General features: G+C 54.1%; 47 protein-coding genes (2 of these 47 cut by a window edge). 27 read left to right on the top strand and 20 right to left on the bottom strand.

The window, feature by feature from the left end; translation table 11 throughout:
• On the top strand, positions 1-373 hold the end of the coding sequence (locus ABD971_RS26100; RefSeq protein WP_345326792.1) for an NAD(P)-dependent alcohol dehydrogenase. Its footprint begins 638 nt before the window's first position; 373 of the gene's 1,011 nt are visible here — the last part of the coding sequence; the start codon falls outside the window, past its left edge; its stop codon occupies positions 371-373.
• An 80-nt stretch (positions 374-453) separates the two neighbouring features.
• On the opposite strand, the gene ABD971_RS26095 is transcribed toward ABD971_RS26100, so the two are convergent.
• Positions 454-1,437 carry a bestrophin family protein gene (locus tag ABD971_RS26095; protein WP_345326791.1) on the bottom strand — a complete coding sequence of 328 codons (984 nt, stop codon included), beginning with the start codon at positions 1,435-1,437 and terminating at the stop codon, positions 454-456.
• Positions 1,438-1,762: 325 nt separating this feature from the next.
• On the opposite strand from ABD971_RS26095, the gene ABD971_RS26090 reads away from it, so the two are divergent.
• From ABD971_RS26090 to ABD971_RS26080, 3 genes are all read left to right on the top strand, one after another.
• On the top strand, positions 1,763-2,122 hold the full coding sequence (locus ABD971_RS26090; RefSeq protein ID WP_345326790.1) for a SpoIIAA family protein: 360 nt from the start codon (positions 1,763-1,765) through the stop codon (positions 2,120-2,122).
• A gap of 472 nt (positions 2,123-2,594) precedes the next feature.
• Positions 2,595-3,167, top strand: coding sequence for a histidine phosphatase family protein (locus tag ABD971_RS26085; RefSeq protein ID WP_345326789.1), 573 nt, complete (start codon positions 2,595-2,597; stop codon positions 3,165-3,167).
• Between the two features lie 7 nt (positions 3,168-3,174).
• Entirely contained in the window at positions 3,175-5,562 is a 2,388-nt protein-coding gene (locus ABD971_RS26080) for a plasma-membrane proton-efflux P-type ATPase (protein ID WP_345326788.1), read from the top strand.
• A 133-nt stretch (positions 5,563-5,695) separates the two neighbouring features.
• Here ABD971_RS26080 and ABD971_RS26075 read toward each other — a convergent pair whose 3' ends face one another.
• From ABD971_RS26075 to ABD971_RS26065, 3 genes are all read right to left on the bottom strand, one after another.
• Positions 5,696-6,178: a c-type heme family protein gene (locus ABD971_RS26075; protein WP_345326787.1), complete on the bottom strand. Its 483-nt coding sequence runs from the start codon at positions 6,176-6,178 to the stop codon at positions 5,696-5,698.
• Between the two features lie 326 nt (positions 6,179-6,504).
• On the bottom strand, positions 6,505-6,885 hold the full coding sequence (locus tag ABD971_RS26070) for a response regulator (RefSeq protein ID WP_345326786.1): 381 nt from the start codon (positions 6,883-6,885) through the stop codon (positions 6,505-6,507).
• Positions 6,882-9,956 carry a PAS domain S-box protein gene (locus ABD971_RS26065; protein ID WP_345326785.1) on the bottom strand — a complete coding sequence of 1,025 codons (3,075 nt, stop codon included), beginning with the start codon at positions 9,954-9,956 and terminating at the stop codon, positions 6,882-6,884. Before ABD971_RS26065 ends, ABD971_RS26070 begins: the two co-directional genes overlap by 4 nt.
• Positions 9,957-10,286: 330 nt before the next feature.
• Here ABD971_RS26065 and ABD971_RS26060 point away from each other — a divergent pair, with 330 nt between their 5' ends.
• The gene (locus tag ABD971_RS26060) at positions 10,287-11,639 is read left to right on the top strand and encodes a sigma-54-dependent transcriptional regulator (protein WP_345326784.1); all 1,353 of its coding nucleotides are present in this window, start codon (positions 10,287-10,289) and stop codon (positions 11,637-11,639) included.
• 86 nt (positions 11,640-11,725) lie between these two features.
• On the opposite strand, the gene ABD971_RS26055 is transcribed toward ABD971_RS26060, so the two are convergent.
• The 8 genes from ABD971_RS26055 to ABD971_RS26020 form a co-directional block, all read right to left on the bottom strand.
• A complete protein-coding gene (locus ABD971_RS26055) occupies positions 11,726-12,106 on the bottom strand; it encodes an ABC transporter permease (RefSeq protein ID WP_345326783.1) in 381 nt (126 codons plus the stop codon).
• Between the two features lie 5 nt (positions 12,107-12,111).
• Positions 12,112-12,780 carry a MarC family protein gene (locus ABD971_RS26050; RefSeq protein ID WP_345326782.1) on the bottom strand — a complete coding sequence of 223 codons (669 nt, stop codon included), beginning with the start codon at positions 12,778-12,780 and terminating at the stop codon, positions 12,112-12,114.
• Between the two features lie 27 nt (positions 12,781-12,807).
• Positions 12,808-14,058: an ABC transporter permease gene (locus ABD971_RS26045; protein ID WP_345326781.1), complete on the bottom strand. Its 1,251-nt coding sequence runs from the start codon at positions 14,056-14,058 to the stop codon at positions 12,808-12,810.
• Positions 14,055-15,209, bottom strand: coding sequence for an ABC transporter permease (locus tag ABD971_RS26040; protein WP_345326780.1), 1,155 nt, complete (start codon positions 15,207-15,209; stop codon positions 14,055-14,057). Before ABD971_RS26040 ends, ABD971_RS26045 begins: the two co-directional genes overlap by 4 nt.
• A complete protein-coding gene (locus ABD971_RS26035) occupies positions 15,206-17,218 on the bottom strand; it encodes an ATP-binding cassette domain-containing protein (protein ID WP_345326779.1) in 2,013 nt (670 codons plus the stop codon). The genes ABD971_RS26040 and ABD971_RS26035 overlap by 4 nt, the downstream gene beginning before the upstream one ends.
• Complete coding sequence (locus tag ABD971_RS26030) at positions 17,197-18,306, bottom strand: HlyD family secretion protein (RefSeq protein WP_345326778.1); 1,110 nt, start codon at positions 18,304-18,306, stop codon at positions 17,197-17,199. Before ABD971_RS26030 ends, ABD971_RS26035 begins: the two co-directional genes overlap by 22 nt.
• A gap of 535 nt (positions 18,307-18,841) precedes the next feature.
• Entirely contained in the window at positions 18,842-20,476 is a 1,635-nt protein-coding gene (locus tag ABD971_RS26025) for a TolC family protein (protein WP_345326777.1), read from the bottom strand.
• Between the two features lie 474 nt (positions 20,477-20,950).
• The gene (locus ABD971_RS26020) at positions 20,951-21,883 is read right to left on the bottom strand and encodes a diguanylate cyclase (protein ID WP_345326776.1); all 933 of its coding nucleotides are present in this window, start codon (positions 21,881-21,883) and stop codon (positions 20,951-20,953) included.
• 562 nt (positions 21,884-22,445) lie between these two features.
• Here ABD971_RS26020 and ABD971_RS26015 point away from each other — a divergent pair.
• From ABD971_RS26015 to ABD971_RS25980, 8 genes are all read left to right on the top strand, one after another.
• A complete protein-coding gene (locus tag ABD971_RS26015; RefSeq protein ID WP_345326775.1) occupies positions 22,446-23,474 on the top strand; it encodes a nucleoside hydrolase in 1,029 nt (342 codons plus the stop codon).
• A gap of 280 nt (positions 23,475-23,754) precedes the next feature.
• Entirely contained in the window at positions 23,755-24,327 is a 573-nt protein-coding gene (locus ABD971_RS26010; RefSeq protein WP_339942190.1) for an RNA polymerase sigma factor, read from the top strand.
• Positions 24,324-25,943, top strand: a complete 1,620-nt coding sequence (locus ABD971_RS26005; protein WP_345326774.1) for a LamG-like jellyroll fold domain-containing protein — start codon at positions 24,324-24,326, stop codon at positions 25,941-25,943. Before ABD971_RS26010 ends, ABD971_RS26005 begins: the two co-directional genes overlap by 4 nt.
• A 171-nt stretch (positions 25,944-26,114) precedes the next feature.
• Entirely contained in the window at positions 26,115-28,700 is a 2,586-nt protein-coding gene (locus ABD971_RS26000) for a DUF1592 domain-containing protein (RefSeq protein ID WP_345326773.1), read from the top strand.
• A gap of 553 nt (positions 28,701-29,253) precedes the next feature.
• The gene (locus ABD971_RS25995) at positions 29,254-30,042 is read left to right on the top strand and encodes a GxxExxY protein (RefSeq protein ID WP_345326772.1); all 789 of its coding nucleotides are present in this window, start codon (positions 29,254-29,256) and stop codon (positions 30,040-30,042) included.
• A 712-nt stretch (positions 30,043-30,754) separates the two neighbouring features.
• Positions 30,755-32,182 (top strand): DUF1552 domain-containing protein, encoded by a 1,428-nt coding sequence (locus tag ABD971_RS25990; RefSeq protein ID WP_345326771.1) that lies wholly within the window; start codon positions 30,755-30,757, stop codon positions 32,180-32,182.
• Positions 32,183-32,336: 154 nt separating this feature from the next.
• The gene (locus tag ABD971_RS25985; protein WP_345326770.1) at positions 32,337-33,710 is read left to right on the top strand and encodes a DUF1593 domain-containing protein; all 1,374 of its coding nucleotides are present in this window, start codon (positions 32,337-32,339) and stop codon (positions 33,708-33,710) included.
• 33 nt (positions 33,711-33,743) lie between these two features.
• The gene (locus ABD971_RS25980) at positions 33,744-34,025 is read left to right on the top strand and encodes a hypothetical protein (protein WP_345326769.1); all 282 of its coding nucleotides are present in this window, start codon (positions 33,744-33,746) and stop codon (positions 34,023-34,025) included.
• 207 nt (positions 34,026-34,232) lie between these two features.
• Here ABD971_RS25980 and ABD971_RS25975 read toward each other — a convergent pair whose 3' ends face one another.
• Positions 34,233-36,074 carry an alkaline phosphatase D family protein gene (locus tag ABD971_RS25975; RefSeq protein ID WP_345326768.1) on the bottom strand — a complete coding sequence of 614 codons (1,842 nt, stop codon included), beginning with the start codon at positions 36,072-36,074 and terminating at the stop codon, positions 34,233-34,235.
• Between the two features lie 503 nt (positions 36,075-36,577).
• Here ABD971_RS25975 and ABD971_RS25970 point away from each other — a divergent pair.
• From ABD971_RS25970 to ABD971_RS25945, 6 genes are all read left to right on the top strand, one after another.
• Complete coding sequence (locus tag ABD971_RS25970) at positions 36,578-36,904, top strand: ArsR/SmtB family transcription factor (RefSeq protein WP_345326767.1); 327 nt, start codon at positions 36,578-36,580, stop codon at positions 36,902-36,904.
• Positions 36,905-36,962: 58 nt separating this feature from the next.
• Positions 36,963-38,225, top strand: a complete 1,263-nt coding sequence (gene arsB / locus ABD971_RS25965; RefSeq protein WP_425571373.1) for an ACR3 family arsenite efflux transporter — start codon at positions 36,963-36,965, stop codon at positions 38,223-38,225.
• Positions 38,222-38,467: a hypothetical protein gene (locus ABD971_RS25960; RefSeq protein WP_345326766.1), complete on the top strand. Its 246-nt coding sequence runs from the start codon at positions 38,222-38,224 to the stop codon at positions 38,465-38,467. Before arsB ends, ABD971_RS25960 begins: the two co-directional genes overlap by 4 nt.
• A 28-nt stretch (positions 38,468-38,495) precedes the next feature.
• On the top strand, positions 38,496-38,870 hold the full coding sequence (arsD, locus tag ABD971_RS25955; protein ID WP_345326765.1) for an arsenite efflux transporter metallochaperone ArsD: 375 nt from the start codon (positions 38,496-38,498) through the stop codon (positions 38,868-38,870).
• A 120-nt stretch (positions 38,871-38,990) separates the two neighbouring features.
• The gene (gene arsA / locus ABD971_RS25950) at positions 38,991-40,766 is read left to right on the top strand and encodes an arsenical pump-driving ATPase (RefSeq protein ID WP_345326764.1); all 1,776 of its coding nucleotides are present in this window, start codon (positions 38,991-38,993) and stop codon (positions 40,764-40,766) included.
• Positions 40,767-40,926: 160 nt separating this feature from the next.
• A complete protein-coding gene (locus ABD971_RS25945) occupies positions 40,927-41,358 on the top strand; it encodes an arsenate reductase ArsC (RefSeq protein WP_345326763.1) in 432 nt (143 codons plus the stop codon).
• 47 nt (positions 41,359-41,405) lie between these two features.
• Here ABD971_RS25945 and ABD971_RS25940 read toward each other — a convergent pair whose 3' ends face one another.
• Together ABD971_RS25940 and ABD971_RS25935 are read right to left on the bottom strand one after the other, a co-directional pair.
• Complete coding sequence (locus ABD971_RS25940) at positions 41,406-41,873, bottom strand: hypothetical protein (protein ID WP_345326762.1); 468 nt, start codon at positions 41,871-41,873, stop codon at positions 41,406-41,408.
• Positions 41,874-42,283: 410 nt separating this feature from the next.
• Positions 42,284-43,036, bottom strand: a complete 753-nt coding sequence (locus ABD971_RS25935; protein WP_345326761.1) for a hypothetical protein — start codon at positions 43,034-43,036, stop codon at positions 42,284-42,286.
• Positions 43,037-43,467: 431 nt separating this feature from the next.
• On the opposite strand from ABD971_RS25935, the gene ABD971_RS25930 reads away from it, so the two are divergent.
• The 3 genes from ABD971_RS25930 to ABD971_RS25920 are packed head-to-tail and all read left to right on the top strand — an operon-like array spanning position 43,468 to position 46,247.
• On the top strand, positions 43,468-44,955 hold the full coding sequence (locus ABD971_RS25930; protein ID WP_345326760.1) for a RecQ family ATP-dependent DNA helicase: 1,488 nt from the start codon (positions 43,468-43,470) through the stop codon (positions 44,953-44,955).
• A 57-nt stretch (positions 44,956-45,012) separates the two neighbouring features.
• Entirely contained in the window at positions 45,013-45,231 is a 219-nt protein-coding gene (locus ABD971_RS25925; RefSeq protein ID WP_345326759.1) for a hypervirulence associated TUDOR domain-containing protein, read from the top strand.
• The gene (locus tag ABD971_RS25920) at positions 45,228-46,247 is read left to right on the top strand and encodes an SDR family NAD(P)-dependent oxidoreductase (RefSeq protein WP_345326758.1); all 1,020 of its coding nucleotides are present in this window, start codon (positions 45,228-45,230) and stop codon (positions 46,245-46,247) included. Before ABD971_RS25925 ends, ABD971_RS25920 begins: the two co-directional genes overlap by 4 nt.
• A 30-nt stretch (positions 46,248-46,277) precedes the next feature.
• Here ABD971_RS25920 and ABD971_RS25915 read toward each other — a convergent pair whose 3' ends face one another.
• Positions 46,278-47,018, bottom strand: a complete 741-nt coding sequence (locus ABD971_RS25915; RefSeq protein WP_345326757.1) for a dienelactone hydrolase family protein — start codon at positions 47,016-47,018, stop codon at positions 46,278-46,280.
• A 102-nt stretch (positions 47,019-47,120) separates the two neighbouring features.
• Positions 47,121-48,617: a TonB-dependent receptor gene (locus tag ABD971_RS25910; RefSeq protein ID WP_345326756.1), complete on the bottom strand. Its 1,497-nt coding sequence runs from the start codon at positions 48,615-48,617 to the stop codon at positions 47,121-47,123.
• A gap of 335 nt (positions 48,618-48,952) precedes the next feature.
• On the opposite strand from ABD971_RS25910, the gene ABD971_RS25905 reads away from it, so the two are divergent.
• The 3 genes from ABD971_RS25905 to ABD971_RS25895 all read left to right on the top strand — a co-directional run bounded on the left by ABD971_RS25905 (position 48,953) and on the right by ABD971_RS25895 (position 51,616).
• The gene (locus ABD971_RS25905; protein WP_345326755.1) at positions 48,953-49,363 is read left to right on the top strand and encodes a hypothetical protein; all 411 of its coding nucleotides are present in this window, start codon (positions 48,953-48,955) and stop codon (positions 49,361-49,363) included.
• Between the two features lie 70 nt (positions 49,364-49,433).
• A complete protein-coding gene (locus ABD971_RS25900) occupies positions 49,434-50,039 on the top strand; it encodes a tetratricopeptide repeat protein (RefSeq protein ID WP_345326754.1) in 606 nt (201 codons plus the stop codon).
• Between the two features lie 290 nt (positions 50,040-50,329).
• On the top strand, positions 50,330-51,616 hold the full coding sequence (locus ABD971_RS25895; protein ID WP_345326753.1) for a cation:proton antiporter domain-containing protein: 1,287 nt from the start codon (positions 50,330-50,332) through the stop codon (positions 51,614-51,616).
• Positions 51,617-51,656: 40 nt separating this feature from the next.
• Here the strand turns inward: ABD971_RS25895 and ABD971_RS25890 are convergent, their stop codons facing one another.
• Positions 51,657-52,742, bottom strand: a complete 1,086-nt coding sequence (locus ABD971_RS25890; protein WP_345326752.1) for a calcium/sodium antiporter — start codon at positions 52,740-52,742, stop codon at positions 51,657-51,659.
• Between the two features lie 168 nt (positions 52,743-52,910).
• The gene (locus ABD971_RS25885) at positions 52,911-53,690 is read right to left on the bottom strand and encodes a dienelactone hydrolase family protein (protein ID WP_345326751.1); all 780 of its coding nucleotides are present in this window, start codon (positions 53,688-53,690) and stop codon (positions 52,911-52,913) included.
• A gap of 302 nt (positions 53,691-53,992) precedes the next feature.
• Here ABD971_RS25885 and ABD971_RS25880 point away from each other — a divergent pair, with 302 nt between their 5' ends.
• Positions 53,993-55,102 (top strand): calcium/sodium antiporter, encoded by a 1,110-nt coding sequence (locus ABD971_RS25880; RefSeq protein WP_345326750.1) that lies wholly within the window; start codon positions 53,993-53,995, stop codon positions 55,100-55,102.
• A 2-nt stretch (positions 55,103-55,104) separates the two neighbouring features.
• Positions 55,105-55,335 (top strand): membrane protein insertion efficiency factor YidD, encoded by a 231-nt coding sequence (gene yidD / locus ABD971_RS25875; RefSeq protein WP_339942216.1) that lies wholly within the window; start codon positions 55,105-55,107, stop codon positions 55,333-55,335.
• A 137-nt stretch (positions 55,336-55,472) separates the two neighbouring features.
• Here yidD and ABD971_RS25870 read toward each other — a convergent pair whose 3' ends face one another.
• A protein-coding gene (locus ABD971_RS25870; RefSeq protein ID WP_345326749.1) for an efflux RND transporter permease subunit crosses the window boundary here: on the bottom strand, positions 55,473-57,671 show its 3' portion. 1,044 nt of this gene lie beyond the right edge of the window; 2,199 of the gene's 3,243 nt are visible here — the last part of the coding sequence; its start codon lies off the right edge, out of view; the stop codon is at positions 55,473-55,475.

The following is a 57,671-nucleotide window of genomic DNA, read 5'->3' as shown; positions in this document are numbered from 1 at the left end:
CAAACTGACCGCGGGTGTCGGAGTCGATTCGACGATCGAGTGTCTCGGTGGACAGACCACGTTCGAGGCTTGTGTGAAAGCGACTCGGCCGGGTGGAACGATCTCGGTTGCCGGCTACTTTGGGCACGGCGACAGCGTTGAGATTCCCCGTGTCCAGTGGGGCGTGGGGATGAGCGACAAGGTGATTCGGACGGGACTCTGTCCCGGCGGGAACGTCCGAATGTCACGGTTGCTTGGACTAATCGAGCGTGGTCGCGTCGACCCGTCGCCGTTGACGACCCACAAGTTCGCTTTTGACCAAGTCGACAAGGCTCTGCATCTGATGGAAACCAAGGAAGACGGAATTCTTAAACCGCTCGTCGTCTTTGATTAAGTAACTCGTCGCTGAACGCGGGACCGCGACGATCCTCTGAGAAACGACTTTCATGTAGTGACTGCGGCATAAGTCAGTTTTCAGCCCACTTCGTTTGCGGCCGATTCGCTTTTGGGCTGGAACTTCACTTTAAATTGTTCGGAATCTTGCACGATGGTTTGGCAAATCACGTCAATTGCAACGGACGTTCTGTGTTCACTTAACGGCTCGCCCAAAAGATTCGCCAGACGGTTGATGGTTAGAAAGGCCGTACTGATCAAAACGAGGATCGGGATCGCCAATAGTTCCAGCATGCTGTCCTCTCCACCGGGATCAATGTCGCCGATAAAAAAGGGCATTAGAATGACGTAGCTAATTACGATAATTCGAGTGAATGCCCCGTAAATATGCAGGAAAGGCGTATTGTTTATTCGTTCTGCTTTTCCTTGAATGTCAAAGAACCGTCCGACATGTTGCATGAGGTCATATTTTTCAATTGCATTGCTGCTTTGAAATGTCTGCTCCACTTTGACCGCGAGCGCCAATAGGATCTCGTTGGTAAGCTTGTTCTGGACATCGACCCGGTTGTCGCCGAAAAGCTTTTTGGTGTGCTCATCTAACTCAGGATGCTGAACTTCGTGCATTTCCGATTTGAGTTGCCGAACATATGCGATCGCCAAGTCAACCAACTGTTTACAAGCGACTGTCGCGTCTCGCTTGGAATCAATGGAAGGCACATAGATGCCGCATTTTCCGACAAAGCTTCGAGTATTGTTCGTAAGTTCGCCAAAGATTTTGCGAGCCTCCCACCATCGGTCATACGCCGAATTCATTCGAAAGCCCAGAAAAAAAGCAACGGCAAGACCAAAGACGGATCCGATTTGTCCCGGCACACTGTAAAGGGCGTCGCCGTATCGTTCTTCAAGATAGAGAACGCTGCAAGCATAGAGCGAAGTGAAAACCAGATAGATCGAAGCTATCTTGATAAGCTCGATAAATCCTTGGGTTTCTGACTTAATCATTCGTCTGTCCAATCTAGGTCTAGGCAGCACTTGTGCTGAACCACGGTACTTGTGCTGAACCACGATCACTGGATATCGCAAACGGTATTCCGCTAGTTCTTCGTTCTCGCATATGTGAATCGTTTACCAGGGGAAGCCAGATGCTGCAATGAATTGCACTGTCATCTGCGCACATATGGGCGCATTGGTGTGCGGAGACTGACAACTTTTGGCGAGATCAATCTGTGTCACGCCGCAACGGGCAACGTATTGCCCCAAATCGGCACTTAAGCGGCAGTTGATTCCTGATTCGGTTTTGGCATTGCAGTTGCTTCTCAGTTGCTTCTGAAATCATCCAGCGCTCAACCAAACGCTGTTTGTTAAATCCACTTAAATCGAAGGTGATGTCATGTCCGTTGAACTCAGCGAAGTCCAAGAAGGAAACCTGTTGGAGATTCGCGTTAGTGGGAAGCTTGATCGAGCCGCCTATGACATTTTCACTCCGTCCGTCGAACGCCAGATCGAAGCCTACGGCAAAGTTCGAATCCTGTTCGAGATGCATGATTTCCACGGCTGGGATGCGGCGGCTCTTTGGGAAGATGTCAAGTTTGACGTCAAGCACTTCAACGACATCGAACGTCTCGCGATCGTCGGTGACAAGAAGTGGGAACACGGTATGGCGCTGTTCTGCAAGCCGTTCACGACGGGGTCGGTTCGTTACTTTGATACAAGTGACATCGACAAAGCTCGCAAGTGGTTAGCGGAGTAATCGTCGCTGACAATCTGCCAAATGTGCATCTATTTTGTGATCGCTTGCTGACCCCTGCAGAAGGGTGAAAAGAAATGGCAAGATCTGGGGAATCGTCAGTCAACTTAATCGAAACACGGTGTTGGCAACACGACTGACAAGCGGCTTCTCGCAAGTGATCGTGCCCAGACACAAAGATGGAGATTTTCCGTCTGAACTTAGGCTGAAGCGGTGGCAGTGATGTTCGGCAGATGCAATTTTACCTTCCATCAGCGACACTCACCTGCAGACCACCCAATCAGAAATAGGGTAGCTGGCACAACCGTTGCTTTGCACAACCGTTGCTTCAACGGGTTGTCTTCAACAGCATGTGAGTTCGGATTTCGATCAGCTCATTTGAACAATAAAAAATATCAGCGATTACAAATCACCGAACCGTTGCAAACAACGCCATCGACGATGGCGACGAACTCAGATGTGAGCAAGAAACCAAATGGCATTGCGAATCCACCTCATGCGACACGGCGAAACCGAGTGGTCGGTTTCTGGCAAACACACCGGGCGTGTGGATATTCCACTGACCGATCACGGCGAACAAGAAGCTCGGCGGCTTGGTCTGCGGCTTCGTCCAACCGTGTTTGACTACGTTCTGGTCAGTCCGCTACAACGCGCGCGTCAAACTTGCGAACTCGCGGGATTTGGTCAAGTCGCCGAGACCGAACCCAATCTGATCGAGTGGGACAACGGCGATTATGAGGGGCTTACCCATGCGGACGTTTTCAAACGACGTCCCGATTGGAATCTGTTTCGCGACGGATGTCCCAGCGGCGAATCGCCAGCAGAAATCTCCGCACGAGCCGATCGGTTGATCGATCGACTCATCATGCTCGATGGTAACGTGGCGTTGTTTTCTCACAGCCACTTTGGTCGCGTGTTGGGAGTTCGCTGGATTGGTTTGCCCGTCCGAGCGGGGCAGAATTTCATCTTGTATACCGCGTCGCTCAGCGTGCTGTGCTACCAACATGAACATGTTGACGAGCCCGCGATTGAATCGTGGAACGGATAAGCATCCAATGAATCACAACCTCGCACATGCAACGATTGGGTTGAAGCAGTCCGAAGCACAACAGCGTCTCGAGCAATATGGTCCCAATGCATTGCCCGAAGAAAAGAGCAATGTTTTGGCACAGCTGCTTTCGTATTTTTGGGGACCGATCCCGTGGATGATCGAAATTGCTGCTGTCCTTTCGCTGGTGGTCCAGCACTGGGCCGACTTCGCCATCATATTCGTGTTGCTGATTGTCAACGCGGCTGTCGGATTCTGGGAAGAATTCCAAGCCGGTAACGCGATTGCCGCCCTCAAGTCGCAGCTCGCGATGGAAGCGCGCGTCAAGCGGGACGGACGGTGGACAAGTATACCCGCTCGCGAATTGGTACCTGGCGACTGGATCCGTTTGCGTCTAGGCGATATTGTTCCTGCCGATGCGAAACTGCTTGAAGGTGATTCGGTTGACGTCGACCAATCGGCACTAACGGGTGAATCGTTGCCCGTTTCTCGCGAAAGCGGTGACACCGTCTACTCGGGTTCGATCATTAAACAAGGTGAGATCGACGCGATCGTAACCGCTACCGGAAGCCAAACTTACTTCGGCAAAACCGCCAAGCTCGTCGAAACCGCGCAAACGACCAGTCACTATCAAAAAGCGGTGCTGAGAATCGGCAATTTTTTGATCGCCATCGCAGTGGTCATGGTTTCCGTGATCATCTTGGTCGCGCTGTTCCGTGGTGACCCGATCGCCGAGACGGTGCAATTCGCGTTGGTGCTGACCGTCGCGGCAATTCCCGTCGCCATGCCAACCGTGTTGTCGGTGACAATGGCAGTTGGTGCAAAAACGCTGGCTCGCGGGCAAGCGATCGTCAGTCGATTGGCGTCGATCGAAGAACTCGCCGGGATGGATATACTGTGCAGCGACAAGACTGGCACGCTGACGCAAAACCGATTGACGCTCGGCGAACCCTTTTTGCTGGACGGTATCAGCAAAGTCGAGATTTTGCGAGCGGCTTGCCTCGCTTCGCGAGCGGAGAACAAAGACCCGATCGACGCCGCCGTCATCGCGGGTTGCGGCGACATCAATGCCGACCGCTATAACGTGGTTCACTTCCAGCCCTTTGATCCCGTCCACAAACGAACCGAAGCGACGGTACAATCCAACGACGGCGGTTCTTTCAAGACTAGCAAAGGAGCGCCCCAAGTCATCCTGAACCTGGCTGCCAACGCGGACGCGATTCGCGATCAGGTTCAAGCCGCGATCGACAACTTCGCTGCCCGCGGTTTCCGCGCCCTCGGCGTGGCACAGTACGACGACGTCAACGGTTGGCGGTTCTTGGGCGTGCTGCCAATGTCCGATCCGCCTCGCGAAGATTCCAAATCAACCATTGCGTCGGCTCGCAAAATGGGATGCGACGTCAAGATGGTCACCGGCGATCAATTGGCGATCGGACGCGAGATCGCGACGCAACTGGACATGGGCGGGAATTTAATCGATGCCAAAATTTTCCAAGACACTCGCTATTCCGAATCGGCGAGGGTCGACGACATGATCGAGCAGGCCGATGGGTTCGCTCAGGTTTTTCCCGAACACAAGTTCCACATCGTCGACGTGCTGCAAAAGCATGGACACATCGTGGGCATGACGGGCGACGGCGTGAACGACGCTCCGGCACTCAAAAAAGCGGATTGCGGCATCGCCGTCTCTGGTGCGACCGATGCCGCACGAGCCGCCGCCGACATTGTGCTGCTCGCGCCGGGGCTGTCGATTGTCATCGACGCGATCAAGGAAGCTCGCAAAATATTTCAACGGATGAACAGTTACGCGATCTATCGGATCGCCGAAACGATTCGCGTACTGTTATTCATGACGTTGTCGATCCTGGTGTTCAACTTTTATCCTGTCACTGCGGTCATGATTGTGTTGTTGGCGTTATTGAATGACGGAGCCATCCTGTCGATCGCTTACGACCGAGTGCGAAGTTCCGACGAACCCGAACACTGGGACATGCGAACCGTGTTAGGCGTCGCCAGCGTGTTAGGATTGGTCGGCGTGGCTGCTTCGTTCGGCTTGTTCTACCTCGCCGAACGTGTTTACCATGTCGATCGAGAAACGATTCAGTCATTGATGTATTTGAAACTGTCCGTGGCGGGTCACTTGACCGTGTTCGCAACGCGAACCCGCGGCGCATTTTGGACGATTCGGCCCGCAAAGATTCTGTTCTTTGCTGTCTTCGGAACGCAGGTACTCGCGACTCTGATCGCTGTGTATGGCGTCTTGATGGCTCCGATCGGATGGAAAGTAGCGGGACTGATTTGGTGTTACGCGTTGGCGTGCTTTCTGGTCAACGATCGATTGAAGCTAATCGCGTATCGAATGTTCGAGACAACTCAGCCAAGGATCAACAAATAGGACGCTGGATCATGTCACCGATTAGTCGACGCATCGCATGCCGGCCGGAATGATTGTTCCGAAACAATCCGGTGCTGCATTTTCAGCTCGCCCCTATGTAGGCGGTGATATGGGGCTCGAGATCGTGCCAGGATCAAATTTCCTCTATGGTTGCTGGCACTTCTACCCAAAACCAACCTCGGAGTTCATCCAGTTTGAACCCCGTCGCTTCGTCGTTTGGATAGCGTTTAGCAAGTTCTGATTTCACATCGTCCAGGATGTCGTCTTGCTGTCCATGACAGATCAGACACTTGACCTTCAAGTGAATGGGAAAAAGTGCCCCCAAGTTTCCGTTATCGAGCGGGAGGTATTGTGGCGTGTCCGATCGTTTTTCGACAAACGGCTTTACCCATTCGCGAGGACGGTTGGCGGGGTTACGAAGTTTGAACGAAGTCCGGCCGATGCTGACGCCGTATTCTTTGCCGACCGTATCGGCAATCGTAAGAGCTTCGTTGCTGCATACGTCAATCGCTGCTGCTGGACCGCTGGCTTGCATGACCTCCGTCAATCGTGCCGACAATTTTGTAAACAATGCATCCTTTGCTTTTTCTGCAACGCTTCGGCGTTTTCGTGACATCGAGGCTTGCTCGTCATCGACCTCACTTGTCTCATGTCGAGATGGCGATTCCGGCTCGAGGGTTTCCCCTGCTATGTTCGGCGGTGTCTGTGTAACGGCCGCTTGATCGGAACTTGGTTCACCGCTCGGCATTTTTTCCGATTTTGTTTGACAACCTAATGCAGCCAATAACAGCACACTGGATACAAGGGAAGGAATGACTCGCATGGGTTGCTGACTCCGTGAATGGTTGTTTCGTTAATACATGGCCTGCGATGATCCCGAACGGCGACCGCCTACGCGGCCATCCCGCAGAGTGTCCAATGACGATTGATAAAGGGAACTGTTTACGATGCATTAAAGGCTTTTGTGATCGATGCCTGCAATTCTGAACTACTCACTGGTTTACGCAGGTAGTCGACGACGCAATCTCGCATCACTTTTTCCGCGTTGTTATCAACCGCCGGGCGTTCGTGCGACGACAAAACAATAATCGGAATGGATTGGGTTTTGCTGATTTCTGCAGCCGCTTCGATTCCTGTCATCTCGGGCATCATGACGTCAGTGATAACGAGATCCGGCTTCGTGGTGCGGCATAGCTCCACCAACTCCATTCCGTTCTCGGCTTCACCGACGACTTCGTAGCCGAGTTTCGGCAAGAGACGGTGAAAGTATTGACGGATATCAGGTTCGTCGTCAGCAACTGCGATTCGTAGTGGTTGTATCATTCGGATGTCCGTGGCAACGTAATCAGAAACTCGGCTCCGACGTTGCTGTCGTCTCCGACGGCAATCGTTCCTCGGTGTGCATGGATGATGCGTTCCGCAATTGCCATTCCCAAACCCGTACCTTTCGCTTTTGTTGTATAGAAAGCCTCGAAAATTCGCATCTTTAATTCATCTGTCAATCCCGGACCATTGTCACGGACCGAAACGCACACTGCAGGCGCACCGTTGATGTCCGCAACCGCACAAGACACTGTGATCCACATGGGGTCGCTACATGCGGCAAGTGCATTTTCGAAAAGGTTCCGAAACACCTGCTCAACGCGAAACGCATCCACGTTGCAGGTCAAATCGAGTTCGCCGGTTTCTTCGACAAGCTGTGCATCACGCTGCCTTCGTGAAACTTTCAGATTCGACCAGGCTTGCCGCCATATGTTCGATAGACTAGCCGGTGACGATTCGAGGTGAATCGGGGCTGCATAGCTGCGCAGTTCCTCGAATAGACGCAACAGGTCTTCCTTTGCTTGCGTGATCCGGTTGAGATCCTTGCGAGACTCGGATGTTTCGTCAAACTCGAATCCCAGCATGTCGACGCCGTTCTGGATTCGTTGCAACGCGTTGCGACTTTCATGCGCGACGGCTGAAATCATTTGCCCCATCGCGGCGAGTCTTTCAGATTGAACCAGTCGCTCTCTCGCATTGTGCAGATCGGTAACGTCGGACACAAACCCTTCGATCGCCAACAAATCTCCATCCTTGGAAAATACTCCCTGCCCCTTCGCCGAAACCCACCGCAGGTCGCCCTTTCGATGCCGAATGCGGTGGACAAAATCGAAAGGCTGCCGTTCCGCGATGCTTAGCCCAACAGTGCTGAAGATACCGTCAAAGTCCTCAGGCGGAATCAGCGTTCTGGCCGAAGTCAGTTCCGATGCGTGGTATCCAAACAATTCTAAACATCCATCACTCAGAAATTCAAAGGTAAAATCATCGTCGACGGTACAACGAAATGCCGCTCCGGGAAGATTACTCATCAGTGTTGAAAGCTTCCGTTGACTTTCCTGGATCGTTGCTTCGGCGCGTTTGCGGTCTGTGATATCGCGAACGAGTCCGAGATAGCCCAGCGGTTTCCCCGATTCCTCTCGTATGATCGTTCCCATTAATTCCCCCGGGAACACATCGCCGTTTTTCCGCCTCCAATCCAGTTCGACCACCTCGACGTTCTCGGTTGCTGTCGGATTGAACCTCTGGAAACCTTGACTCTGGTAGTCCTTGGGGTTGGCATACAAAATGACCGTAGGCTGTCCGATCAGTTCTCCCGGTGCATAGCCAAACATGCGGTACATTTTTTGATTGCAGTGCGTAAGATTGCGGTCCAGGTCGACGAAAAAAAGAGCGTCAGGCACTCCGTTGACGATCGTGTCGAGAAAGGCCCGCTCACGCGAAATCTCTTTTTGGGCCTGCACTCGGCGGGTGATGTCGTTTTGCACATCAATATAGTGCGTTATATTTCCGTCCGAATCTCGCAGAGGCGAGATCGTCGATGAAACATGGATCCGTCGCCCTTGCTTCGTTAACCGAATCGTCTCGAAATGGTCAATCTTCTCACCGCGTTGAATCTTCTCTGTATTCGCATTTAGTTCGTAGATGCGATCATGCGGAACAAGCATCTCGATGGGCTGCCCCAGCGCCTCGGAGGCAGTGTATCCGTAAACTCGCTCCGCACCTTGGTTCCATTTCTCAATCAGGCCATCTCGATTCTTCAAGATAATTGCGTCGTCCGTCGAGTCGACGATAGCTGCCGCGTCTCGCAGCGACTTGACTGCGCGTGCACGTTCGATCGCAAACGCCGCCAGCTTTGCCGCGCTGGACACAAACTCAATGTCTCTCTCGTCGGGCGTTCTCGACTCGTTGTAGTACATTGCAAAGGTGCCGAGTGCTTGCCCGCCCGAAGCGATGATCGGTTCGGACCAACAGGCTCGAAGACCAGCTTGAAGGGCGATGTCTCGGTCGTTGGTCCATAATGGATCCGAGTCAATGTCTTCGACAATGACTCGCTTCCCTGTAAAGGCGGCGGTACCACAACAGCCCACCATCGGCCCCGGTTGCAAACCATCGCAGGCATCACGATAGAAATCCGCCAGACGAAGAGAGGCTCCATGTCGCAAACAACCAGTCTGCTCGTCTACTAGCAGAATAGAGCCAATCATTTCTGGACGCGACGCCTCCGCGACTTCGATCAGAGTATGCAGTACGACGCTCAGCGAATTTCCCTGGGCCAATGATTCGAGCACGCGTGCCTGACCACGCAACTGGCTCTCCAACTGACAGCGTTCACTGATGTCGCGAACGACTCCGGTGAATAGCCGATGACCCCCAATGCGTACCTCGCTAACCGCAATCGCCATGGGAAACGTTGTTCCGTCATTGCGTCGGCCTTTGACTTCACGTCCGATACCAATAATCTTCTTCTCGCCGGTTCGCAGGTACTTTGCGATGTATTCGTCATGGTGTAACGCGTGAGGGTCTGGCATCAACATCTTCACATTCTGGCCGACGATCTCGGAGCTCTTGTAACCAAAGAGTCGTTTGGTCGCCGGGTTGCAGGATCGGATGATGCCTCGATCGTCGATAGTGATGATCCCATCAACCGCAGAATCAACGATGGCTCGCGTCATCGCTTCGGACATATCTTCTGAAGCATGTTGCTTGTCGCAGTCCGTGCTAATTCCAAACCAATGTTCGACTTGGCCGTCATCATCCACCGCCGGCGTGACCTGCACCTGGTGCCAACGATAGCTGCCGTCGGCCATCTGGAATCGCAACTCCGTTTCGAATCTTGCTGTTGATTGAACCGAATTTCGCCATGCTGCGACCACTCGCTCACGATCGTCTGGGTGGATTGCTTCGGTCCATCCGGCCCCCTGAGCTTGCTCCAGCGTTTGCCCCGTCAGTTCGCACCACTTTTCATTGAAGAAATCAGCGTAGCCATCGGGACCGCAAGCCCACACCATCGACGACAGCGCATCGGCAAAATGTCGAAAGTCACGGCTGGCAGAAGGCGAACGAAAATTCATGGGCTGCTGTTCGTCCGATTGGGGAGAGTTGGAAGTGCCGATTGCCGTTTTCCCAGTTGAAGTTTGATCCGATGCCTGATGCACCGTGAAAACGTTGATCATCCGCCATTAGCGTATCCGAAGCCTTCCACCGGCACCGAGTTTGCGTTGTGTCCTTATCGCATCCAACGTACGGATCGACGTGCCATGGCGAATTGTAATCAAAACTGGCAATTCAATAGAACCGCAGGCCTTTCGCCCAACGTCGGTCGACAATCCATTGCCCATATTCGCACAACGAAGTGCGCATATCCGGGCACTATCGCATCTCAAAGAACCCCTTCTGGAACGATGGCTGAAACAATCGACATCCTTTTTGTAGACGATGAAGTTGAATTTAGCGAAGGTTGCATCCGCTGGTTTGAAAAGAAGGGGCACCGGGTAGCCCAGACCGGCAGTGGCCAAGACGGCATCGACCGATGTTCCAAACACGACTTCGACGTTGTGATTCTGGATTGGAATTTGCCGGGATTGTCGGGCATCGAATTGGTCCAACGGATGCGTGAATCCAACCCCGACACCGAAGTGATCGTATTGACCGGCGATGGCACGATCAACAACGCCGTTGAGTCAATGCGTTTGGGCGTTTTCGATTTTCAAACGAAGCCGTTCCCGATGGGCGATTTGGAACGGCGGTGCCTAGCCGCCGTCGATCGACGGCGGCTCAGAAAAGAGAATACCCAACTTCGTGAAGTGATAAGCCGGAGCAAGAAACCAGCGGCACAGATGATCGGCACGTCGGAGCCGATGAACCGACTCAGCCGCCTCATTGATCGAGTCGCGCCAACGGACAAATCGGTCCTGATCCAAGGTGAAAGCGGAACAGGGAAAGAGCTCGTTGCGCAAGCAATCCACGCAGGCAGCCCGCGAGCGGATCGGCCACTCGTTACGATCAACTGCGGCGCCTTGCCGGAGAACCTCGTTGAGAGCGAATTGTTTGGTCACGAAAAGGGATCGTTTACGGGTGCAACCGAGATGAAACCGGGACTGTTTGAAGTGGCCGATGGCAGCACGTTGTTTATCGACGAAATCGGCGAACTGCCACTGACGTTACAGCCGAAGCTGCTGCGAGTCCTTGAAGACGGATCACTTCGCCGCATCGGATCGCACAAGGAACGCCAAGTTGACGTTCGTATTGTCGCTGCAACGAACCGCGACATGAAAACCGAAGTCGACGAAGACCGTTTTCGCGAAGATTTGTATTACCGCATCAACGTAATGGCCTTGGACTTGCCACCGCTACGAGAGCGTGACGGCGACATCGAGCTTCTCGTTAATCACTTCTTAGGCAAAGACCATGAGTTGGACGAAGATGCTCGGCAAGCGTTGATCGCCTATTCGTGGCCCGGCAACATCCGCCAGCTCATCAACACCTTGGAACGGGCCAAGATCCTTGCGAATGACGGAGTCATCACGATCAGTGACCTAAGCGAAGAGTTTCTTCATGAGAATGCGCAAGATCACGTCGGCCCGTCATCAACGACGCAATTGCCGAAGGTCGGTTCGTTGATCGCCTTGGAACGAGAGCACATTGCTGAAGTTCTGCGGCGTGAGAACGGCAACAAATCCAGAGCCGCTCGAGCCCTTGGCGTCGAACGCCGCAAACTCTATCGCATGTTGGCAAAGCACGGAATCGAGAGTTGATCCCTATCGTAGTGGACGAGGTTGCGCGTCCCTTGCCGCAGGACTCCTAACCTCGTCCACTACTCTGGTTAAAGCTGAGTCGTTTCTCAATACATCCGACGGCGGAACAACCACGCTGCCGTGGTCAATGTGAATGCTGCAATTGCGGTCATGGGCCAGAACTGGTCCAACAACAAATGGATCGGTGTCCCTTCCAAGAACGTGGCGCGAAGTACGACCAAAAAACACCGTAGCGGGTTGAACCATGTGATCTTTTGAATAAAGGCAGGCATGTTGGCGACCGGAGTTGAGAATCCCGAAAGAATGATGGCGGGAACCAACAAGAAAAACGCGTCCAGCAGGGCGTGCTGTTGCGTTACTGAAATCGCTGAGATCATGAGTCCGACACCGATCGCAGCCAACACAAACAGCAAGACGCCGACATACAGCGTGTCCAGACAACTCGCGTTGCGCAACCAAGGCAGCACTGAACTTACTCAACTATGTTGGCGTGACTGCTGCTTAGCGGGAGTGTTGTCGACGGGGTGTTCCACAGCGTGTGGGCTCCGTCAAAGATGAACTGGACGGCGACGGCGGCGAGGATCAAGCCCATCAGTCTGGTGCCAATGTTAATACCAGTCCGACCGAGTAACTGGCCAATGCGTTCAGCCAAGCGAAGTGCTCCCCAGATGCAAAACGCAAGCACGACACAGACGCCGATCATGATGAGATGGTTTGTCCAGCCTTGATTTTGATGAGCAAAGAGAATGACGGTGCTGATGGCACCGGGGCCGGCAAGCAGTGGGATACCCAACGGTACAACGCCGATCGAGTCTTTCTGTACCGCCTCCTCGCGTTCTTCTCGAGTGTGCTTGATGCCACTTTGTCGAGCTTGCAACATCGAAATGGCGAGCAGCAGAATCATGATCCCTCCGCCAACTTGAAACGCGGGGATGCTGATTCCAAAGAAACGCAAGATCAAAGCCCCCATCAAGATGTTGGCGGATAGAATGATCGCGACTGTGAGCGATGCAAGCAACGCCGCACGCCTTCGTTCTTCAGAGGAGTAATCCTTCGTGAGCGATAAAAACATCGGAACTGCACCCAAGGGGTTGGTGATGACAAAGATCGCAGCAACGAATTTGATGAGGTCGGTTTCCATGGAAATGTGATTGCCGTAGTTACAAGGCTAGCCGAGTTGACGCCGAAAATAGCCCATGCTTAGTCCGTAGATTGCCGCTCCGAACAGGGCAATCGCAAGAATCGAATCCCACAACAATCCAATGCCGGACCCCTTGAGCATGATGCCCAGGCTGGCGTCGATATAATGATGCAGCGGCGCGATCGCACTGACAGCTCGAAGAACGGAGGGCATGTTTTCCGGCGGCGTCCAGGCACCGGACAGGAACACCATCGGTATGAAAATCAAGGCAGTCAACATGCCGACCTGGGCGAGATTTCTGGCAATCGTAGCCAGCAACATTCCAATCCCCGCGGTCGTGAAGACGTAGATCGCGGTCACGGCCATGAACAATGTTAAACTGCCACGAAACGGAACGCCAAAGAACGGTTGCAGGACCAAATGAATGGTGATGAGTGTTCCCACCAGGATCACGCTCGTCATTGCCAGCACTTTGGGGAACATCATCTGGAACGTTGAAAGTGGCGAAACCAGCAATTGTTCGACCGTGCCGCGTTCTTTCTCACGGGCCATCGCCGATGCGGGAAGCAAGATCGCAAACATCGTGATGACGTTCAGCATCTCGACAACCGACATGAACCATGCATCGTTCTGGTTTGCGTTGTACCAAACGCGATGTTCTTCGTGAATGATTGGGGCGGCTTGTTCGTTCAGGCTGATGCCTTCTCGCTGCATGGCAGCTTCCAATCCGTACTGCCCGACAATCTGCTCGCCATAACTGGTCGCCAAAAATCCGAGGACGGGGTTGGATGTGTCGATCTGCAATTGCACGTTGGTCGTTTCGCTTGCCAGAAGTGATTCCTGAAACTGCGGCGGAATGTCCAGCACCATCATTGCTTCCCCGCGATCAAGCAACTCGATGCTTTCGTTATGATTGAGAACTTCGCCTTCAATGCTGAACTGCGGTGGACGAAATCGGTGGATCAATTCTCGCGATGCGAAACTGTGATCCGAATCATGAACCCACAACGCTGCGTTTTGAAGCTGCATGCTGACGCCCGACCCAGCTAAGAATACTTCTAATGTGAAGGCGTAGACCATGAATACGATCAGAATGCGATCACGATACAGTTGCAGATACTCCTTGATCGTCATCACCCGCATACGATTCCACCACACGACAAACGTGCGGGTGCTAGTCGAGTAGTGGACGTGTGGTGGTTGGGACTCGTCGCCTTGTCCACTACGGGCATTTTGTTTTTTAGGTTCCTGATGACCGTCTGGCAATGGTTCGCTCATGTGGTTGGCCTCTTGTGGAACATCCGGTATCCGATCGCCATCAGTCCGATTGCGTAGAGCGACAAAACAAGCACGTCAAACCACAACTCACGCAGCCCGACTCCCTTCATAAATGCGCCCACAATGATGTTGGTGTAGTACATCGCTGGCAGGACGTGGGCAGTCACCTGTGCCGTATCACTGAGCGACGAGATCGGCACGATGACGCCCGAGTAAAGCATCGAAGGGATCACCGTGAGGATAAACGTCACCACCATCGCGGCGACTTGGGTACGCACGAGGACTGATACGACGAGGCCCAAGCCTGTCGTGCAGATGATGTACAACAGCGTCACCGGGATGAAGAACAATAGACTGCCCTTGAAGGGGGCACCAAACAGTTGCGTCGCAATCAGCCATAGAATCACTGCGTTGGCAGACGAAATGCCGACATAGGGAATTAGCTTTCCGACGAGGAACTCAAGTCGCGTGACCGTCGATGAATAGATGTTGTAGATCGACCCGCGTTCTTTCTCGCGAACGATTCCTAGCGCTGTATAGAACGGAGGCGTCATCATCAGAATGACCATGATCAGCCGCGGCGCGAGTGCCCATGCACTTTTCATACTTTGGTTGTACAGATACCTCGATTCCAACTTGATCGGGCGGATGGATGTCGCGGCTTGGGCCAGCGGGATGCCTCGCTTCTTTGAGATGAACGCGGCTAACATTTCGCTTGAAAAGGCAGTGTTCATCGCCAGCACGTAGCCCTTGGTCGTCTGGGCACGGAACGGAAAGGTGCCGTCGATCAATGTTTGCACCACCACCGGACGACCGCCAAGGAGTTCCTTTTGGAAATTCTCGGGGATAATGATGGCGGCACGGACCTTGTTGTCTGCTAAGAGTGGCGGCAAGTCGTGACGGTCCAGCGCGTAACCCTTGAAATCGAAATAGCGTGAATCAATAAAGCGGTGCGCATACTCGCGGCTCAGGTTGGTCCCATCGCGATCGACAACTGCTAGCGGGATGTCTTCTACGTCCAGTGACAACCCATAGCCGACGACCAGCATCAACGATACGGGGACGAGAAAAGTGAGTGCAAGGAACATCCGATCTCGTACGATTTCTCGCCATTCTTTTGAGGCAACCGCGGCAACACGTCGGATGTTCATTTCTTTGCCTCGGCGGCTTTTTCGAGGGCCAGCACGCGGTTGACGAACACGTCTTCCATCGTCAACGGTTGTTCCGCAACGGACAGCACGTGAATGTCTTTCTCGGTGAGTGCTTTCCGGACACTTTGCTCCGCTGCCTTCGGATCAGGAGCGAGCAGGTGAATGCGTTTCCCGAATAGTGAAACTCCTGCGAACCCGCCGGATTCCATGACATCGAGCGCTGCGAGTGGATTGTCGGTGGTGACTTCCAACAGTTGTCCCGACTCTTGGCGAAGGTTCGCTTTGAGTTCATTGGGCGATGCGTCGGCGAAGACGCGACCGGCATACATCATCGCAATATGATCGCAGTGCTCCGCTTCGCTCATGTAGTGCGTGGTGACCAGAATCGCGACGCCCTCGTTGCGAGACAAATCGAAAATGATGTCCCACAAACGCCGCCTTCCTATCGGATCGACTCCCGATGTCGGCTCATCAAGAAACAGCACCTGTGGACGGTGAACCAAAGCACAACCGATAGCCAGACGCTGACGTACACCCATTGGCAAACTTCCCGAGAGGGCTTTCTCGCGTCCCGCAAGTCCAGCCATGTCAATGATCCAGTCGGTCCGCTCGCGTGCCATCCGCCGGGAGAGCCCATAGATGCCGGCATACAGACGAATATTCTCAACAACGCTCAGGTCTTGATACAACGAGAACGCTTGCGACATGTAGCCGATACGCTCCTTGATCGCTTGACCGGCGCGACGCATGTCGGCACCCGCAACGCGGCCCGCGCCGGCGGTCGGCGGCAGCAATCCTGTCAGCATCTTAATGACGGTTGTCTTGCCCGCACCATTGGCTCCGAGAAGTCCGAAGATTTCTCCCGGCTTTACCTGAAAGCTCACTCCATCCACCGCTTTGAACGCACCGAATGCACGCACGAGATTGTTGGCTTCGATGGCCAGCCCGCCATCGTTTCGGATGCTCGATTCCGAGCTTTGGCTTGTGATTTTGAATTCATTGCTGTCGGTCAATCCACGTCGTCGCAGCAACGCGATGAAAACGTCTTCCAGGTCAGGTTCGGCAACGTGCAGCTCCTGAGGCGTGAACTCTTTGATCCGCGATGTCACCGCTTCGCTCGCTTGTACGTCGTCGGCGTCATCAACGAAGACACGCAGCCACGGCCCAACGGCTTCGGACTGAGGAAACGACTTTTTCAGTAACGCTAACGCATCGGCTTGTGGTTCGGCTTTCGCCTGAACGATGCGTCCTGGTACGAGCGCCGCGATTTCGTCTGGTTCACCGCGAGCGAGCACCTTGCCGTCGAACAACAGCGCTGCGTGATGAAATCGGGTCGCTTCGTCCATGTACGCCGTCGAAACCAACGCAGTGATTTGCTCTTCTCGCAGGAGCTGAGCGAGAATGCTCCAAAAGTCTCGCCGCGAAACGGGATCGACGCCCGTCGTTGGCTCATCGAGGATGACGAGTTGCGGATGATGGATCAGGCAACAAACGAGACCCAATTTCTGCTTCATGCCGCCTGACAAATTTTTCATCGCTCGGTCACGAAACTTGTCCAATCGCGTCATACCCAACAAGCGTTTCTTTCGCTGCTGAAGTACGTCGTTCGGGATGAGTCGTATTTGGCCGAAGAAGTCAACATTTTCGTCGATCGACAAGTCTGCATACAGATTCAAGCCGAGTCCTTGAGGCATCAGTCCGATGCGGTCCTTGATCGTCTCGGCCGAACGCTCGGAGTCGACGCGTGTACCAAACACATCCAGCGTGCCACTGTCGTACGTCAGCACGCCGGCGACCGCTTTCATCAGACTGCTCTTACCGGCACCATCAGGCCCGATGAGACCGTAAATTTCGCCTCGCTGGATTTCCAGATCGATGCCATCGACGGCAACGGTGCGGCCATAGGTCTTCCGAAACGCAGACACGCGTACGATTGGTTCTGAATCCGATGTCAACGCGAGGCCGGGGGCATCACCGTGGATAACGTCTACCATTGCGGTTTCGCCCACGGTGTGTCCTCCATCCAGCGAATCACAGCATCGGCTGGCAAACCAGGCGTCAGTTGATGATCGGGGTTCTCGTCTAAGTACAACTTGACTGCGTAGACGAGCTTGACGCGCTCGTCGGACGTTTGCACCTCCTTCGGCGTGAATTCGGCACGCGACGACACATAAAGCACTTTGGCAGGAAACGGTTTCTCTGGAAACGCATCTGTGTGGACACGCGCTGGCAATTGAAGACGTACATGGCCAATTTCAATTTCGGGCACGTAGACTTTCAGATACAAACGGTCCAGATTAACGAGATCGAAAAGCGGTGAGCCAGCTGCGACAATTTCTCCGGTGTCAACAACTCGTGTTGTGATCACGCCGTCTGCAGGTGCGGTGATGGTCAAGTCATCGAGGACACTTTTGGCTTCGTCACGAACTGCCTCGGCGCCGGCTACTTGGGCGGCCAAAGCCGCGATCTCCTGTGATTTGACGTGAACGCGTCGCTCGCCCAAGTTCGCTTCGGCGAGTTGTTTATCCGCTCGGGTCAGTGCTGTCAAAGCCACCCGAACATCATTCTTCGCGACTGTCCAACCAAGTTCCGCCTCTTCGCCCTTGCGTTTGTCGATCGTTCCTCGCGACGCAAGTTCTGTAAATCGCGACGCATCGCGGGCGGATTGTTGCTCTGCAGCTTTCGCCTTCGCAACGACGGCCTTCGCATGCTCCAATGAGGCTTCGGCGGTTTCGACCATCAGTGGAACTTCACGTTCCAACAACTCGAGGCCTGATTGAGCAGCACGGTACTGAGCCCGGGCCGCTTCGACTGCCTGCTCGGCCTGTCGCAGTTTTGCTTTTACCTGCTCGCTATCCAGATGGGCCAAAACTTGCCCCGCCTTGACGCTGTCGCCTTCGCGAACGAGTAGTTCGTTGATTTTGCCGGCAAACTTACTGGCGACCGTGACGTGGTCGCCCTCGATGCGACCGTTTGCTTGGACCAACCCATCGGGCAGCGGTTCGACTCGCCCCCAACGATCCCATGCGTAGTAACCGCCGACTGCGAGTCCGCAGATCAGTAGCAACATGAATACACGTTTGAAGAACTTCGCCATCGCGACGCATCCTGATTGCGGAAAGCATCGCCGTCCCTCGATACGAAGCTGCACACGCACTTCGCCAAGTCTAATTTTGGGTACGACGAACAAAGGTCGTCGTAATGCAGAAGGTGTGCCAATGTCATCATCGGTACAGAAAGGCACAATCACACGCGTTATCGCCGCTTAGGGTCCGCGAGAGGAAACTCCGCTGCCCACATGCGGACACCGTGCGTATCAGCGCACCCCAAACGTAGTGGACGAGGCGACGAGTCCTCGTAATTGCGACGTGTCCCGGTACCTGACACGAGTCCCCGTAGCCGCGACGTGTCTCAGTGTCTGGCATGATTCCTTTAACTCGCAATCGCCCCTGAAGGCAACGCTGTGAAGCATTCTTTTTTCTGTGAATTGCGGCGATTTAACGTAGCGGAAGTCGTCAAGACTTTCGTTAACGGTCCGGGATGCCCGAAACTCTTGACGAGTTCGGATACCGGAAAATGCTACACAGCGTTGCCCTTAAAGATTTCATTGACTCGCCCCCAGCATTCGCGACTTACAGACTGCCGGTAGCACGATCGAGCGTGACGCGGGCGAGCGCGGCGTCATAAGTTGCCGAGTAATAGTTGCTGCGACTTTGAGCCAGCAACGTTTGAGCATCCAATACCTCCGTGTTTGTCCCCACCTCTTTGCGATAGCGATCCAAGGCGACTTTCAGGCTTTCCTCGGCTTGGGTGACGGACGTTTCGGCGACCTGGATGCGATCATTCGCATTCTGCAAATTGAGCCAAGCTTGGCGAACCTGCAACGCAATGCGACTTTCCAAATCGCGTTTTAATCGAGCAAGCGCAGAAGCCTGTTGTCGGAGCGAAGCGGCTTTGTTCTTGGCAACACCACCGTCGAAAACGGTCCATTCGGCCAACAGAGACGCTGACCAGAAGCCTTCATGGGTCAGGTTTTCGTTCTCAAGGAAACTAAATCCGCCAGCGGCACCAAGCTGAGGTCCGAGCACCGCGAGTTCCCGTTTTGCCTGATGACGAAGTGCATTGGATTTGAAGGCAACGGACTTCAGTTCGGTTCGTTGTGCTGTTGCGATCGCGACCAGTTCATCAGGACCAGCCTGCATCGGAACTCCTGAATTCGCAAACTGCGAACTCGTTGGTTGCGAATCCGTCAGTTCGGCGAGCGAAACGGGGGCATCCAGCGGTCGCCCGATAAATCGATTGTAGGCGGCACTCGCAAGATCATGTCCATTGGTGGCTTGCAGATACTTGTCGCGAGCGTCGGCAAGAGATGTCTTAACCGCAAGTACGTCACTGTTGGCGACCACCCCCTCGTCAAACAAGTCCTGGACGTCGACAAGATGTTTTTCAAGCGTGTCGACGCTCAACCGAGCAACCTCAACCAACTTCTCAGCCTTCAACACATTCACGTACGCCTGAGCCACGTCCATCTTCAGGTCATGCATTTCCGAGCGTTGGTCGTACTGTGACGCATGCACATTGGCGCAAGTCGCATCGATCGTGCTGCGGATGCGTCCGCTTGTATACAGAGGAACCGACGCGAACGTTGCGGAAGAGAAGAAATCCTTTTCTCCAATGGGCAGCGAACTAAATCCCAATGACGAGAGACCGGGAATGTCGACACCAATCCCAGGCTCGCGATCGAGTGCGGTGTAGGAGTTGAATGTCCGCAGCGACGGGTTTCTGGCCGACTTGGCAGCCTCGTGAGCGTAGATGGCCGCGCCGGTCACGTTTGCTTTGGATTGCAGTTTTTGATCGACGGCGACTGCCATCGCCCAAGCTTCTTGAAGCGATTCGCCACCCGGTGTGTTAAACTCAATTGACTCGAGCACTACCGGTATCGGTTGCTGTTGATCAAATGAATCACCGTGATACAACTGCATTTCATCGTCCGCGTTGACGGCTGACGCGTAATTGCCATCGAGATGTACCTGGTCCTCAGTTCCTGCTCGCGCTGCCGTGTTTTCAAGATCGTCATCGTTAGCAAAACTTGCCAGACTCACGGGCGAAGGAAGCTCGGGATCGCAATCATCATCGCTATGTTGCTCTGCTGCGACAACGGGACTGCTGAGTGTTGATGTCTTGGCCCATCGTTTCGCACTTGTACCGGCACAGCCGCTCACACTTAACAGTGATACAACGACGGCAATTTGATAGCGTGAATGCATTCTTGAGTTCCTGAGCGACGCCGGTTTGATCGTTGGAAGTCGCTCGCCCCACATACGGCAGGACCGGATTTCCACGACAGTTCGCGATATTCATTGTCATCGTCACGCCCGTTAGGAAGGTTCCAGCCACGAAGTTCAATACGGAGTAACCTGCATCACCGTTACGACATGAATCGTCGTAATCGTCAGAACCCGTAGGGTCGACGTCCCTGGATTATTTCGGTCGCGTTGGGACCTGACGGGGCGAACCCGTCGAGTGCCCTGTGGTCGTGTGCGACGACATGAAAGAAGGTTTTAAGCGTGAATGAACCACCGGGAATCGAGACCGGTCGTCGCTATCGCGACTTAGAATCGAAACAAACCTTGCGTGAGCAAAATTCACGCGATCGAGACGTGGTACATGCAATGCATGAGCAAGGCATTGCACTGGCTGAGAAATGCCGACTTCGAGCAATGCGTGATTGGAAAATTGCATCACAATGCGACGCAATTTTTGCCACTTGCTTTCGCGCGATACAGCGCGTCATCGGCACTGGTGATGAGGGCAAGTGAACTGGCGAACGCCGGAGTATGCGACGACACTCCGATGCTGATCGTCGGACGCAGCGGAATACCGTCTTTTTCCATTCCTGCCGATTCCACCGCCGTGCGAATCTGTTCCGCGACCGTACATGCCGACGCAAGATTCTGTCCCGGCAAAAAGGCACTGAATTCGTCGCCGCCAAACCGGCAGGCGCGTCCGTTGTTCCCAAGCACCTTGGCGATCAATCGACCGGTTTCACCGATCACGTGGGCGCCATATAGGTGACCATGGGTGTCGTTGATTTGTTTGACACCGTCCATGTCCATCATCAAAACCGAGAGCGGCGTCTCGCCTCGAAGCGAATTTTGGAACGCGAACTCCAACGCTTCGTCAAACCGTCGCTTCGACGGAAGATCGGTCAGTGGATCGGTGCCCACCAGCGTTGCAACTTCGCTGTGGTAGTCAATGTCAAGTTCATCAGCAAGCGCAAACCGAACGACCGTCTCGCCGACAAAAATTTTGTCTCCATCCTTCAACACCTTTTGCCCCACCACCGGAACCGCATCGACTCGCGTCCCATTCGTCGAATTCAGGTCTTCGATGATGAACCCTCCATCCCCTATCCGCGTGATGGTCGCGTGATGCCCCGATACCTTCATATCGTGCAGCGGAAATGTGCACGTCGGGCTCCGCCCAATCACGGTGCGTTCCGACAAAAATGCGTGGACTCCAATATCCGCGCGGCTACGAATCACGCTCAGAAACGCCTTCTTCGCAGAATGATTTCCTGCTGGGGCATAGACACCCTCAATTCGCAGGGTCCCCCCATCCATCACGTGCCCCGGTACTCGTGCCGCCGACGTGTCTTTGTAGTTCAGTTTCATGGCAGATCGAATGCTTGCAATGGGATGATGGAATTCCGATTGGCGTGGGCCCGTTTTTAACAAGAATCCCCTACCGATGTCATGCCCGATTCGGTGACCAAAACGACTGCCGGACACAAATAACTCGCTCGTGTCGCCGCCGTTTTGGTTGTCCCCCAACGATTAATGAGAGAGCGGCGTACTGGCAGCATGCATTGCAGCTAGCGGGGCAGCGAGTTTTCGCACGGTCTTCGGCGACATTCGACTTGAGTTTCTTGTATGCTGGCTAAACAAAAATTGCGGTGGATTTTTCAGTGCCGTAATCCTCGACTTGTCTCTCCCCCTATCAACGATGGAGACTGCTGGTTTAGTACGACATCATCGTTCTGCTGTTTGCCGTTTGAGCGATAGCGGTGAAGGATTTGGTAGCGAAACTCGGAAAGAGTTTCGGGGAGGCATACGTCAATCGAACGAAAGTCACGCACAACTTCCGCTACGCTAAATTAGCTCGAGCCTTCTAAGAAAAGATTCCTCACAGCATTGGCCAAAACGGTTAACTAAATCCGCAATCTCCCCTGAAGCCATGAAATACATTGTCCAAGTTTGCTTGTTGTTGGTCGCAACCACGTTCGTTAACGCGGCGGATCCCGTTCCCGTTATGCCCGTTCCTGTCATGCCCGTTCCCGTTATTTTTGACACCGACATGGCGGACGATTGCGATGATGCGGGCGCGCTGGCGATTCTGAACGAATTGGCGGACCGCGGCGAAGCGAAACTACTTGCGGTGATCACCAACCGAGCCGACGCCGCAGGGCTCTCGGCGGCCGCCTGTGACGTGATCAACACGTTTTATGGCCGCGGCGATGTCCCGATCGCGACCGACAAGGACGGCGCGAAGGTCTCATGGAACCATCCAAGTTCTTACACTCCGGCGTTGGCTAAGGAATTTCCGCATGACTACCCTAACGACCAACAGTGCACCGACGCGCTGCGTCTTTATCGCGAGACGTTGGCGGCGGCGGAGGACCATTCGGTTGTGATCTGCAGCGTCGGAGCACTCAGCAATTTGGAAGACCTGCTGAACTCGTCGGCTGATCAGCACAGTCCCCTGAGCGGTGAAGAGCTGATCCGGGCGAAGGTGAAACAGACCGTGATCATGGGAGGACACTTTCCTCGTTCGGCCAAACCGGAAACGAACCTTCGACTCGACCCCGCGGCAGCCGTCAGCGTGACGAATCGCTGGCCCGGCGAAATCATCTGGCAAGGCTACGAAGTGGGCGCGGCCCTGCGATGCGGTACGTCGTTGCAGGCGTGCGGAGCGGACAATCCCGTGCGTCGTGCGTTCGAACTGCGTCCGTACCTCGGTGGCGCTGCGATCGACCATGGCAAACCTGCGCATGATCAAGCCGCCGTCTTGTTAGCCGTTCGTGGTGTCCAGGACGAATACTGGACGATCAGCCCGCCTGGCCGCGTCATCATCGACTCGGACGGACACAGCGAATGGAGATCTGACAGCAAAAAACGGCATCGCTACGTGACAATCAAAGGGCGACCGGACTCGCTCGAGAAATTGATCGATAATTTAATGGTCCGCAACCAAGTCACCGAATGAGCGTCAACGAAAACAGATTAGTAGTACTGGCTTGATCGTCCTAACCCAAGTCAATCGTTGCTGTGACGCATCTCGTAGCGAAAAATCGCCAAGAGTTTCGGGGGCATCCGCGATGGAACGAAAGTCTTGACGACTTCCGCTACGCTAAAACTGTACAAACTCTATAAGAAAAAATGCTTCACAGCGCCGCGTCTAAACGCTAGCCTCGGTAGGAAGTCGATCACGAGTTCTCCGGCGGGTGTGACATTTTCACTTGGTTGGCATACAGTTTTATGAATCGATGGCAAAATCATTGAATCCCGAGACGGACCTGACCACCGACGAGCTGATCGCGGCGGTGTTGGATGGGCGAGCGGAGGCGTTTGCAGGCATCGTGACTCGATACCAGCAATCGGTGCTGCGCGTCGTCAATGCCATGCTCTACGACCGAACTTCCACCGAGGATCTCGTTCAGCAGGTGTTCATCAATGTGTATCGATCGTTGGACCGATTCGAATCAGGACGAGACTTTGGAAGTTGGATTCGAGTGATCGCTCGCAACGTCGTGCGAGAGGAGCTGCGTCGTTCGATACGGTATGGCACTCACTTGAACGCCTATGCCGATCAGCTTACTCGGCGATGGATCGACGACGAGATCGCGGATGAAGCTGAACGGGAACTCGATGCATCACTTGCAGAATGTCTGAAGAAACTGGCGGATCGGTCCGCAACGATTGTGAATTTGAGGTACTACGAAGACTGGAGTTGCGACCGCATCGCAGAGGAAATGAACATGACATCCGGAGCGGTACGCAACGTGTTATGTCGAGCCCGCATCCAGCTTCATGATTGCATCGCGGGCGAAACAACATGAAACGGCTCGAAGAACTGACCCTGAAATGGCTTGACGACGTCATCAGCCATGAGGAGCGTGCCGAACTCGAAGCGTTGCTCGATGGCGATCCCGCCGCGCGTCAGACGCATGCAGACTTCTGTGCGGTGGAGGCCGCATTGCGAAGTCGCGTGAAGGGTTTTGACGTGGCTCAAGCTGCGATGCTCAAAGTGCAAGAGACGGATTTTGACCATACACCGGCATTTGAAGATGATTTGCTCGATTCGCCACCGATCAACTGGTGCGAATCGAAATCGCCTCGCCCGCCAACACGAAGCCGGTCGTCAATGTGGAGAATGGTTTTGGCAGCCAGCGTGTTGCTAGCCGTTGGCATCGGAGGCTTCTTTTATCTTCAGCAACCTATCGAAGTCGCAGACGCGCACCTTGGGCTCGCAAAAAACGAGGTGTCAATCACGCGTAACGGCGTAACTGCCGTAGCCGCAGCCGGACTGGATTTGCAAGCTGGCGATGTGGTGAACGTTCCTGAGCATGCTGTCGCCGCCATCCATTACGACGATGGGACGCGAATCACATTGGGACCACAGACCCAGGTCAGCCTGCTGGAGTTGACCCGGCTCAACGCTGCCAGCAAGTACCTGGAACTGCAAAGAGGAACGCTGACGGCGCATGTGAAGAAACAGACCCCAGGAAAATCGCTTCAGATAACGACCCCCTTTGCCAAATTTCAAGTGCTGGGAACGCGATTTACCTTGCAAGCGGACGCCGAAATGGCGCGACTCGATGTGATTGAAGGCCAAGTGCGGGCCAGCGGGATGAAGAACTCCACGGTTATTGATGTGGAACAGGGACAATACGCCGTGGCCGAGACGCAATCGACGTTGGCAGCGAAGCCCGTCGAACCGCGAATCAGCAAAGGGCTGATTACTCTGTATCGTTTTGACGAAGGTGAGGGAGACGTTGTCCACGATGTCTCACAGGTCGCACCGCCGCTGGACTTACACCTCGACAACATAGATGGCGCGGATTGGTTGCCCGGCGGCGGACTTCGCATTGGGGATTCCGCGATGTTGTCGTCCACCAAACCGGCCAAGAAGATCATTGATGCCTGCCGCAAGTCTGGCGAGATGACGGTCGAAGCGTGGTTAAAGCCAACGACGGCGAGTCAGTCGGGGCCAGCACGGATCGTGACATTGTCCAACAATACGTCCAATCGCAATTTCACGCTCGGTCACGGAGGCGACGACGAACTGGTTTCCCACGCGAACGATCGCAGTGTCTTCATTGGGCGGGTACGAACATCCAAAACCACGACCAATGGAATCCCTGAACTGACTTCCGCCGACAATTCGGTGGCCGCCGACTTGGCCCACGTCGTCTACACACGCAGTGCGGACGGCAAACACCATCTTTACATTGACGGAATCGAGCGTGCCAGCGGCGACCGTCCCGGCGACTTTTCGACTTGGGACAAGAACTATCGCTTAACACTCGGTAATGAGTTGACGAGAGACCGCCCTTGGCAAGGCGAATACTTTCTAGTGGCCGTCTACAGCCGTGCACTTTCCCCGGACGAAACGAAACAGAATTTTCGCGCTGGCCATCCTGCGGCGCCGATCCAAGTTGGCGTAAGAAAATAGACTCAACATTTTTGGTGACACAAATACAAGTGGTCGGCATATAAAGGTGTGAAAGAGGTTTTGCCTCTGAATCCCCCTTGCCAAACATGTGCGGTCCACTGACGTATGACAAACGCTCAAATAAAGCTATCGGGAACGAGAAAAGCGATCGCGTACCTGTTGGTTACGACCATGTCGCTCTTTTCCGTTGTCTCGGCGAATGCCCAGCGTGTTTCGAGTCATTTGCAGACGCTGTACACCTTTAACGAAGGCCAAGGCGATACCGTCCGTGATCGTTCCGGTGCAGGGAAGCCTCTGGATCTGAAGATCCAAGCAGCGAAAGGCGTCGACTGGAAAGACGGTGCATTGGTCATCCGTTCGTCAACCTCGATTATTTCCGTCACCCCCGCCACAAAGATCATTGACTCGGTCAAGCGGTCCGGCGAAATCACCATCGAAGCCTGGATCAAACCTGCAAACGTTTCACAAGCGGGACCAGCGCGAATCGTTTCGCTTTCCTCGGATACGAGTCAACGCAACGTCACGCTTGGGCAAGACAAGAACATGGTGGATATCCGCCTGCGCTCGACCAAGACCGATCGCAATGGGCTGCCCTCCATAGCCAGTCCCGGGAAGTCGTTGCAGACGAAATTGACACATGTTGTTTTCACTCGCGATCGCAAGGGAACTGCGACGGTCTATCTGGACGGACGGAAAGTTGCCAACCGAAACGTTGCAGGCGACTTTGGCAACTGGGACGCAAAGCATCGGCTGACACTCGCCAATGAAGCCACCGGTGACCGCCCATGGATCGGTGAATTGCACTTGGTGGCGATTTTCGATTCCGCACTCTCAGAGTCTCAAGTGAAGCAGAACTTTGCGGCGGGATCAAAGCCTAGTCCCCCCAAGCCGCCGAGCCTTGCGTCGGTTTCAGCAAGTCTCTTTAACCACGATGTAGCTCCCCTGTTTGCCAAACACTGCTTGGAATGCCACGACTCGGCAATCAAGAAGGGCGAATTGGATTTATCCAGAAGGACTGCGGCCTTAGCGGGTGGTGAAAGCGGCGAGGTGATCGTGCCGGGGAAATCAGCAGACAGTTTGCTGTGGCAATCAGTGTCGTCGGATGAGATGCCCAAGGATCGCGCTCCGCTGAGCAAAGATGAAAAGGCTGCACTGAAAAGTTGGCTCGATAGCGGAGCGGTCTATTCAGTCGACCGCATCGATCCCGTGATTTACTTGCACGGCGGAGGCAGCAGCGATGTCTGGGTACAGCGGCTAACGGTCACCGAATACATCACCACAGTTCGCCGCGCCGTGGGGGTTGATATCGCCAAGGAAGCGCACGAGATTCTGCCGCCGGACCTACGAGCCGACGGATTTCGCAACACGGCATACAACCTGAGCGTCGATCTAAAGCACGTCGAAGCCTATGCACGTTTGGCCGAAATCGCGGTCCAACGCATGGATGTGATGAAGTTCGCAGCGAGGTTCTCCAAGAGCACCAAATTGTCGACCGATGACACGATGCGCGACCATGTTGCTGCGATGGGAAAATGGTTGTTCCGCGGACCGCTCAATGAGCGTGAGATCAACGCTTACAGCGGCATCACGACCACGGTCGCCAGTGCCGGGGGTGATTTTAAGCAGGCCATGACCTACACGATCGAAGCGATGTTACAGTCGCCCCGATTCATCTATCGAATCGAACGCCAGAATGACGCAGGCGGCTCACACGCAGTCGATTCCTACGAGTTGGCTTCACGGTTGAGCTACATCCTGTGGGGAGCACCGCCAGACGAAGTTTTGCTGCAGGCTGCCGATCGCGGAGATTTGCAGGACGCTGCGAAGTTAAATGCTCAGGTAAAACGAATGCTGAATGAGCCGCTAGCCAAAGATCGATCCGCGGAATTTGTTTCCGACTGGCTCAATCTGTCGCGGCTTAAAAACATGCGTCCCGATCCAAAGCGGTTTCCGAACTGGGACGCGAAACTCGCCGATGACATGCGAGACGAGACGTTAGCTTACTTCCAAGACGTGGTGTGGAAAGAGAATCGCCCCTTATCCGACTTGCTGGACGCGCAGTTCACCTACGCCACGCCCGAACTGGCCAAACACTATGGCCTGAAACCGATTGGCAAAGGTTTGCTGCGTTACGACGTCTCGTCTGTTCCCGGCCGTGGCGGATTACTTACGCAGGGCAGTGTGTTGACCGTCGGGGGTGATGGTGCGTCGATGGTCTCACGTGGTTTGTTTGTACTCGACGATCTGTTGCGTGGCACGATCAACGCGCCGCCGCCCTGCGTCGATACAACTCCACCGCCCACCAAAGCCGGATTGACTCAGCGTGGTATCGCCGAGCAACGCATCGCGGACGTAAAGTGTGGTGTCTGCCATGTGCGTTTTGAACCGTTAGCGTTCGGCTTAGAAAAATTTGATGGCGTGGGCGCCTTTCACGAGCAGGACCAATTTGGAAACAAGCTGCGAGACGACGGCGAAGTGTTGTTTCCAGGTGACGCCAAACCGGTGAAGTATCAGTCGTCAGCGGAGCTGATGAAAGTGCTGTCCGAGAGCGATCGAGTTCGTGAGAGTCTGACTTGGAAGGTCACCCAGTTTGCGTTGGGCCGCCCACTCACCGCCGCCGATGCACCGATCGTCGCCGCCATTCATAAGTCAGCTCAATCTGCCGGCGGAACGTATCCCAGTTTGATGACCGCGATTGTCCTTAGCGATCTCGTCCAGAAAACGGGCCCTATGGAAACAAGAGATACAGGAAAATGAAAAACAGCTGCCTTCATCTTTCTGTCGTTCATCTTCCTGTAAACCAACTACCGAGAAACGGACGAACCGATGCCGATTGGACCATGAGCGTGCCAAGCGAACTCGCCCAGCAATCGAGGCCAGGAAAAAGGATATACAGGAAAATGGGTGACAGAAAAATGAAACACAGTCGCCTTCATCTTCCTGTCGTTCATCTTCCTGTAAACCAAATACCGAGAAACGGACAAAACGATGCTGATTGGACCGTGAACGAGCCTAGCAATCTCGCCCAGGTTCGGGCGACCGAAAAAGAGTTACAGGAAAATGGGTGACAGGAAAATGGAACGCAGTCACCTTCATCTTTCTGTCGATCATCTTCCTGTAAACCTACTACCGAGAAACAAACGAACCCATGCCGATTGGATTAAGAGCGTGCCAAGCGAACTCGCCCAGCAATCGGGCCAACGAAAAAGGATATACAGGAAAATGGGTGACAGGAAAATGGAACGCAGTCACCTTCATCTTTCTGTCAATCATCTTCCTGTAAACCAACTCCCAAGATACGGTCAAACCGATGCCGATTGAGATGCGATTCACGCCTGAGCGTTGGGATCAGGAACGATTTACCAAAGTCGCCTACGATGTGCTTGGCAAGACCTTTGAAATTCATAATGAGTTCGGACGGTTCTTTGACGAAGTGATTTACAAACGGGAATTAAGCTTTTGTGTTGACGATCTCTCATTAGAAGAGCCCATTGAGGTTGTGTTTGAGAGTTATCGGAAACCGTATTTCATCGACGTTTTGGCAGGGTCTGGAGCGATATTTGAATTCAAGGCCACCGAATCGCTAACGGAACGACATCGGTCACAGCTCATCAACTATTTATTACTTACCGGACTGCGTCGTGGAATGTTGATCAATGTGAGAACTGAAAAAATTCAACATGAGTTTGTGAACTGCACTCTCACGCCTTCCGATCGCAAGCAATTCGAAATCGACGATAAACACTGGCAAGCGGAGACCGAACGTGATATTGATTTGAAAAACTGCTTGGTAGACTTCCTCCGTGATATCGGTGTTGGACTCGATATCAGCCTGTACGTCGATTTCGCCACAGAATTTCTAGGTGGCGAGGAACAGGTCGTGCAGAATGGGGATATCGTTTCGCAGAACGGTAAGCTGGGAACTCAGAAATTCAGACTTTGCCGTCCATGCGTCGCTTTTCGAATCACTGCACTTGTTGAACAGTTACATGCTTTTGAGCATCACGCCCGCAGAATCCTTAAGCACACGGAACTCAAAGCGATTCACTGGATCAACATCAACCGATCGCTGGTCACCTTCAACACTTTAACCGCGTAGCCTCTATCCTGCTGTCTTCCATCTACTTGTAAACCACATGCTAAGAAGCGGACGAACCGATGCCAATTGACTTGCGATTGTTGTTAGCAATCTCGTCCAGAAATCGAGGCTAGGAAAAAGGATATACAGGAAAATGGGTGACAGAAAAATGAAACACAGTTGCCTTCATCTTCCTGTCGTTCATCTTCCTGTAAACCAACTACCGAGAAACGGATGAACCGATGCCGATTGGACCATGAACGAGCCGAGCAATCTTGCCCAGCAATCGAGGCCAGGAAAAGGGATATACAGGAAAATGGGTGACAGGAAAATAAAACACAGTTGCCTTCATCTTCCTGTCGTTCATCTTCCTGTAAACCAACTACCGAGAAACGGACGAACCGATGCCGATCGGACCACGAGCGAGCCTAGCAATCTCGCCCAGGAATCGGGCCAACGAAAAAGGATATACAGGAAAATGGGTGACAGGAAAATGAAACGGATTGGCCCTCATCTTTCTGTCGTTCATCTTCCTGTAAACCAACTGCCGAGAAACGGACGAACCGATGCCGATCGGACCACGAGCGAGCCTAGCAATCTCGCCCAGGAATCGGACCAATGAAAAAGAGATACAGGAAACTGGGTGACATGAAAATGAAACACAGCTGCCTTCATCTTTCTGTCATTCATCTTCCTGTAAAACAACTACCATCCACCGCCTGGAGACCAACGAATGAAGAATACTTGTATTGATCGACGTATGCTGCTTAAAGGGATCGGTGGCATCACGATTGGGTTGCCGTTCCTCGAGGAGATGCTGGTTTCGACGGCGCACGCCGCCGAAAAAGTGACCGTTCCTGCGCGGGCGTTTAACGTTTTCTTTGGCCTCGGCATTCCGGCTCCGCTGCAAAAAGAAGGCTTTGCGGGAGTGCTTGAACCTCTGAAACCGCTAAGCAACAAATTGCTGATCATGCGGGGTGTGGACCACGTGCGTGCCGACGAAAAAGGAATCAACGCGCACTACGATGGTGCGACCGCCGCCTTCACTGCCGAACCGCCGGACGGAGAGGCCAAAGCGGGCGGCGCTTCGATTGACCAGATAGTTCGCCGCGCCCACAACCCGAACGGTCTGCCGCCTGGTATGGTGCCGACGCTGGTGGCAGGCACCTTCTTTCGCCGCAGCCGTGTTGGCCGCTACGTTCACAGTTTCAACCCCGATGGAACGGTGGCTGCGACGATGCAGGAGAAACCTCGCGATGTATTTGAGCGGGTCTTCGGCTCACTGGCGATGCCAAACGAATCGAGTGACGCACGGCGTGATCGACTTAAACGCAGTGTGCTCGACACGGTCGCCGACGAGTACAAATTCTACACTGGAGCCAACTCACCGCTCGGCAATGCCTCCAAAGCACGGATCGTCGAGCATCTGGAACGGATCCGCGAATTCGAGCAGCGTGCGTACGCGATGAAGTCAAAAAACGATGGTGGACCGACGCTGCCCGCCGAATCGAAACTGCTGCACGGCGGTGCTGCCGATCCAGGTGGGATGGGCATCGATATTACCGTCGATGAACTCACCAGCGAATGGCGGTTGATGGCGGATCTGTACGCGTTGGCTATTCAAATGGATCGCGTTCGTTTCGGTTCGCTCACGTTCCTTGCCGCCGGGGAACGAATTCGCTTGAAAGGCGACTACGAATACGACGGCCGCAAGGTCTTCGCCTTTGATGATGCGGCTCAGCACAAAGCCTCGGGCGATAAAGGCTGCAGCCACGAATGGTGGCACCAGTTCAACGAAAAAAAGAAGAACGAACAACTGCGCGCGCACGCCCACTTGAAGATGCGTGAAGTGGCCTACTTCTTGAGCCGACTGGATGATAAAAATTCCGTCGACGCCAACGGCAAAACGATTTTGGATAACTCGCTTATCACGATCTCGACCGAATCGGGCGATGGACGGCACAACGACGTTAAACGTGAACTCTCCGGCGTCTTTCATGCCATCACTGCAGCGGATGGTCGCTTCAAGACAGGCCAGATCATGGACGTCAATGCCGAAGGGCTGGATGTTTATAACACGATGCTGACCGCCATGGACGTCAAAGATCGCCTCGGTCCCGAGAAGCGAAAAATGACCGCTGTCGATTCAATCCGTGCGTGACTTGTCGGGTTCACGAAAATGCGAAAGTAGACCTCTTCGTTTTCAATATTTTCGGTCACGCATTTTCTGTCATTGAAATCCGTGTCCGACTTTCGACCAGTTTCGGCAACGCTCCGCTGGTTCCTCATCTCAAGACGAATAACGATTCGAGCAAATGATTTATCGTGAAATTGCCGTCATCTCCGCAGTCGTGTGCGTTGCCATTCTGTGTCACTCTCCGGTTCGTGCTGCTGACTCACAGCGGCTACGTGTGATTGTGGAGACCGACATCGGTGGTGACGCGGACGATCAAGCGTCGCTGGTGCGGTTCCTGCTGTATTGCAACGAGTGGGATGTGGAAGGGATCATTGCTGACCGGCCCGCCAACAAATTTCATAGTGACCCCGTCCGCAACCACAAAGGGATCAAAGCAAACGATGGTTACGATTTGTTGCTGGGTTACCTCGATGCCTATGCCCTTGTGTACGATTCACTGCGACGGCACGCTGAAAACTATCCCGAACCCGCAAGCTTGCGTCGCTTGGCTGTTCCGGGATGGAACGATTCGGACTCAGGTGTGAATCTGCTGATTGCCGCCGCCGATCGGGACGACGCTCGTCCGATCTGGTACGGCAACTGGGGCAGCAACAGCGGTTCGATCAGCAATCTGCGGCGCGCATTCGACAAGGTGAAACAGGAGCGTTCTGCGGCTGAATACGAAGCGTTCGTCCGGAAATTTCGCATTTGCACGCTCGATGGGCCGGGACAGACGCGGCAAGGCCACGAGGATCAAATCCCCTTGCACATCGAAACCGGATATCCCGATATCGGTGGTCGTTGGTATCACCGTTTTCGACCGCTGACCGAGCATGCCGGCGGCTTTGACGTTCGCCGTGACGTGCAACAGAATCACGGTCCGTTAGGTGCGCTGTACACAACGCCAAAGGAAGGAGACAGTTGGACGTTCGTGTATCTGATTCCTACAGGACTTAGCGATCCGAGCGAACCGACTTGGGGTGGATGGGCCGGACGCTATGGACCTCGCGGCGGAGATTCACTCAACAAAGCGGGGCCGAACGGGACACCGTTCTTCTGGGCGAACCAGCAAGATGCCGTCAATGGCAAGACAAACCGTGACAACACGGCATCACGCTGGGCGGAACACATGCAGAATGATTTTCGCGCAAGGCTTGATTGGTGTGTCGCCAAAGATTTCACTGATGCTAACCATGCACCGATCATCCATTGCCAAAACGACGACACGGCGGCAGTTCTGCGAGTAGCTGCGGCAGTCGGAAGTAAGTTGACGCTAGACGCCAGCGGCACGATCGATCCGGACGGCGACGAGCTGTCGTATCGTTGGTTTGTTTACGCAGAACCGGGCACTTATCGCGGCGAGGCGATGTTGCAAGACAGCACGAAATCAAAAGCGACAATTGAGGTACCGATAAACGCACGAGGAAAGTCGCTACACATTGTCTTACAAGTTACCGACAGCGGAATTCCACCGCTCACTCGGTACCGTCGCATTGTCATCGAGTTGCGATAGTTGATTGTTTTCTGTCACCCAAGAGTACAAAACATGAGTCCGAAAATCGTGATATTGCTCATGGCCGCCTTAATCGTGATGATGCTGGCGTTTTCATGGTCTGCTCCGAATTCGCAATCGGCTACGGAAGAGCCCAGGCGGTCGTGGGAACATCTGGCGATGACCGTAGTGGCAACGGATGGTCCTGGAGACGCGGAGACCAGTCGCAAGATCGTCCAGTTGGGTGGCGAAGGTTGGGAGCTGGTTGATGTTGAGTCGCTCGTCAAAGATGGCGCGTCAACGAAATTGATCTATTTCTTCAAGCGGCCTAAGTGACGCGGCGGCCAATTCGTTTCCAAATCAACAGCGTCTACGGCGGCGTGTTTGACTGTGGTCATCGCATTGCCGGTCGTCTCGGCTTTTCGCGAACAGGGCAAACCCCGGTGAACAGGAAACTCCAGCGAAACAGCGAAATCGGTGCCGGGTACATGATTTACAGATACCTCGATTTACAGGCCCTCGATTTGCAGTGACCGTCTCCATTTATTTTGCGTCACCGACGGTGATGGATTCGGCATAGACTAACCGGCCGGTATAGCCGTCGTGCCAGCGGACGACGACTTGTGGTTCGTCATACGCACTGAATTGATAGCCGCCGTCGGGCGATGCCACTTTCAATACGTTATTGACCTGCACGATTCCATAGTACGTATTGCGAATCTTTTGGTAGGGCAAATTGTTGGGAAATCCGGTCACCCATCGAACCTGAACGTCGCGTCCCATACTATTCCATTTGCCACCGGTCGGTGGATTGCCAAGCGTCCCCAGCGGATGGCCGGTCGAGCCAAGCGGGCCACACATCATTTCGTAGACATTGTCGGTAATTTTGACCGACGCAGCGGCGTGCACATCCCCCGTGAAAATTAAAATTGGTTTCGTTACCGCATCTAACTCGTTGAGCAATCGTTCACGTTGCACCAAGAAGGATGGAAATCCGTCTCCCTTGTCGTCTTGGTCATCGCCGCCAACGTGAGCGGCCGTATGATAGATTACCCAGGGGTCGGGTGAGATCACGAAGACGAACTCCGCGTCCGTATTCCGCACGCCATCGAGTAACCATCTTTCTTGGGCCTCGCTGAGGATGAACAAACTGGGATCGGATCGATCTTGCGGATTTCGATTCGATCGTTCACCGCGAGTATCAAGTGCAAAAAAATGACAGTTGGCTATTTTCCAATCGTAATAGTGATGCGTACCGATGCTGTAGCTGAGTCGCTCGGTCGCTTTGGCTGACGGCGTGATTTGCAAGTGAGTCGCGTCGATGACTTTGGCTAGTCCATAGACGCCAGCGTTCTTGGGGGCGTCCTTTCGCTTAGGAACGAGCTTTTCCGCGCGAGTGTAATTGCCCAAGTGAATGGTGCTGACCGTTGCCGGATCCAGCGTCGTAAAATCGGCAGCGGGATCAAACAAGACGTCACTGCCGGCGGTCACATTTGCGTTGCCGAAACGAAGCTTCCCCGATTGAGGCCCGCGATGATTGGCCCAAGACAGATACTCGCTGTAAGCATGTAGCCCCACATCGCGAATCAAGTGTCGGCCTTCGCCTAATCCAACTTCGCCGCATCCATGAACGTCCCAACCGACGTCGTGATCATCAAAGGTAAAAAACGCAGGCATTGATCGAAACAATGATGCAAACGAACGGCCACGTGAAAAGTACAGCTTGTAATTGTCTCGAACGCCGCCCAGCGTTCCGTCACGCAGCTCTTCATAAATCACATCGCCATTGACGATGCCGAACATCGCTTCGTTGGCATGATGTTTGCGAATCATGTCGTACGCAGGCGTGCTGGTGTACATGCCGCCGCTGACGTCGGGATCCTGCGAAGCGCAATGCCCCACGGCGAATGTCACATTATACAATCCGTTTGGATTGTTCGCGGCGTCGACATACGACGTCTCATTGGGGAGCGTTTTAAACGAAGGCCATGCTTCGGTCACATCAGGTCGCAGATCAGGGAGCACGCCGTTGATTTCAATCGCGTAGTAATAATGCGTATTGGCCTGCAGTCCCGTTAGTGTCACCGATCCGGTCAGGTCGCTTTCTTCACTTGTTTTCCCGATCACTTGCTCGGATTCGTCGCTCAGTGGCAACGTTTGGCCGTACAAGACGGTGAACTCGGTTGCCACACGTGTTCGCACCCAAACCTTGACGGATCGATCCGTGATGCCGCCTAATAATGGGCCGTGCGACAATCCGCCGGTCGCATAAGGCAGCACATCGTTGGCCACCGGGTCGGGCCAACTGAGGTGCTGTCCACAAAGTTGTGAAGTCCCAAATGGTTGAGCGGCGATCAAGAGGCAAAGGATTGTCAGTCGTACCATGAATCATTCTCTTGCAGCAGAGTTGCGGGCTTACGGACTTCATTGGTTGTTTAACATCGTTGTCATTTTGGCGATCCGCTTAGATTGATCCATCGGAATCGAATCATTGCATCGTCTCTGCTTGTTGAATTCAATTCTTCGTTGGATTTTCGAACCCGATAACGTCTCAGCCACCGTTCTCTTCAGTCGTCGCAATGCCGATGTCGCTAGAAATCAAAATCAACGACAAGTATAGCGTCTTGGTTGACCGCATAGCGTTCACATCCGAGGTCGCTCTGCCCATAGCTTTATTTTCCCAAACCACGGACTTACGTCCGTCGCTACTACGTGACGTCACTTCGTGACTGATCATTCAAGAAAAAAACAAAGCCAAAATGGATAGGCGATAACTCGTGTCAATGCACGAAACCCATCGCCATTTTGCCGTTCTCTGCTCTTTTTGTTGTTGACGACGTTTGTCGATGACGATACTCTTAATCGTAGAGAGACGATAAAGGAATTAAATGACAAAGCCAGCGACCTCTAAGAAATGCGACTCGACGCCGGTGAAGCTGAAAGCGGATCCGACGGCAGAGGATTTTGCAAAACTTGCATGGGCGATCGCGCATCCGGCGCGGGTCCAGATCGTGCGACTGCTGATCGGCCGCGAAGCCTGTGTTTGTGGCGAAATCGTCGATCAGTTGCCGCTGGCTCAATCAACGGTTTCCCAGCATCTGAAAATTTTGAAGGAATCCGGTTTGATCCAAGGCGAAGTCGATGGGCCCAAGGTCTGCTACTGCATCAACGCCAAGCGACTCGAACAACTCAAGGCGTTTGTCGAAGGACTGTGACCGCCTTTTTTTACTTAAGTCTATCGTTTAGCGGCGATAAACGATATTAGCTAGTTCGATGAAAGACAAGGAAATGAATCACCCTGAGACCTGCCCCGCAGAGAAAAAGGGGATCGGCTTTTTTGAAAGGTACCTGACCGTCTGGGTTGGTCTTTGCATTGTCGCCGGAATTGCACTTGGCAAAATCGCTCCGGGAATGGCCAAGTCACTCGACGCCATGGCAATCTATGTCAACGACGCTCCGGTGATTTCGATTCCGATCGCCGTCTGCCTGTTCTTCATGATGTACCCGATCATGGTCAAGATCGACTTCGGCGAAGTCGTAAAAGCGGGCAAAGCAATTCAGCCGGTTGGCTTGACCCTGGTCCTAAACTGGGCAATCAAACCGTTCACGATGTACGCGATCGCAAGTTTCTTTCTGGGCACGTTGTTTCTGGGCTTCATCGGTCCCGACGCCGTCGATTACGTGAAAGCTCCGTTGGGAAGCAATCTCGAGGTCGGTGCAACGTATGGTGCAGGGGAAGTGGTATTGGTCGATGGCGTGAAGATGCTGCAAGTCCCGCTCTGGCGTAGTTACTTGGCGGGTTGCATCTTGCTTGGAATCGCACCTTGCACCGCTATGGTGCTCGTTTGGGGATTTTTGGCGAAAGGAAACGACGGACACACGCTGGTGATGGTCGCGATCAATTCGCTGACGATGCTTGTGTTGTACGGCGTGTTAGGGGGATTCTTGCTTGGCGTCGGCCAGCTTCCCGTTCCTTGGCAGGCGTTGTTGTTGTCGATCGGGGTTTATGTCGCGTTGCCGTTGGCCGCCGGATACATCTCACGCAAATGGCTGATCGCTACGAAGGGAGAAGCCTGGTTCCGTGACAAGTTCTTGCATTTTCTGACGCCGATCACGATCACCGCTTTACTCGCGACGCTCGTGTTGTTGTTTTCCTTTAAAGGCGAGACCATCGTCGAAAACCCGCTGACGATCTTATGGATCGCCATTCCGTTGACGATTCAAACGCTGGTGATCTTTGCACTTGGCTACGGGATCAGCAAAGCGATGGGATTCCCTTACGAGTCCGCTGCTCCGACCGCAATGATCGGCGCATCGAATCACTTTGAAGTTGCGATCGCGACGGCCACAATGTTGTACGGATTGTCATCCGGGGCCGCCCTGGCGACCGTCGTCGGTGTGCTGATTGAAGTGCCTTTAATGCTGGGCTTGGTCAAATTTTGCATCAAAACACAAGGCTGGTTTCCAGAGGAGTCTTGCAACGAAGGCGAATTAAGTGAACCCGAATTAGTATCCCATTCGGAGGCGATCAGATGAATAGCGTCAAACATAGAAAATGTTTCGGAAGCATGTTCCCCGAACGGTTTCAAGTCGGCGAGCACCCCGGCAAAGTGTTCGCGTTACGCAGCGATGCACCACGGGGAATGATGCGAGCCCATCCGAGCATCGAGACCGACGTATCGCAGTGGGACGACTGCCGCCAGTGCCCCGAATTCGACAGTTGCTACCGACTGTGTATGGCACAAATCGCACTCGAAACCGCTGTGTCAACTAACTAATTGATCTTTTACTCTTGGAGAAAATGTGATGTCCAAAGTGCAAATTTATGACAAGGCCATGTGCTGCTCGACCGGCGTCTGTGGTCCGCAAGTCGATCCGGTGTTGCCTAAGTTCGCAGCCGATCTGGATTGGATCAAAGATCAAGGCCATGAGGTCACTCGCTTCAACCTTGCTCAAGATCCAGCCGAGTTTGCCAAGAACGCGACGGTTCAGCAAATGCTTGCCGACGAAGGCGTCGAGTGCTTGCCGCTGGTGATCGTCGATGATCGCATCGTCAGCCGCAGCGAGTATCCGTCGCGTGAGAACCTAGCGATGTGGACCGGGACGGCCATGAAACCCAAGGCGACACTGCCGATGGCGTCAGGTTCGGGTTGCTGTGGTGGCAACTCGGGTTGCTGCTAGGTGGTGGCGTGAGGTTAGTGATTGAACGACGAACTTAGTGACAGGCTAGAAGCCTGATTCGCAATTGATAGCTCCGAAGACAGGCTGGAAGCCTATCCCACTTTGAAACCGAGTATTGGAATGCAATTCCTCGAGAATCCGACGCGTAATTTATTTTTCACGGGCAAGGGTGGCGTGGGCAAGACTTCGATGGCGTGCGCGACGGCGGTTCAACTGGCCGACCGTGGGCTGCGAGTGCTGTTGGTTTCGACCGACCCGGCATCCAACTTGGACGAAGTGCTCGGCACAACGCTAAGCAATGACCCGACGCCCGTTGAATCGGTGCCCAATCTGTCGGCAATGAACCTGGATCCTGAAACGGCAGCATCGGAATACCGCGAGCGAATGGTGGGGCCGTACCGCGGGGTGCTGCCGGATGCGGCGGTGCGAAGTATGGAAGAGCAGTTCTCGGGATCGTGCACTCTAGAGATAGCGGCGTTTGACGAGTTTTCCAAATTGCTCGGCGATCCGCAGGCCACGGCGGAGTTTGATCACGTGATCTTCGATACCGCTCCGACCGGCCACACGTTACGTTTGTTGACGCTGCCGTCCGCGTGGTCGGGCTTTATCGAAAACAACACCACGGGAACCTCGTGCTTAGGGCCGCTTGCGGGATTGCAAGCCCAGACGATGCTTTACAAACAAACCGTCGAGGCGCTTGCCGATGCCAACCTGACGACGCTCGTTTTAGTGACACGCCCCGAACCGTCTGCGTTTCGTGAAGCTGCGCGATCGAGTATTGAGCTACAGAAGCTGGGGGTGAATAATCAGCACCTGATCATTAACGGTGTGTTCACTTGCGAATCCTCAAGCGACGCGACGGCAGCGGCCATGCAGCAGCGTGGCGAGCAAGCGATAGCCGCAATGCCAGATGCCATTCGGAATCTCGATCGATCCAGCGTTCCGCTCAATAGCAGTGGTTTAATGGGCGTTGCATCGCTACGGCAGGTCGGCAAGTCGCAGACAGATCAAGCCAACGACGCGGCCGAATTGCCCTCGATAGACACCTATCCCGACGGACTCGGTTCGTTGATCGACGAATTGGCGAGCGTGGGACACGGAGTGATTATGACGATGGGAAAAGGAGGCGTTGGTAAAACGACCGTCGCCGCGGCAGTCGCAGTGGCCTTGGCCGAGCGAGGGTTCGCAGTGCACCTTTCCACGACTGACCCTGCGGCTCATGTCGCAGCCACGATTGCTGCGGACGAACAACCAGGGCTGACCGTCGGACGCATTGATCCGGCCAAGGAAACAGCCGACTACACCGAGGAAGTGCTACGTACCGCGGGATCCGACTTGGACGCCGACGGCAAAGCGTTACTCCAGGAGGATTTGCGATCCCCTTGTACCGAAGAAATCGCGGTGTTCCGCGCGTTCGCCAAAGCGGTCTCTGACGGCGCGAATCGCTTCGTCGTGCTCGATACCGCACCGACAGGTCACACGATCCTGTTGCTTGATTCGGCGCTGGCGTACCACCGCGAAGTGACTCGGCAATCGAGCCAGATGCCCGAGTCGGTAGAGAAACTGTTGCCGCGACTGCGAGATCCCGACTTCACTCGCGTGCTGGTTGTCACGTTACCCGAGGCGACGCCGGTTCACGAAGCGGCAAAGCTACAACAAGATTTACGACGCGCCGAAATCGAACCGTTCGCGTGGGTCATCAACCAGAGTCTGGTGCCACTGTCGGTCACCGACGCAAATCTGCGTCGTCGACAGCACCACGAACTGCCGTTTATTGACGAGGTTGGCTCGTCGCTGGCGCCTCGCGTCGCACTGGTTCCTTGGCAAGCCGAACCGCCGACCGGGATCGCGGGGCTTCGCCGAATCGTCGGTTCCAATCGTTCACTCGCGCACTAAGATCGACTTTCACAGGTTTCCCGATGGAGAACAATTGTCTCAATTGTTCAGCGTTTGGGGCGAGGTGTGCCGGACGAACAATTGAGACAATTGTTCTACAATCCTCGGCGACTCTGAAAAGCAAACACGACAATTACTTCAATATCAACAAAGAAAACGCATGACTAAGAAGAACGTATTATTTCTCTGTACAGGCAATTCGTGCCGCAGCCAGATGGCCGAAGGCTGGGCGAGGCATTTTCACGGCGACGCGATCGAGGCCTACTCCGCTGGCATCGAGGCACACGGAATGAATCCCAACGCCATGCAAGTGATGAAAGAAGCGGGGGTGGATATCTCGGGGCAATCCTCCAAATTGGCGAGCACACTCAGCGACGTGCCACTCGATCTGGTGATCACGGTGTGCGGTCATGCCGACGAAAACTGTCCGGCATTTCTGACCCAAGCCAAACTGGTCCACGTCGGTTTTGATGATCCACCGAAACTGGCCAAACAAGCGGCCAGCGAACAGGAGGCACTTGACCAGTACCGCCGCGTTCGTGACGAGATCCGCGACTTCGTAAGCGAACGTCTGGCCGCTTTGATCCCCTGATTGTGGCTAACGTACCAATGGCAAACATTGCAGTCGTCGTGGCTGAATCACCAACAAGGCAGTACGGCGGCTAAGCGATCCTGTTTGAACATCAGCATCGTCATTCCCACTTGGTCGTCATGCCAGACATAGGTGACGACGCCTTCCGCGTCTCTTGCCTTGCCCATGGCGACCCTTTCCGGTTCACCAATCTGTTGGATGACCGTGTCGTAGTGCGTTCCTGGTTTGATTTGGCGAAGCGTCACGTCGATGACGTCGCGTGCCCAGACTTGTCTTTGCAACTCGGACCTGTCGATCCCGTGTGTCTTGCGACACGCTTCATTATCGACATCAATCAAAACAAATCCCCCAGTTCTTCTTGCTTCTGCAGTTTGCCCAGGCGTCGTGTGTAGCAGATCGATTGCCGCTTCCGTCCACTGTGGAATTTCGATTTCGACAAGATGGTCATAAATTTGGCCTTGCCCGCACCCCGCCGCAACTCCAATCACCACAACCAATTGCAACATTCGAATCATCTTGCACCTTAGTATCCGAGTAAACCAACTGCAGAAGATAAGGGACATCCTAACGCAATCCGCAGGCGTCTACACAACTTAGGGGGCAAGAAAGTGTATAGAGAACAAAAAAAATCTGCCGATGGAAACGTGTACATTTGCTCGGCAGCTACGTCACATTCGGTTTCACTGTTGCGATCCTTCGCGGAGTTGCGATCCTTCGCGGGTAACGCCGCCGCGAGCTTGTATCGCATCCGCCGCAACCGATAGATTCGGGTTGCTTTATCGCGAGGGCCGCAGCGGTTGGCGCCGATTGGCTATGAGAAAGCCGGTGAGTGCCAGGATCGATGGCACTGGGCGATGCAAAAATCGAGCCACTTGAGCCCGGGGATCGTCGCGATTCGGATCGTTTCCGGACAATACGAATTCGTCTAATCTTGATGACCTTCGCTATTGGATTTGAGTCGTGATTCATGCTTCTCGATCATCTCTTTTATTTGCTCGACTCGATCCTCACTCAAATTTCCTGCTTCCAGGTTGTGTTTCAGTTTCGACGCAATTTTAGTTGCTTTGACCTTCTGCCATTGTTGCCAGGCCTCGTCTTTACTTAGGTCGCCTGACTCGACGTCGCGTCTTAGATCCATCCAAATCGTTTCAATCCAATCGACAATCGATTCGGTCGTGGCGTTGTGGCGATCGGAGTGTTGGAAACGATTTGCCAGAGTCACAACGCGCGCGATTTGGTCATCCGAAAGATCCAATTGGCTTTTCAAGTGATGGCGTGTCTCGGGGCTGATCCCCACGCGGTGATCGGTCGAACGCATTGCACTAGAGAGTCGCGTAAGGACTTGCATCGTTCGCTCAAGTCGCTCGCCGCGGATCCCACTGTCCTGCAGTGCTTCGCGGGCTTCATTTTGCATCGCGTCATCAACACCGATTCGACGCCGATGATCACGTACTTCGCGTTCTCGGTGTTCTGCGAACTCATGCAATGCATGCAGCATCACGCTGGCTTGTTGCAGCGTCAGTTCGCCATCGGCAACGATCCCTCCCAAACGCTGTTCGATGATCCCGAAATCCTGCGCCACCAATTTGGATGACGCCCCTGTACCAGCGATGATGCCCGTTGCACAAAAAGTGAGGTACCTTATCGCAAAAATCGAAAACCGGAACGAGACAAACATGCGAATCCCCTGTGTGAATGGAAGGCCGACCTTGACGTCATTGTCTAAAGCCAATTCCGTGAAATCAAGCTTGGAATTTTGGCAGCGAGTCCATTGCTGATGCCCGCTTTGGTTCACCGGCTTTGGCAATCGGATGATTGACGATTTGCCTTGATGGTTAAAGTCCGATCAACGCAACGGTCTACCTCAATGACGATTTACCTGCGGGGAGCACAAATCCGTACCGTGTTTCGTGGGCAAAATCACAAAACACAGGATTATTGTGACTCTTCCGATGCGTGGGAACGCAAATTGCGTTGACGCTACCGGAAATCCAATCGCCGTGACGCGCTGTCTGGCTATTTGCATTTCATTGGAACACGAAGGCGGCATGAACACGACGATGGCTGTTCTTTCCCGCACTTTGCAAAATTTCACTTTTTGAGATTGCTGTGACCTCTATCAAACAACTCCGCAATCGTCTCAGCGAAGATTTCGGATTTAAAAAGTTTCGTCCTGGTCAATCCGAGGCATGCAAAGCTGCGATGGAGGGACGGGACACGTTAATCTTGATGCCCACGGGCTCAGGTAAAAGCTTGTGCTATCAGCTACCGGGTCTTGCACTCGAGGGTGTGACGGTGGTGGTCAGCCCGCTGATTTCACTGGCCGAAGATCAAGCAAAGCACATTCGCGAACTCGGCTGCGAGGCCGCGATTCTGAACAGTTCCAAGTCGGCAAAGCAGCTTCGCGAGTTTCATCAAGACATCCAATCGGGAAAAGCCGAGTTTGTCTTCACGACGCCCGAGCGTCTTCAGCAATCCGATATTTGCCAATTGCTGAGCGAGGTGGGAGTCGATCTGTTCGTGATCGATGAAGCGCACTGCGTCAGCGAATGGGGGCATGACTTTCGGCCTGACTATTTGTGTTTGCATTATGCCCGCCAGCGTCTTGGCAATCCTCCGACACTTGCGATGACCGCAACCGCATCGCCGCACACGATCGACCAAATTGTCAGCTGTCTGAAGCTTTCCGATCCGGCGATTGTCGCAACAGGAACTCACCGGCCGAATTTACGTCTGTCCGTGATGACGTCGTATGGTGATGCAGAAAAGGAGCGTCAATTGCGGTCGCTGCTAGGTGACGAATCGGATTTGATTGCGAATGAACCAGCGATTGTGTACTGCGCTACCACGAACACCGTCGAGCGGCTTTGCAGCAAACTTTCGGACCTGCCCATGCCGACGCTGGCGTACCATGGCCGGATGAAAAAGGCGGATCGAATTGCATCTCAGGAAGCGTTTATGAATGGTCCTGCTGCGGTGATGTTTGCAACCAATGCTTTCGGTTTGGGGATCGATAAGCCGGACATCCGGCGAGTCATTCATCATGACATTCCTGGTTCGATCGAAGCTTACTACCAAGAGTTTGGCAGGGCGGGACGCGACGGAGAACTCGCCGCGTGTACGCTGCTGTACGATCGTGAAGATTTGCGGCTACAGAAATTATTCGCCGGCGGAAGCCTTGATTCCTCGCAATTGCGAACCGCACACCACACTTTGATTCAAGGGGTCGAGCGATACGGTGACGACACCGGATCGGTGTCCTTGAGAGACCTAAAACAGATCAGTCCTCTGGGCCAGCAAACTTTGCGAAATTGCTTTCAGCATTTGGCGTCGGCTGGTTTGGTGGCTCCGTCAGGTCGGGGGCAATGGACATGTCTTGTCGATCGAATCGAGCACGAGGTGACGGACCGATTGGCGGACGAGTCGCGGTTGCGAAGTGAACACCGACGTATCGCTTTGGATCAAATGGTTCAATACGCCGAATCGGGCGAGTGTCGCTGGTCGCGGATCGCAAAACATTTCGCGACACAGGATGAGCAAGCTGACGCAGATTGTTGTTGCGACAATTGCGTCGTCCAGGTGGCAAGTGTCGCTTAGCTCGACACAGCAGGCCGAACAGGGACACAACCAAATCGATTTTCCACGGAGACAGTCATGCCACAGAAATTCAGAGTGAACCAATATGTCGGCTGGAACTATGGCAGCGGGACGGCAAAGGGACAGATCAAAGAATCGTACAAACAGAAAGTCACTAAGACAATCAAAGGTAGCGAAGTCACGCGGAATGCCAGCGAAGACGAGCCGGCTTATTTGATCGAGCAAGAAGACGGTGACGAAGTGCTGAAAAGCGAAAGTGAGTTAACGGACGCATGAACAAGCTAACAAAATTGGCGATCACCGCCGCTGTGGCTTACGGTGGATTGCAGTGGGGCCGCACGGTGGTTCGACGCAATCGCGAGTTTTCTTGGCGCGACAAGCGTGTTGTGATCAGCGGCGGGTCTCGTGGTCTCGGACTCGTGTTGGCGCGACAATTGGCCGACCAAGGGGCTCGGCTCGCGATTTGTGCACGAAGTGCTGACGACCTAAACGTCGCAGCGAACGAACTGCGTCACCGCGGTGCCGAGGTGATCGCAAAGCCATGCGACGTTCGCGATAAAACGCAAGTTGCCTCGTTTATCGAAGAGGTCGCACAAGAATGGGGTGGCATTGACGTGTTAATCAATGTTGCGGGAATTATCACGGTGGGTCCGTTGGACTCGATGACGATGGATAATTTCGAGAACTCGATGAGAACGAATTGCTGGGGCGCTCTGCACACTGTGCTGGAAACTCTTCCGCACATGCGAAATCAAGGATGGGGGCGGATCGTCAACGTCGCTTCGGTTGGTGGCAAACGAGCGGTGCCTCACATGCTGCCGTACGCGGCAAGCAAATTTGCTTTGGTCGGTCTTTCCAACGGTCTAAGAGCCGAATTGAAACAAGAAAACATCTTTGTCACCACCGCCTGTCCCGGGCTGATGTGTACCGGCAGCCCTCGTAACGCGATCTTCAAAGGTAAACATCGCGAGGAGTATACATGGTTCAGCATCGGAGATTCGATTCCGGGGATGGCGATGAATGCGGAAACCGCAGCGAATCAAATTTTGAACGCCTGCCAACATGGACGCGGTGAAGTGTTCATCCGCAATCCGCTGAACTTCACCATTGCATTGCAGCAAATGTTCCCCGAGCTTACGAACGAGATCCTCGCAATCGCAGCTCGCGTACTTCCCGAGATGGGTGGGATCGGTCGCCGAGCGGCCAAGGGGCATCAAAGTGAATCGAATTGGTCGCCCTCGGTGTTGACCACGTTAACGCAGCGCGCCGCCGTACAGAACAACGAGATTTAACAGGTCACCGAGACACGATTTATAATCGAATCACTTCAGATGGCTGCTGAAGTGTTGGCACATCATGCCATTTAACAGATGGGCGAGTTCGGGATCGTAGCGATGGCCGACGTCTCGCATGAAGGCATGTTCGCCATTGAATTCGTGCCAACTGAATCGCGTGCCCGCGGCGGTCATCGCGTCGTAGATCAAGCGGCGTCCTTCGCCGGGGATATGAGGATCTTGGCGTCCCCAAACCATCATCATCTCGGCATCGATTTCGGGAATACGGTCCAAGCTGTCGTCGCACATCCCTTTGGCTAAACTGCGTTTGTGAATGTCGGTCGCGTAGAAACAAACGGCGGCTTGCACCTGTTTGTTCATGGCGGCACGAAAGGCGAGATGTCCACCGAGACAGATGCCGACAGTTCCGATCCGTCCGCTGCACAGTGCATCGTTTTGTAGAAACTCGATCGCAGCCCGCGCATCCGCATCGTAGCTGGCGAGTTCCTTGGTCGTCTTCAGCGTATTTCCACGTTCGGTCCCGATGGCGTCATAGGCGAACGCTTCACTGGGCTCGGTGAATTCGTGGTAGACATCGGGGACTGCGACGACGAAGCCGTGACCCGCGATCATGGCGGCGGTGCGGGCGATCGGTTCGGTCATCTGGTAGATTTCGGCAAACAGGATCACGCCTGGAAATTTACCGTCGCGGTCAGGGCGAAACAGATGCGTTCGCATTGATCCGTATGGCGTCGTCAGATCCACATTTTCAACAGGTTTGATTCGCATTGGAGTTTTCCAAAATCGGCGAGACGATCGCGGCGACCATGCCGCACGTTTTCGGCATGATCATAGAGCATCGCGACAAACCGTGTCGATGGCGACCGCAAATCAGTACGATTGAACTTGCGCCGATGGAATCAATCCGTTGCCGACTGCGAGGGGCGCGATTGCCGCTCGCGGTTTTTCAATCGCCTTGACGGCCTTGGGACGTCGACAACCAAAGAACCCTCGCTGTTGGATCAACGCAGCCACTTCGGCTGGCACGTGCTCGGTCCAGCTAGGATCGCCCGATTGGATTTGCTCGAGGACTTCACGCGAGAACGTGCCGAGGTGCTCGGGATTGTAATCGTCAAGCTGTTCGATGCATCCCTTGTCGACCAAGTACCGATACAACGTGCGAATTTCTTCGGCGATTTTCAGGTTGTCCACGGTGGTCAGTTCGCCCGATTTGCGATCCAGCAACGGGTAAATATAGAGTTTCAGGTCGTTCTTAAACAAACGCCCGAACGACTCGAGGATGCCACCGTCGAGTTTGGTGTAATATTTTTCGTCGAACAACTCCACAAGGCTGGCGGCCCCCATCGTGATGCCAATTTTCTTTTTGGTATAGCGAGCCAGGTAGGCGGCAAGCCGATAGTATTCGAAGTAGTCCGAAATCAGGACTGTCATCCCGCTGGCGGCAAGCAGATCCACGCGTGCGAGGAAGTCCCGCAGATCGATGTCTCCATTGGCTTGCAAATTTTTCATCGTGATTTCTGCGAGCGAGACGACTTCGCTCGCGTCCACGTCGACTTCGCCTTGGAATTTTTCTTTTGCCGCTTCGATCATGTCGACATTGACATTCGTGAGCGGACGGAAGCTGCCGCGTTCGACAAGGATTGGCTTTTTATAAAGTACTTCGGATGGCTGCAGCACTTCACCGTTGGCCGAGAACATCGCTGCGCTGCTGAGCCCGAGCTGAACCAATCGCAGACTCATCACACGGTTGTCAACGTGACGGAACGCGATCCCCGAAAACTCGATCATGTCAATTTCGATTCGTCGTGTGCTCAAGTTATCAAGCAGCGATTCGATCAATTGGTCGGGTTCATGGTTTAGAAAAAAGGCGCCGTACAGCAAATTGACGCCCACGATGCCGAGGGCTTCCTGTTGTAGCGCATTCTCGGTGTCCAACATGCGGACGTGAAGGATGATTTGGCTGTCTTGGTCGCGTGGATGGGCCTGGAAGCGAATCCCCATCCAGCCGTGACAATCGTTGGTGCCATGAAAATTGCGAGCCGACACGGTGTCGGCAAACGCAAAGAAGGCAGTGGTATCGCCGCGGCTTTCACGCAGACGCTCGAGGTTGAGTGCATGCTCGTGATCGAGCATGTCTTGTAGTCGTTGGCGGCAAACATAGCGCTCGCAATGACCATAGATCGCATCACTGACGGACATGTCGTAGGCCGACATGCTTTTGGCGATCGTACCGGCAGCACCGCCGACGCGAAAGAACCAGCGGACCACTTCCTGTCCCGCGCCGATTTCGGCGAACGATCCATAGCGACGTGCGTCTAAATTCACCGCAAGTGCTTTGCGTTCTGTGTTCGGTCGTTCCGATAACATGCCCCGGTTCCTCTAACATGGCCCCAAAAATTACTGCAACGTATAGGTATGGATTACATAAAGCGTGCGGGCTGGGGAATTCGGTGCAATCCGATCGATTTCGTCGGTGGGGGATCCGTAGGGCTGACATAGACGACACAATCGAGCCCCCCACGACGAAGTGACGTGAGTTCGTAAAATTTTCCCAATGCGCTCTTGCTTACGATCTGCCGCATCCGATAATTGACTCAAGCGTTGCAATCGTGTCGCAAGACGCCCGATGCAACCGAGTTTTGACACTCGACGGCCAAGTCATGATGCCAAATCATGATGGCCGACCACGGACAGTAATTCAGATGGCCCAGCGGCACCTTCCTAGCGATGTCTCGCTCTTGGCATTTTTGCCGAGTCGGTGGCATCTTGCCTGTCGCCAACCTCTGATGCTGTTGATTTTCGTGGCGGCGTTTGTGCAGTTGATTCCGATCGGGATCAACCAGCATGCGGACCACGGTTCTAACATCGCTGCGGGTGTCGCCGATGTCAGTGCCGCTGCGAAAGTGGCGATTGAGGTCGTTCGGCCCGTGGGCCACGGCGCCCAAGTACTCGAAGATCGGGCTGAGTCCGAAAAGACGTTCGGCTTTGGGTTTGCTTCGATTTCGCAGGCGAAATCTTCTTCTCCGCAGTGGCGTTGCCGCGATTGCATCAGCCATTTGGACTCGTCTGCGGCAGCAACTCTCGTGAACTTGCACGTGCGATTGCAGATTTAAACGAACCGTTTGGTTCGCTTTTTATCTGTTATTTCTTTTTGCAATTGTTCTTTTACAGAGAGTCAATCTTATGTCTGCGCGCACTCAAAAACACACCCGAAATCAAACTCGATCCTTAGCCTCGGCCGCAAAGCCAAAAAATGCGGCCCCGCTGCATCCCGCAATCGCACGCGTCTCGAATCTGATTCGTCGACGCGACTACCAAGCGGCCGCCGAGCTGCTTCGATCGGCGGGACGTGACCCTTTGGTTCGCAACACCCTTGGCGTTTGTCTATTGCGGCTCGGGCATGTCGAAGAAGCATTGGCGGTGTTTCGTCAGTTTGTGCTGACGCCGGGAAGTGTCACCGAGCGAGCCGACGTCAGCAACGCGTGCAAGCGCAATTTTGCGATGGCACTGCTGATGAAAGGTTCGCCTAGCGGCGCACTGGATGTGATCACCGAAACACGTGAGCCTGGTCACCCGATGGCGGTTCGTATTCGTGAAGCCGTCAAATCGTGGGAAAAGTCGCTGTCTTGGCTGCGACGAATTGACTGGAAACTTAACCGCATCGAGCCACCTCGATGCCAAGTTCCCATCGATTTTGAGCCCGGCGAGTTCGAATTCGAGTTTGAAACGGACACGGTTCAACGTCAATTCGACAAGCCAAGCGATAATTCGCTTGAGCTGGCCGTCTAGGCAGATCAGCGTACCGGATAGGGAGCTAACGCGGCGTCTTTCATGTCGTCGCGTTGCGGCTCGAGTTCGCTTTGTTTTTCCGAACCACGGACTCACGTCCGTGGCTATTGCCTAACGCCACTTCGTGACCAACCAATCGCGAATCAGGGGAACTGTAACGCATGACAACCTGGAATCGTTGTCTATAATCATTCGCGGACGACGCGGGTAGCGTTGTCTGTCGCCGAGTGGTGCATCGACTTTGCGAACGGTTCGCTATCCGATGCGTGATTGCGTGTTTTCCGCCGCCGATGAACAACCTTGACTTAACGCTGCACCTATTCCTACAGATTGCTGTCATCTTGCTAGTGTGCCGTGGCGTCGGATGGGTGGCGGCGAAATTTGGCCAACCGCAAGTCGTGGCAGAGATGATTGCAGGAGTCGCGTTGGGGCCCTCGCTGTTTGGTCTTTGGTTGCCCGAGTGGCAGCAGTCGTTGTTTCCATGGGATCCGACCCAAACCACACGAGATTCACAGAGTTATCTGTATCCGATTTCTCAGCTCGGATTGGCACTCTACATGTTCGTCGTTGGCATGGAGTTCCGCATTGATATTGTTCGCCAACACTTTCGCAGTTCGCTGGCCGTTTCGATCGCAGGGATGCTTGTTCCATTTGTCTTGGGCTCGGTGCTGGCGTGGTTCTTTGTTCGTCATACGTCGATGTTCATGCCGCAAACTGGCATGATCGAAGCAATGTTGTTTTTGGGCGCATCGTTGTGCATCACCGCGTTTCCGATGCTGGCCCGGATCATTCACACCAAAGGTTTGGCGGGAACTCGGATGGGCACGGTGGCAATCGGCGCCGGCGCGATTGACGATGCCGCGGCTTGGTGTTTGTTAGCGCTGGTGCTGGCCAGCTTTGATGACAATTTCTCGTTGGCATACTGGAGCATCGGAGGCGGAATCGCATTTGTATTGACCGCTGTGATCGTGATTCGGCCACTGTTGAGCCGATTGCTCGGTGGAAATCGCCCCAATGATAACTCGTTGCACCCCGCGGGCTTGGCGATCGCGCTGGCATGTATGTCGCTCGGGGCTTGGTTCACCGACATGATTCATTTGCACGCGGTATTTGGTGCCTTCATCATTGGCACGGTGATCCCACGCGGAGCGGTGACTCGCGAGTTGATCCAGCGAATCGAGCCGCTCACCGTTGCGATCTTGTTGCCACTGTTTTTTACCTATTCAGGCTTGAATACACGCATTACGGTGCTAGACAGTGCCTATTTATGGGGGCTGTGCGGGATCGTACTGTTGATCGCGGTGATTGGAAAAGGAGCGGCTTGTGCGATGGCGGCCTGGAAGACCGGCGTTCCCGGGCGCGAATCGCTGGGGATCGGGGTGCTGATGAACGCGCGAGGGTTGATGGAATTGATCGTGATCAACATTGGTTTACAGCGCGGATTGATTTCCGAAGAACTGTTTGTCGTGTTGGTGTTGATGGCGATCGTCACAACGTTAATGACTTCGCCGATCTTTGACTGGCTAGTCCAGCGATCGCCCGATAGTTCATCATCGTCGATTGCTCCGCGATCGTAGCGTCGTTGATCACGGTGCGATCAACGACGACGGACTTTCATCACGAAACTTTGTCGATTCCGCTGTTCGCGGGCGTCTCGATCCGCGTGTGTTTCCAAGCGACTAAGCTGACAATGACGCAAACGATTGGCAGTAATCCGAAAACAAGTGACGTTTTTGCAGTTGGAACCCATTCCAACTGCATCGCCCCGCCGATCAGCAGTCCGTTGTACATCAGGTACAACACCAGCATCACGATGCCTTCTCCACGAGACACGACGGCGTGCGAAAGAAAGATTGGCCAACAGAGAACTGCCACGTAAACCATGACAGCCAGATCGAACCACAGCACCGTAGTGGATACCGAGACGCCAGATGTCCCTAGCACGGACGCGGTCGCCAACACCATCAACAGATTGAATACGTTGCTGCCGACGATGTTTCCGACCGCGATGTCACGCTGGCCTCGCATCGCTGCAACGATCGACGTCGCCAACTCGGGTAGCGAGGTTCCCGCAGCAACGATGGTCAAGCCGATCACCAGGTCGCTAACGCCAAATTGGCGCGCGATAACCGTTGCGGAATCGACGAGCAGATCGGCACCGAAAACCAACAATCCTAAACCGACCAACAGCAAACCAAGGTTCGCAAACAATTTTCGCCGCGATACCGGCGTTTCCGCAGCCAGATCGATAGGTTTGGATTCTTTTCGGCCCGCGCGAATCAACCATCCTGTATAGAACACGAACGCCGCTAACATGCAGCCGCCTTCCCAACGCCCGATCGCTCCGTCGTAGGCAGCCAACCAAACGACGATCGAGGCAGCGATCATGATCGGCACATCGAAGCGAACGAGCTGTGATGAGACCGACAAAGGAACGATGACGGCAGATATGCCAAGGATCAACAACACGTTGAAGATGTTGCTGCCGACAACGTTACCGAGCGCGATCGCCGCGTCTCCCTTCAGACTCGAGACAGAAGAAACCGCAAGCTCAGGCGCACTTGTCCCGAACGCTACGACCGTCAAACCGATCACCAGCGGCGAAATGCGAGCCGCTTCCGCCAACGTCACTGCACCCCGCACAAGCAACTCTGCGCCGGCCACCAAGATGGCCAAGCCGAGCAACAGCAATACGTAGGTCATGTTGGAATTTTAACTCGGGATTCGCTGGAAAGGGAGTTGGACACAACGATCAATCTATCGCGAATTATACGTTGCGATAGCTGGCAGGCAAAAAAGTGTCCTGGCGGGCGATCCCCCTAGTCACCGCCGAAAGTCATCGTGACTTTCGTTGCGGTTTCAAAGCTTCGATCACTCAAACAATTCGGCGAAAAATGCTTTCATCGCGACCCACGATCGGTGATCGGCTTTGGCGTTGTAGGCGGCACCTCGCGAATTATCATTGCCCGCCATCGGCTGAGTGAACGAGTGCACGGCACCCGAGTAGTAAATCATTTGCCAATCGACATTTGCATCGTTGAACTCCTTTTTCATGGCGTCGATGTCGGCTTCGGGGACAAAGGGATCATCGGCTCCGTGGCAAATCAGCACCTTTGCCTTGATGTTCTCGCCATCTTCGGGACTTGGCGAATCGAGTGCGCCGTGAAAGCTGACGACGCCGTCGACATTGGCACCACTGCGGGCCAGTTCGAGTACACCTTTGCCACCAAAACAGTATCCGATCGCGGCAATTTGATCAGCGTCCACGCCCTTTTGCGACAGCAGTTGTTGCAGCCCAAGATTCAGACGTTGCCGATACAACGCCGAGTTGTTTTTAAAGGTTCCCGAAAGCTTTGCAGCTTCTTGTGGATTTGCCGGTCGGTTGCCTTTGCCATAGATGTCCAGTGCAAAAGCAACGTAGCCCAATTCGGCCAACTGCTTGCATCGGCCTCGTTCGTATTCGGTTTGCCCCATCCATTGATGGACCACCAATATGCCTGGCACAGGATCCGAGATTGCTGCGGGATCCCAAGCGACGAAGCCTTCGAGCGTCACGTCACCATCCTGATAGGTGACCTGTTTGGTTTGCACCTCCGCTTGAACTTGCGAAAAACAAATTCCGGCAATCAACAACGCAAAGACAATACGCATCAAAATTTACCTCGTAGCTTGGTTTGTAGAAAGGCAACGCAAGCCGCATCGAGCACTGGGGCTTGCGGACGAACGACTGATTTTACTGAACCACAGTCTGGACGTCATCCGCACCGGGTTGTCATTCGATAGCGGGATACCAATCCGATCGGTCCCGGATGGCAACCACGGGTGAGCCCAACATTCGAGTATGAGCGGGTTATCGCCGTCGGCCAACGCATGTTCCTCGAACCTGACTTTCCGCTTAGAATCGTCATGTTGAACCAACGCCCCCCTCTTGTTACGCAAAGATTGATTCCCAGATGACCTACGTGTTGCTTCTCGTCGGACTTGTGATTCTTGTGGTCGGAGCCGAGCTGCTGGTACGCGGTTCCGTGACGCTCGCTGCCTTTGCAGGCGTTTCGCCGCTGATCATCGGGTTGACCGTGGTCGCGTTTGGCACCAGTGCCCCTGAGTTAGCGGTTTCTTCGGTTTCGAGTTTGAAAGGGGATTCAGAGATCGCGCTGGGGAATGTGATTGGCAGCAATATTTGTAACATTTTGCTGATCCTGGGAATCTCGGCCGTGATCGTTCCGCTGTCAGTTTCGTCGCAGTTGGTTCGTTTGGACGTTCCGGTGATGATCGCATCATCGGTAGCCGTGTGGGGGACCGCCTATGATGGGGCCATCACTCGTGTCGAAGGAATTTTGCTGTTTTTGGGCTTTATCCTCTATACGATCTACATGATTCGCAAAGGTCGACGCGAGGAAGCGTCGCGGCGAAGTGCGATCGAATTGGAAGCGGATTTCGAAGCCCATCCAGTCTTGTCCGTCAGCCAAGGTGTTTTGAACGCAGTTTACATTCTGGTGGGCTTGGGGATGCTCGTTTTGGGCGCCCAATTGTTGGTAGATTCGGCAGTGAAAATTGCAACCGAATTTGGGATCAGCGAGATCGTGATCGGCTTAACGATTGTCGCGATTGGGACTTCGCTTCCCGAATTGGCGACATCGGTGGTGGCGGCAATGAAAGGCCAGCGTGACTTGGCGGTTGGAAACGCGGTCGGCAGCAACATGTTTAACTTGATGATCGTGTTGCCGGCGGCGGCGGTGTTGTCGCCCGCGGGCGTTCCAGTGACGACTTCGGTGCTATGGTTTGACCTCGCCGTGATGACGATGATCGCTCTGATCTGCTGGCCCATTTTCATCAGCCGCTCGACCGTCTCGCGTTTCGAGGGTGTCGTGATGCTGGGGTTGTTCGCAGCCTACACTACGATCCTGATCGCAGAAGCTACGAAATACGGTTCTGTCCAAACACTGAAAACGGGTTATTCCATTGTCATTCTGCCAGCGGTGATCGTGTTCGTCAGTATCACCGCGTTGCTTCATTTGCGTGGCGGACGCGGTGAGTCTGCTGTGGCGCAATCAAAGACCTAGGCATGTTCAAAACGATTCACCGCTGGATCATCGTTCTGGTGCTTGCCCCCATCCGTTTTTACCAGATGGCGATCAGCCCGATGCTAGGGCCGCACTGTCGTTTTACGCCCACGTGCAGTCAATATGCGGTGGAAGCGATCCGCAAATACGGCGTGCTGCGAGGCAGCGTCAAAGCGGTTTGGCGAATCCTCCGCTGTCACCCCTGGCACCCTGGCGGATATGACCCGCCTTAATTTCGACAGTCCTTTCCGCTAGAGCATGTTGCAATGCAGCACGGGTGGCTTGCGCGAGATTCGGTAGGCCGGATCTTCGCTCCGCTGCGATCCGGCCTATCGATCAATTTTGCTTCAACAAGCTCAAACGCGGTGGGTCACTCGTCTTCGGTGACGGAAAAACCCAAGTGTTCAATCACCCAAATGTAGATCAGATAAAACACCGGGATCAGCAACAAAACGAGCGACGTTGCCAACATCAATCCAAACGCCAAGCTGGCAGCCATCGGAATCAATAATTGTGCCTGGAACGACTTTTCGGTCAACAGCGGCAACAAGCCTGCGATCGTTGTTAGACTCGTCAACATGATCGGCCGGAATCGCCGTTCGCCCGACTCGATCAGTGCCACACGCGGCGGAACTCCGGCGCGGACACGTGAATTGATAAAGTCAATCAAGACGATTGAATCGTTCACGACGACTCCCGCGAGCGCAACCAGCCCAAACATGCTGAACAGAGTTAGCGGCAAGCCGAGAAATGCGTGTCCCCAAACGGCACCAATCATTCCGAAGGGGACGATGGCCAGGATCAACAATGGTTGGACGTAGCTGCGGAATTGCAGCACCAACAAGACAAACATGCAGACGATCGCGATCGCAAACCCGACCATCAAACTGCCCACCGACTCGTTGCTCTGTTCGCGTTGCCCTTCCCAACGCAGCGATACCGCAGGGTATTGTTTTAGCAACTGGGGAACAAAATCGGCTTGCAGTTCGCTGATGATCAAATCGGCATTGGCGGTCGTTTCATCCAAATCGGCTGAAATCGTCACCGAACGCATCTGGTCGACACGGTTAATTTCCGAAAAACCTCGCTTCAGTTCCACATCGGCCAATTCGGTGATCGGACTTTGTTTGCCATCCGCGGTGCGAACGCGAATTTCGCGAAAGTTGACCAAGCTGTTGCGTTCTTCTTCGGGATGTCGGACCATCAATTTGACTTCGTGCCGGCCTCGCTGTAACCGCATCACCTCGGCGCCGAAGTACGCATTGCGAACCGTATCGCCCAGATCGGTTGGTGTCACCCCGGTGGCCAGGGCGCGGTCTTTGACTTTGAATTGGAATTCCCATTTACCGGGCGTATTGTCATCGGCGATATCGTAAACGCCCGTGAAATCGGCCAATCGCGTTTTGATCGCCTCGGTCGCGGCCAGCAATTGATCGACGTTTTCACTTTGCGCCAGCAGTTTAAATTCGATCGGTTTGCCGCTTGGGCCGACACCGACCGAGCCATAGTTGATCTTTTCGGCGCCGGCAAAATCACCCGCTTCCTCACGCCACATCGAAAGCAATTGATCGCTATGGATGTCGCGAATTTCGGTGTCGAAGAGCTCGACGAACACTTGGCCAAGATGGCTGCCGCCGCCACCGTTTCCGCCCATCGGACCTTGGGTGTTGGTGATTTTTCCGTTCTCGCGGTAGGTCAAACGGACCGGTCCGGTCACTTTGCCATCGGGCTGTTTATAGATCTTTGCTGCCGGAATTCCGGTTTCAGCAGCCCGTCGCTCCGCAACACGAATACTGACGCGACGTATCGCTTCTTCCATCGCTTGCGTAGCACGATCCGTTTCCGAAGCCGAGGTGCCGTCCGGGAACACGACGCTGGCTTGTAAGAAATTATTGTCTGATTTGGGAAACAAAATGCTCTTCACGATGCCGCCACGGACCATCCCGATCGTGATCAGGAATAACGCGATTGCGACGGCGATCATGAACGGAGGATGTCGCAGGCTGAACTTAAGCGTGGGGACATAAAACCGAGTGCAAACCCAATCCATCCCTTGCGTTGCTCGCACACTGGCCCATCCCAACAACAGTCCAAACGGTCGCAGCGGATACATCACGATCGAAATAACGCGAAAGACGCCATGATGCCGGTGTGCCAAGTGGCAGGGCAATACAAACGTGCTTTCCCACAACGAGATCAGCAACATCGCGATCACGGCAAAGGGGATCACCGCCATAAATTTGCCCATCACTCCCGACACAAAAAACATCGGCGAGAATGCGATCACGGTGGTCGTTACCGACGCGGCCACACTTGGCAATACCTCGGTCGCCCCGTCGATAGCGGCGTCCAGCAGTGATTTGCCCATTTGTTGGTGCGAGTAAATATTTTCGCCGATCACGATTGCATCATCGACGACGATGCCTAATGCAACCAGGAACGAGAACAAACTCAGCATATTGAGCGTTTGGTCGCCCCATGACAACATCGCTCCGGCACCGAGAATCGAAATCGGAATCCCCAGAGCGACCCAAACTGCTAAGCGAATTTCGAGAAACAACGCGAGCAC

This window comes from Novipirellula rosea (assembly GCF_039541335.1).
In the GTDB taxonomy this organism is placed as follows: Bacteria; Planctomycetota; Planctomycetia; order Pirellulales; family Pirellulaceae; genus Novipirellula; species Novipirellula rosea.
The sequence above is the reverse complement of the archived record's forward strand: the minus strand, read 5'-3'. Positions and strand labels throughout refer to the sequence as shown.

What these genes read in the sequence shown, in the direction of transcription:
- ABD971_RS25990 (WP_345326771.1), top strand. Translation starts at nt 30,755, where the DNA reads ATGAAGAATACTTGTATTGATCGACGTATGCTGCTTAAAGGGATCGGT.
- ABD971_RS25900 (WP_345326754.1), top strand. Translation starts at nt 49,434, where the DNA reads ATGTCTGCGCGCACTCAAAAACACACCCGAAATCAAACTCGATCCTTA.
- ABD971_RS25960 (WP_345326766.1), top strand. Translation starts at nt 38,222, where the DNA reads ATGAATAGCGTCAAACATAGAAAATGTTTCGGAAGCATGTTCCCCGAA.
- ABD971_RS26015 (WP_345326775.1), top strand. Translation starts at nt 22,446, where the DNA reads ATGAAATACATTGTCCAAGTTTGCTTGTTGTTGGTCGCAACCACGTTC.
- ABD971_RS25890 (WP_345326752.1), bottom strand. Translation starts at nt 52,742, where the DNA reads ATGACCTACGTATTGCTGTTGCTCGGCTTGGCCATCTTGGTGGCCGGC.
- ABD971_RS25975 (WP_345326768.1), bottom strand. Translation starts at nt 36,074, where the DNA reads ATGGTACGACTGACAATCCTTTGCCTCTTGATCGCCGCTCAACCATTT.
- ABD971_RS25885 (WP_345326751.1), bottom strand. Translation starts at nt 53,690, where the DNA reads ATGCGTATTGTCTTTGCGTTGTTGATTGCCGGAATTTGTTTTTCGCAA.
- arsD (WP_345326765.1), top strand. Translation starts at nt 38,496, where the DNA reads ATGTCCAAAGTGCAAATTTATGACAAGGCCATGTGCTGCTCGACCGGC.
- ABD971_RS25925 (WP_345326759.1), top strand. Translation starts at nt 45,013, where the DNA reads ATGCCACAGAAATTCAGAGTGAACCAATATGTCGGCTGGAACTATGGC.
- ABD971_RS25935 (WP_345326761.1), bottom strand. Translation starts at nt 43,036, where the DNA reads ATGTTTGTCTCGTTCCGGTTTTCGATTTTTGCGATAAGGTACCTCACT.
- ABD971_RS25945 (WP_345326763.1), top strand. Translation starts at nt 40,927, where the DNA reads ATGACTAAGAAGAACGTATTATTTCTCTGTACAGGCAATTCGTGCCGC.
- ABD971_RS25985 (WP_345326770.1), top strand. Translation starts at nt 32,337, where the DNA reads ATGATTTATCGTGAAATTGCCGTCATCTCCGCAGTCGTGTGCGTTGCC.
- ABD971_RS26050 (WP_345326782.1), bottom strand. Translation starts at nt 12,780, where the DNA reads ATGGAAACCGACCTCATCAAATTCGTTGCTGCGATCTTTGTCATCACC.
- arsB (WP_425571373.1), top strand. Translation starts at nt 36,963, where the DNA reads ATGAAAGACAAGGAAATGAATCACCCTGAGACCTGCCCCGCAGAGAAA.
- ABD971_RS25905 (WP_345326755.1), top strand. Translation starts at nt 48,953, where the DNA reads ATGGCCCAGCGGCACCTTCCTAGCGATGTCTCGCTCTTGGCATTTTTG.
- ABD971_RS26020 (WP_345326776.1), bottom strand. Translation starts at nt 21,883, where the DNA reads ATGAAACTGAACTACAAAGACACGTCGGCGGCACGAGTACCGGGGCAC.
- arsA (WP_345326764.1), top strand. Translation starts at nt 38,991, where the DNA reads ATGCAATTCCTCGAGAATCCGACGCGTAATTTATTTTTCACGGGCAAG.
- yidD (WP_339942216.1), top strand. Translation starts at nt 55,105, where the DNA reads ATGTTCAAAACGATTCACCGCTGGATCATCGTTCTGGTGCTTGCCCCC.
- ABD971_RS26065 (WP_345326785.1), bottom strand. Translation starts at nt 9,956, where the DNA reads ATGAATTTTCGTTCGCCTTCTGCCAGCCGTGACTTTCGACATTTTGCC.
- ABD971_RS25910 (WP_345326756.1), bottom strand. Translation starts at nt 48,617, where the DNA reads ATGTTATCGGAACGACCGAACACAGAACGCAAAGCACTTGCGGTGAAT.
- ABD971_RS25920 (WP_345326758.1), top strand. Translation starts at nt 45,228, where the DNA reads ATGAACAAGCTAACAAAATTGGCGATCACCGCCGCTGTGGCTTACGGT.
- ABD971_RS26085 (WP_345326789.1), top strand. Translation starts at nt 2,595, where the DNA reads ATGGCATTGCGAATCCACCTCATGCGACACGGCGAAACCGAGTGGTCG.
- ABD971_RS25895 (WP_345326753.1), top strand. Translation starts at nt 50,330, where the DNA reads ATGAACAACCTTGACTTAACGCTGCACCTATTCCTACAGATTGCTGTC.
- ABD971_RS25980 (WP_345326769.1), top strand. Translation starts at nt 33,744, where the DNA reads ATGAGTCCGAAAATCGTGATATTGCTCATGGCCGCCTTAATCGTGATG.
- ABD971_RS26045 (WP_345326781.1), bottom strand. Translation starts at nt 14,058, where the DNA reads ATGAGCGAACCATTGCCAGACGGTCATCAGGAACCTAAAAAACAAAAT.
- ABD971_RS26005 (WP_345326774.1), top strand. Translation starts at nt 24,324, where the DNA reads ATGAAACGGCTCGAAGAACTGACCCTGAAATGGCTTGACGACGTCATC.
- ABD971_RS26010 (WP_339942190.1), top strand. Translation starts at nt 23,755, where the DNA reads ATGGCAAAATCATTGAATCCCGAGACGGACCTGACCACCGACGAGCTG.
- ABD971_RS26040 (WP_345326780.1), bottom strand. Translation starts at nt 15,209, where the DNA reads ATGAACATCCGACGTGTTGCCGCGGTTGCCTCAAAAGAATGGCGAGAA.
- ABD971_RS26060 (WP_345326784.1), top strand. Translation starts at nt 10,287, where the DNA reads ATGGCTGAAACAATCGACATCCTTTTTGTAGACGATGAAGTTGAATTT.
- ABD971_RS26000 (WP_345326773.1), top strand. Translation starts at nt 26,115, where the DNA reads ATGTCGCTCTTTTCCGTTGTCTCGGCGAATGCCCAGCGTGTTTCGAGT.
- ABD971_RS26090 (WP_345326790.1), top strand. Translation starts at nt 1,763, where the DNA reads ATGTCCGTTGAACTCAGCGAAGTCCAAGAAGGAAACCTGTTGGAGATT.
- ABD971_RS25970 (WP_345326767.1), top strand. Translation starts at nt 36,578, where the DNA reads ATGACAAAGCCAGCGACCTCTAAGAAATGCGACTCGACGCCGGTGAAG.
- ABD971_RS26080 (WP_345326788.1), top strand. Translation starts at nt 3,175, where the DNA reads ATGAATCACAACCTCGCACATGCAACGATTGGGTTGAAGCAGTCCGAA.
- ABD971_RS25995 (WP_345326772.1), top strand. Translation starts at nt 29,254, where the DNA reads ATGCCGATTGAGATGCGATTCACGCCTGAGCGTTGGGATCAGGAACGA.
- ABD971_RS26025 (WP_345326777.1), bottom strand. Translation starts at nt 20,476, where the DNA reads ATGCATTCACGCTATCAAATTGCCGTCGTTGTATCACTGTTAAGTGTG.
- ABD971_RS25880 (WP_345326750.1), top strand. Translation starts at nt 53,993, where the DNA reads ATGACCTACGTGTTGCTTCTCGTCGGACTTGTGATTCTTGTGGTCGGA.
- ABD971_RS26030 (WP_345326778.1), bottom strand. Translation starts at nt 18,306, where the DNA reads ATGGCGAAGTTCTTCAAACGTGTATTCATGTTGCTACTGATCTGCGGA.
- ABD971_RS26070 (WP_345326786.1), bottom strand. Translation starts at nt 6,885, where the DNA reads ATGATACAACCACTACGAATCGCAGTTGCTGACGACGAACCTGATATC.
- ABD971_RS26075 (WP_345326787.1), bottom strand. Translation starts at nt 6,178, where the DNA reads ATGTCACGAAAACGCCGAAGCGTTGCAGAAAAAGCAAAGGATGCATTG.
- ABD971_RS25940 (WP_345326762.1), bottom strand. Translation starts at nt 41,873, where the DNA reads ATGATTCGAATGTTGCAATTGGTTGTGGTGATTGGAGTTGCGGCGGGG.
- ABD971_RS25915 (WP_345326757.1), bottom strand. Translation starts at nt 47,018, where the DNA reads ATGCGAATCAAACCTGTTGAAAATGTGGATCTGACGACGCCATACGGA.